The organism is Butyrivibrio sp. INlla21 (assembly GCF_900116875.1).
Lineage (GTDB): Bacteria > Bacillota > Clostridia > Lachnospirales > Lachnospiraceae > Butyrivibrio.
In genome coordinates, this window is record NZ_FPCC01000010.1 from 57,672 (window position 1) to 115,342 (window position 57,671).

Below are 57,671 nucleotides of genomic sequence, written 5' to 3' on the forward strand. Positions count from 1 at the left end.
AATCTGTCGTTTCCGATAAAGTGTCCCTTAAGGATATCCGCAGCTGCGCAGATATTCTCAAATCCACCGCCGGCACAACCTGCGATGATACCCTGATCTACCATGAACTTGCCGTTCTTGATCTTGTCCTGAAGAGAGAACTCAACGCTGTCACCAAAGCTGACCTTGGCTCTCTTCTCAACATCGGCAAGGATGTCTGCTGTATTTCTGTTGACCTCATCGATCTCATATACGTTGCTGGGATGGAAAGGCATAGCGATCATAGGATTAAGAGTATCAAGATCAACCTTAACAAGTCCGTCGTAATATGCTACATCGCCGGGCTTAAGCTCTTTGTACTCTCCGATTCTTCCGTGGATATCGTAGAACTCCTTGATAGCCTCGTCTGTCTGCCAGATAGATGAAAGACATGTTGTCTCTGTTGTCATTACATCTACGCCGATCCTGAAGTCTGCGCTCAGATTCTTGACACCGGGGCCTACAAACTCCATAACTTTATTCTTTACATAGCCGCTTGCAAATACTTTACCGATAATGGCAAGTGCAACGTCCTGAGGACCTACACCCTTCTTAGGTGTTCCCTCAAGATAAATGGCAACTACACCGGGCATATCAACATCGTATGTCTGTCCAAGAAGCTGCTTAACAAGCTCGGGACCACCTTCTCCGATAGCCATTGTTCCGAGTGCACCGTATCTTGTATGTGAATCGGATCCGAGGATCATGCTGCCGCTTGATGCGAGCATTTCTCTTGCGTACTGGTGAATAACCGCCTGGTGAGGAGGAACATAGATTCCGCCGTATTTCTGAGCAGCCGTAAGACCAAATACGTGATCGTCTTCATTGATCGTACCGCCTACCGCACAAAGTGAATTGTGACAGTTGGTAAGTACATAAGGAATAGGGAACTTCTCAAGTCCTGAAGCTCTTGCTGTCTGAATGATTCCTACATAAGTAATATCATGAGAAGTAAGCTTATCAAACTTAACGCACAGCTTATCCATGTTTCCGGATGTGTTATGTGCTTTTAAGATTCCGTAAGCGATAGTATTCTCTTTAGCCTGTTCTTTAGTTGCATTAACTCCCTTGGATGCGAGAAGTGCCTGTGCCTCCGCGTCATCGGGAACGATCGTGTTACCGTTTAAAAGATAACAGCCTGTGTCGAATGTTGTTACCATTGCCATTCCTCCTGCCTAGTAATTCGAAGCGCTATACATGTATACAATTTCACAGGCGCTATTTTATCATAGATTCCTCTTTGTTGGTAGGATATTTTTTAATCAGAATCCAAAATCTTCTGAAGTTCTGCCGTAATTTCCTCTATCCCTGCGGCTTTAAGCTCTTCTCTGAAAATTCTTACTTCTTCTTCGGGCGTTGCTTCATACTGACCGTAAGCGATAAGCGGAACATATTTGTCACAGACCTTCATGACTCCCTGAATCTTTTCGTTTATCTCCGGTTTGGAAAAAGACACCCTGTCCCACGGATAATCTTTGGCTATAACATCATAATTAGCGACAAGCTCATCGTAATCTTCCCAAGCATAAGATGAATTTTTGATCTCATAATCATCTCTTCTGCCCCACCAGAAGTTGGTCACGATTCCGTCTCTCTCATCATTGTATCCGCTCGGCTTCTCCAACATTCCGTCTTTATTTATGATGTACTGAACGCCTTCTATACCATAGTTCATAAGTCTGTAGCACTTTTCATCATTTCGAAGAATATCGTATACCATAAGTGCTCTCTCAGGATTCTTGGACCTTGAGCTTATTCCCACGGCGCCGTGCAGAATACTTGTCTTAACAAGATTTCCGTTCTCTTCTCCAAAGTAAAAGAACTTGGTCCTAGCCTCAGGTTTAACGATTTCCATGTTGGGCTTTATTATAGTGTAGAAATTCTGAGTATGATGCTGAATTACCGCTGTTTCGCCCGCATAAAACTCATCTTCATTCTTTCCTGCGTAGTTAAGATCCTCTCTCCAAACACCTATCGTATCCCACGATTTCATAAGTCTGGCAAAAGAAATAAATGACTCACCTTCATAATAAGGAGAAACTATTCTTCCCGGATCGATCGAATACGCTCCCCATACTCCGTATGTTCCAAGCTCATATATAGGAACATACTGCCTTACGGACATAAGATAACCAAGTGCGTGTATGGTACTCTTTCCGTCAGCATCCCAGGGAACCATCCTGGGTCTTGTCGTTCTTATATATTTAAAATAAGAATCGAGATCGTTCCAGCTATTGATAGCGCCGATACCGGCTTCTCTTGAAATATCTTCTCTGTAAATGAATCCATGGTTAGTCCACTGCGTATATTCATTTTCGGGAATGAGATATATTTTGTCATTATAAGAACAATAGTCCCAATCTTTGTCAGATACTTCCGCATAAGTTCTGGGGCAATATGTCTGCAATAGTTCCTTGGAAAGTGGCATGAAATTGCCATTTAAAACATTAGGCCAGGCATCGAGCCAGTCGCTGCCGGTTCCTACAAGATCTATGTCTTCTCCATCCATAGAAAGAGCGCTGTTATAATTATTAAGATAATCATCCCAAGCGACATAATATATATCAAGCTTGGCATTGGCCTTTTTTAATAAAATCTTATTAAGCTCATCGACAACTTTCTCAGTCATTCCGTTGGTAGGCTTATCACCGATGGTAAGATATGTTATCGTAACCGGCTTACCTGAAATGTCTATCCCCTCATAGCACTCATCAAGATCATACTTCTTATGAGATGCACAGGATAAGCACATCAGAAGCATTGACATCATTATGATTATCGCCGTAATTTTCTTCTTCACTAAAGCGTCCCCTCATCATTCTATGCTTAAGTAGTCTTTTTTTCTTTTTCAGCCTTGTTTCTGATTCGCAGTTCGGCAAAAAATTTCTTTAATAATTCACTGCATTCTTCCTGCAATATTCCTTTTTTAACAAGGACCTGATGATTAAAATCCGGATTGTTCAAAATATCCATGACAGAACCCGCACACCCTGCCTTGGGATTGACTGCAGCCATTATAACTTCCGGAATTCTTGACTGAACTATTGCCCCGGAGCACATCTGACACGGCTCAAGCGTGACATACAGCTTGCATCCCTCAAGTCGCCAGTCTCCCATAAATTTAACCGCCTTTTTTATTGCGGATATCTCCGCATGTGCAAGCGGCGTTTTGTCCGTATTTCTTCTGTTGTAGCCCCGGCCTATTATTTTTCCTTCATATACTATAACGCATCCGATCGGAACCTCACCGAGGTTATATGCTTTCTTGGCTTGCGCGAGCGCCGCCTTCATATACTTGATATCAAGTAACTCTTCAGGTGAAAGCTTACTCTCTTTTTCCGCCTTGGAGCGTGGTTTTATCTTGTTTTCCTTACTTTTTTCCTGCTTCATATCTTTTCATACCAAAATGGTAGTATTTCTTTTTTATTTTTGTTATTATATTTAATCATCTTATTATAGCAAATATTTATTTCGAGGTTTATAAATGAAAATATCCACCAAAGGAAGATACGCTCTGAGAGTCATGATCGATCTCGCCACCAATAGCAACGGCGAATTCATTGCCCTCAAAGATATCGCTCAGAGGCAGAATATAACAATTAAATATCTTGAACAGATTGTTTCCGGTCTTAAAAAAGCCGGATACCTTGAAAGCATGCGCGGAGGCAGCGGCGGTCATCGTCTTGCCAAGGCCCCTTCCGAATATAACGTCGGTGAAATATTAAGGGTCATGGAAGGTACTCTGAACCCGGTTTCCTGCTCTGCAGGCGAAGACGGTTTAAACTGTCCTCTTTCAGCTTCATGTCATACCATTGAATTCTGGAAGGGTCTTGACGATGCAATCAACAAATACGTCGACAGCTTTACCCTTGCAGATCTCTTGGGACAAAAGTGACTGTATCGCATCATCACTTATAATTGACAATCTTTTCAAAAAAAAGTATAGTAAAAAAGCGGTTTTGTGAAGGGTGCATGTAGCAGTCCTTTGTGCAAGATCGGGTCTTATGCAATGAAAATCTGCGAACCGTGTCAGGTCGGGAACGAAGCAGCACTAAGCAGAACCTTTCATGTGTTGTAAGGGTGCCTGGTCCTGCCGGAGTCAACGTGCATGTATCCCTCACAGAACCGCCTTTTTTATTCTCAGCGTCTGTTTTCCAGATATTTCATATATCCGAGTACCATAAGCGCAATCTTAAAGGTAAGCGCATCCTCGAACTTTCTTACATCAAGCCCCGAACTCTTTTCAAGTTTTTCAATCCTATACACAAGAGTATTTCTGTGAACAAAGAGCTGTCTTGAAGTCTCTGACACATTCAGATTATTATCAAAGAATTTGTTTATTGTACCAAGCGTCTCATCGTCAAGATCGTCATAGATATTCTTATCTCCGAAAATCTCATCGATGAATATCTTGCAAAGGCTCTCGGGAAGCTGGTAAATAAGTCTTCCTATTCCAAGCGTATTATACGCATTTACTCTGTTCTCGGCGTAGAAAATTTTTCCGACTTCGAGTGCCATCTTAGCTTCTTTATAAGATTTACTAAGGTCTTTTATTTCTTTTACGATGGTTCCGTAAGCAACCCTTACGTTCAGCATCGCCTCGGTATTCATCATGTCAACGATCGTCGTTGCCACTTCATTTATGTCATCATAGTCCTGCCCTTCTGAAAGTGCCTTGACCAGGATAACGCTGTTCTCATCCACTGCGGTAACATAGTCTCCCGAATGCGGAGCATACATGCTGGAGAGAAGCTCCTGCATATTGCTGTCCTGAACCCTTTTAGTTTCAACAAGTATTATTACCCTCGGGACAGATACTTCTATCTTGAGTTTCTTGGCTCTGTTATACACATCTATAAGAAGCATATTATCAAGCAAGAGATTCTGGAAAAAATTGTTCCTGTCATATCTCTCTTTATATGCAAGAACAAGCGCCTGAAGCTGGCTTACCGCAATCTTTCCAACCATGTATGCGTGCTCACTGTCACCAATGGCAAGCAAAATATAGAGCGGATCTCCGTCATCCAGAATCTTGAATAGATGAATATCTCCGATTACCTGTGAATCCACGGGAGAGTTGGCAAAGCTTGTTATTATGGACGCATCCAAAAACTCTTTATCACCTGTTGATGCAACCGTTGTTCCTCCAAGATCAAGAACGCAAAGGTCGACTTTGGTGATAGCGCTTAATTCTTCTATGCTCCCTTTAATTGTCTGAGATGTGATCATCTGCCTGCTCCTTCCTAACAGAAAAAACTATATGCATTTTAAGTATAGCACATATTACCGCACAGGCATTACTCCACCTGCATTGTGATGAAAAAAAGAGCCGCGCAGCTGCGCCAATGTCATTTAGTTAAGTCCAATTTAAGACCCTTATTGGTTTTAGACGCCAGTAGGGGTCTTTTTTGTTGCAAACGAGTGTGCTAAAATTGTAATATTAAATTGTTTAGGAGAAAACTTGTGAGCAAACAGACTTATCGTAATGAGCGATGCATCATTTTTGATGAATCCGGCAACCTTGGCTCTGCGGGCAGATACTTTGTAATAGCTTGCATTGATACACATTCTTATAAATCTCTCCATAATGTAATGATGAGAAAGCTTGGTATCGCACGAACACTGTTTCCTGAGATTATCAATGGTCACGCACATGAAATAAAGGCATCTGATGCATACCCATGTGTTAAGCACCATATTATTGAGTGCATTGCTGCTAAAGACATTTCGGTGTCATATATCGTTCTTGATAAAAAATATGCAAAACCAGAATTACTTGCAGATAAGAATATTATGTACAATTATCTATCAAAAATACTTCTTGCCAAAATGATTGGAAAAGAAGATAGTGGAAAAGTTATCCATATTCTGTGTGATAATCATACCACAAAGATAACTTCATTAAATTCATTTGCAGATTATATTAAAATCCATTTTAATTATGAGCAGGATCTAGGAATAGATATTGATGTACAATACCTTGATTCAGATTCTGCGGAGGCATACGTTATACAAGCTGCTGATTATGTGGCAAATGCTGTGTGGACTCGATATGAGTATAGTTATGATACATATGCCGATATATTAAATAAGAAATATCAAATACAAGAAAGATTTCCGTATAAGATGTTTGGAATATAAGTTTTTAATAATATTTTTATCAAAAATGAGGAAGAATTAGTCGATTTGTTTATTGACTCTTTACCTTGTTAATGTTAGTCTAATTATAGAAATTGATGGGCATGTAAGCCCATGCTGATGTGTTAAAGTTTAATGACATAAGCTATCCGCTACGGTAGCCGTCAGTATGGCAGTGCCCTTAATTTATGCATATATCCAACAGCCCGGTGACGACACTATTGTTCAAGGTCATCAGGAGTAATACGGATGGATAATGTGCAGACTGTCTATAACAGACTTTTCTATTGTATCAGGGAATTGAACAAGACTTGTTCCCTGTTTTTTGTATGTCCTGGCAAAGATTTTTCGCGCAATAGATCCCTTGATTTCATCAAAACAATAACGACGATCCTTGGCTTTCAAGGTAAGACTCTTGATAAAGAGCTTATTGATATTGGGAAGCCTGCAACTGCTTCTGCTTTTGTACAGCAACGCGCCAAGATATTGCCCGAAGCTTTCTACTGTTTATTCAGAAGCCATGTAAAAACCATCCCTGTCCGATATAAGTATGAAGGTTACAGACTCCTGGCAGCCGACGGCTCAGATGTGAACACACCTCATAATAAAGCTTCCGTATTCTACCATGAAGGGGAAGTGGTGCGTGGCGTGCAGCTCAAAGGATTTAACCAGCTCCATCTGAACATGCTATATGATGTGCTTAATAAAACCTATGTTGATGCCTCTATTAACGAAAACGAGCGGGCAGCTGCTATTTCTATGACCAATAGATATGACGGGCCTAAAGGGATATTCATGGCCGATAGGGGCTATCCGTCATATAATCTCGTCGAATATCTAAACCGGAATCCGTTACTTGACTATCTGATCCGCGTCCCTAATACCAATACATTTAAGGAAGTTTCTGAACTTCCAATGGAAGAACTTGATAAGGATATAACGGTCAGGCTTTCCACAAAGAGTCAGCAGTTCTGCAATGCTTATGGCTATCGCAAAGTGGTTGGAAGGCCTAAATTTGTTGATGATCTCAAAAAAACTGTCACATGGGATTTTGAAGAAACAGCAGAGATAACGTATCGCGTTGTAAGATTCAAGATAAGCGGCAACACCTGGGAAACAATCATCACAAGCCTTGACAGATTCAGGTTTCCTGTTGCAAAAATAAAAGAGTTATATCACCTGAGATGGAACATCGAGACATCTTACAGGGAGTATAAATACGACCTCGGTGCAATAAACTTTCATGCAAAGAAAGATGAATTTATCCTTCAGGAAATATATGCAAGGCTGATCATGTACAACTATTGCGCTGCCATAGTGATGTCAGTCAGTATTCCGCATGTAAAGAGCCGAAAAGGATATTCTTATAAGATCAATTTTACTAATGCAGTATATCTGATAATGATGTCTTTCAGAAACACTGACAACAGACCGCCTCCAGTCACTCTTGAAACTGATATTCAGTCCTATATTATCCCCGTGCGTCCCGGACGAAAGGACGAGCGAAATCTTAAACCCAAATCGGCGATATATTTCATGTACCGTGTGGCATAGACATTCTGTCTATGTCTGCTTTCTCATACCCAAATAGAATCATTTAGATCACAATGCTTTGCCGTTACTGTTTATAGGGGTAAAAAGAAAAGACTGCTCACATACGATTTGTATATGAACAGCCTTAACTTAATGACATTGGCAGCTGCGCGGCTCCTTGAATAAACATTTATTAGTTTGTGATTGTCTGCTCTGTCTCTTTGTCGAAGATGTGGATCTTCTCAACATCGAAAGCAAACTTAACCTTATCACCGGGTCTTGCTGTTGTACGAGAATCAACTCTTGCAGTGATAGGGAACTGAGCAAGATCAAAGTACAGATAAACTTCTGCACCAAGAAGCTCGTATACGTTGATTGTTGACTCAAATACAGCCTTAGATGTGCTTACAACCATCTCTGAATCATCAACGTCCTCAGGACGGATACCGAATGTAACAGTCTTTCCTGCATAACCGCCATCGATAACCTTCTTAGCCTTTGCAGGAGGAAGCTCGATCTGCTGACCTGCAATGCTGAGGCTAGCCTTGTCACCGTCAACTACAACTTCAGCATCAAGGAAGTTCATCTGAGGTGATCCCATGAATCCTGCAACGAAGAGGTTGCAAGGCTTATCATAAAGGTTCTGAGGTGTATCAACCTGCTGAACAACACCGTCCTTCATAACTACGATTCTTGTACCAAGAGTCATAGCCTCTGTCTGGTCATGTGTAACGTAGATGATTGTTGTGCCAAGTCTCTGGTGAAGCTTAGCGATCTCTGTTCTCATCTGTACACGAAGCTTAGCATCAAGGTTTGAAAGAGGCTCGTCCATAAGGAATACCTTAGGGTTACGAACGATAGCACGTCCCATAGCAACACGCTGTCTCTGTCCACCTGAAAGAGCCTTAGGTCTACGATCAAGGAGCTTCTCAAGGTCAAGGATCTTAGCAGCTTCTCTAACCATCTTGTCGATGTCCTGCTTAGGAACCTTTCTAAGCTTAAGGCCGAATGCCATGTTATCATATACAGTCATGTGGGGATACAGAGCGTAGTTCTGGAATACCATCGCGATATCTCTGTCCTTAGGCTCTACATCGTTAACAACTCTGTCGCCGATCTTAAGAGTACCTGAAGAAATATCCTCAAGTCCTGCGATCATACGAAGTGTTGTTGACTTTCCACATCCTGAAGGTCCAACGAAAATAATAAACTCTTTATCCTGAATCTCAAGATTGAAATCTTTAACAGCATGGAAGCCGTTAGGATAAATTTTATCAATGTGCTCAAGTGATAAACTAGCCATATCTTTTAATTCCTCCTGTGTATATCTTTAATACTAGAATAAAGTATAGCTATCACTCTCTTTGTTGACTATTCACTAATTCAACAAATATTTCCCGATTCGTTGGCCAATGTGCTCACTTGAAAATAAATTCTTTTATTTTTTTGTGAAGATGCCGAAGAATTAAAAAATTCTTCGGCATCTTGTATATCGGTATTTCGTTTACTCTTCATCGAGCTTCTTTATTGCATTATTAAGCTCTTCTTCCTCTGAAAGATTTTCTTCCTCGGGTTCGAATCTTTTGAATGTTTTGCTGTAAAGCATTGCGTTCACATAACTGGGTCCCGCGAATCCAATGATAATAAGAAGCGGAAGCGCCTTAAGATCAAAGAAGTAAAGCACAAGCACCGGCATAAGTGATATAACCGTCATCGCGAAAGATCTGGGAAGAGCAAGAATAGCCATAAGGAAAGAATTCTTTATTGTCGTTCTCGTCTTGTTCTCAAATCTGGACAAAATAGGGAATATATAAAGCGATGCAATATAGAGTATGATTCCCATTCCGATAACAACGTATGCGTATATCGTGTTCCATTTTCTTGCAATAAAGTAATCAAGAACAAGCATACCGCCTACTGCAAACTTGATGATCTGAAGAATGATACCCTGTTTGAAATTCTCTTTAAACGACTTGAAGTAAGACTTAGTAATATAGCTGTCTTCGTCTCTTACCATCTTAAGAAGCACATAATGCATTGCCGTACATGCGGGTCCCAAAATTGCCGAGCAGATTATTCCAAAAATCCATGCCCATAAAAGACTGCTCAAAAAGAGGTCAAAATCAAACTTTGCTCCCTCCGTCAGAAGTGGCATGATGACTCCGGCACCGAGAAAAACATACTGCTCGATTATAAGCGGTAACGCAAATATAAGTGTAAGAATATTGAGCCACATTACATCAGCAAGTCTTGTAAGTCCTCTCATTATAGGACTGTCAATGTCAAAAAATCTTCCCATAATCATTAATCCTCAATTCCATTGGTGTAAATCTAATGCCGTCTGCTTCTGTCTCCCCTCTGATATCCGTAAAGCCCATCGAGTGATAAAACTCTACGGCGAAAGGTGAAGAATTAACAGTCAGCGTATTGATTCCTTCTTCGGTCGCGGCGTATCTTGCCACAAATTTAATAAGGGCAGTGCCAATTCCGTTGCCATGGCATTCCCCATCAACAAACAAAAGCGATATGTGTTTTTTCTCCCTCAGCGATAGCATTCCGAGGTACTTTCCGTCCATAACTGCCACAAAAAGCTGATAGTGTCCTGCGAGAAACATCTGATGAAGTGTCTCGTCCGTGACAAAATTGCGGAAATTATCTATTCCTTCGCGTGAATAATCAGGGGCGTCGAATCTTGCAAATGTATTCCACGCAAGTTTCATCGCCCCATCCCAATCTGAATTATATGCGCATCTTACGATTACTTTAGAAGTATCAACCTGCACCGTTAAGCACCTTTTGGATCCATGCATACTGATCTTCGAATACTTTTTCTCTTCCGATCTCCTGCTGAAGCTCATGACGCATTCCGTCGTAAAGCTTAAGCTCAACATCCTTGATCTGAAGCTGAGTCTTGTAAATACCGCAAAGCTTCTCGGGTGCTTCTCCGTATCCTCCCACCGGATCTTCTTTTCCGGCTGTTATGAGAATCGGAAGATTCTTGGGAATATCCTCCATCTTGTCGGTATCCTGAATCCTCTTAAGAAGCTCAGCCATGGTTTTGAAACCATTCATGGTAAACACAAAATTACATGCGGGATCCTTCTCATATTTTTGAATGCTTTCTTCGTTATGTGAAAGCCAATCAAATTTACTCTTAGCGCCGGGAATATTCTTAAGGTATCCCTTAAAAGCCATCCCGTTTATAAGTGATGAGCGATACTTATCACCCATGAAAAGAGATATCACATTAACAAGGAACTTCGTAAAATTGAGCGTGCCCTGTGGAGTAAATGCGGTTCCCTGAATAATGGCACCCTTTATTCCTGTTCCGTATCTGGTAATATACTCTCTTGCAATGAAAGAACCGAAGCTATGTCCGAGAATAAAAATCGGTACTCCGGGATAATCTTCCTGTGTCATCTTCTTAAGTCTGTGCGCATCTCGCACGAGAACAGTAGCGGGATCCTTCTTACAAAAATAGCCGTAAGTACCCTTTTTCTCTGTTACAGAACCGCCATGTCCGAGGTGGTCGTTACCCATTACAAGAATGCCCTTTTCTGCCATAAAACGAGCAAACTCATCATAGCGATCGATATACTCTTGCATTCCATGGATAATCTGTAAAATAGCAACAGGTTCTCCTTCAGGAATCCATCTGATAGCGTGTAGCATGGTCTGTCTGTCTCTTGATTTGTAAGTCAGTTCCTCTTTGCGCACCATAAGAAATCCCTCCACATATATTATGTTTTCTGCCTATTTATATTTTACTACAAATATTGCACGGAATTAACAGATTTCTGCTCCGGACGGCATCTCTTTTTCAGGAGTCATAAGAGCAAGATTACCCTCTGCATCTTCTGCGCAAAGAAGCATTCCTTCCGACATTACCCCTGCAAGCTTGGCGGGTTTAAGATTGACCAAAACCATTACCTTCTTGCCTACCATCTCTTCGGGAGTATAGTACTTCCTGATTCCCGAAACAATCTGTCTGATCTGACTTCCGATCTTAACCTGTGAGCAGAGAAGTTTCTTGGAATTCTCAACAGCTTCACACTTAATGATCTCTCCGACCTGGAACTGCATTGCTCCGAACTGATCAAAAGTGATCTCGTCCTTAGCCGGAATATCTATTCCTTCTTCATCCGAATCTTTTTCTGCTTTTACGGGAGCGGGTGCAAGTCCTGCTTTTGCAAGGTTCTCCGCTGCCTTTCTCTGAGATTCCTCAAAATCCTCTTTCTGCTTCTTGGTAATCTCAGCTGCCTTCTCAAGAACCTCCTTGAGATCCTTACGAGCAAAGAGCATCTCGGGAGTTTCCGCTACCTTGTTGCCGCTCTGATACAATCCGAAAGTTCCGAGAGTATCGAAATCTCTCTTGGGTGCCGAAAGCTGCTCAATTATCTTCTGAGCTGTCTCAGGCATAAACGGATCAAGAAGAGCCGCTCCGATAGAAATGGACTCAACAAGATTATAAAGAACTGTTGAAAGTCTGTCCTTCTTGGCCTCGTCTTTTCCAAGGATCCATGGCTCAGTCTCATCGATATATTTATTGCATCTCTTGAAGAGAGTGAATATCTCGGTAAGTGCATCCGCTACTCTGAGCTCATCCATCTTCTTCTCAACCTTGTCATAGCAACCTGTAACAACAGCCTTGAGGTCATCGTCAACCGCCTCGGTTACACCCTTGTCGGCAACTACTCCGCCAAGATATTTGTTGGTCATGGCGATTGTTCTGTTTACAAGGTTTCCGAGAGTGTTGGCAAGATCTGAATTAAATCTTTCAACCATGAGCTCCCAAGTGATGACACCGTCGTTATCAAAAGGCATCTCATGAAGAACGAAATATCTAACAGGATCTACTCCGAAAAGACTTACAAGGTCATCAGCGTAGATAACGTTTCCTTTTGACTTACTCATCTTCTCGCCGCCCTGAAGAAGCCAAGGATGTCCGAAGACCTGCTTGGGAAGGGGCTCACCGAGTGCCATAAGGAAAATAGGCCAATAAATCGTATGGAAACGGATAATATCTTTTCCGATAAGGTGAAGATCTGCGGGCCACCACTTCTTGTAATCTTCTGAACTGTTGCCGTCCGCATCGTATCCGATACCTGTTATATAGTTTGTAAGAGCATCAAGCCATACGTAAACGACATGCTTGTCATCAAAATCTACAGGGATGCCCCACTTAAATGATGTTCTGGAAACGCACAGATCCTGAAGTCCGGGAAGAAGGAAGTTGTTCATCATCTCATTCTTTCTTGCCACAGGCTGAATGAACTCGGGATGGGTGTTGATATGCTCGATAAGTCTGTCGGCATACTTACTCATCTTGAAGAAATAAGCCTCTTCCTCTGCGGGATGAACAGGGCCTCCACACTCGGGACACTTACCGTCAACAAGCTGAGACTCGGTATAGAAAGCCTCACACTCAGTACAGTACATTCCCTTATATGATCCCTTATAAATATCTCCCTGATCATAGAACTTCTTGAAGATCTTCTGAACCTGCTTAACATGATCATCATCAGTTGTGCGGATAAATCTGTCATATGAAGTGTCCATGAGATTCCAAAGACCCTTGATGGTATCGGAAACCTGGTCTACGAACTCCTTGGGAGTAGCGCATCCCGCCTCGATCGCTCTTGTCTCGATCTTCTGTCCGTGCTCATCGGATCCCGTCTGGAAATGAACATCAAATCCGTCGCATCTCTTATATCTTGCGATGGCATCGGCAAGCACTATCTCATAGCTGTTTCCGATATGAGGCTTACCCGATGTGTACGCGATAGCTGTTGTAATATAATATTTTCCCTTATTCTGCATCTATAATTCCTTCCCGTTTATCACCAGCATAAAAGCTCATAACCTGTCTCGGTAACAAGAAGTTCAACTTCCCACTGAGCTGAAGGCTTGAGGTCTGCTGTGTACACTGTCCAATCATTTTCTTCGTCTATAAATATTTCCTGTTTTCCCATGTTGACCATCGGCTCTATGGTAAATACCATACCGGGTACCATGAGCATTCCGGTTCCGGGCCTACTTACATAACTTACAAAAGGCTCTTCATGGAAGTCTTTGCCGCATCCGTGTCCGCCTATCTCTCTGACTACGGTATAGCCGTTCTTAAGGGCATGTTGGTGAACCGCATGTCCCATATCTCCGATAGGTGTCCATGGCTTAACTGCCTTAAGTCCTTCCTCAAGACACTCTTTGGTAACATCTACCAGCCTCTGTTTCTCGGGTGAAACTTCTCCTATGCAAAACATTCGTGAAGAATCTGAATAATAACCGTTTAAAATTGTGGAGCAATCTACGTTGATGATATCTCCGTCTTTAAGAATGATATCCTCTGACGGGATTCCATGACACACTTCTTCATTGATAGAAGTGCACACACTCTTGGGAAATCCTTCGTAGTTAAGATCTGCGGGAATTCCTCCCATCTTGGTAGTTGTGTTATAGACTATGTCATCTATTTCCTGAGTGCTCATTCCGGCATGTATCTTCTCTGCTATCTCATCGAGAACCGCCATATTTATAACCGCACTCTTCTTGATTCCTTCAATATCCTCTGCTGTCTTCAAAAGACTTCTGTCGGGCACTATAAACCCTTGACGTTCAAAATTAATGATCTTGTCGTCAAATGCGGCATGACAAGCTTTGTACTTTTTGCCGCTTCCGCACCAACAAGGCTCATTTCTCTCCATTTTCTTATACATTGGTGACCTTCTTATTTTTTTCGATAATTTAACAAATATAGTATGCCTTTTCGAATTCCAAATGTCAACTGACACGCAGTATTTACGGGGGATTACAAAAAAAGAAAGCCCATGTGCCATGCACATGAGCTTTCTGTCGCCGCGTTTGTTATTATACGCCGAGGATACGTCTGAATTCGGCAACGTTCTCGGAAGGATTTCCTTTGAACACTCCGGATCCCGATACAATAACGTTGGCGCCCGCGTCAAGAATCTCTTTGACGTTATTTGTATAGACACCTCCGTCAACCTCGACATCAACATTAAGATTTCTGTCAGTTATGATCTTTCTGACTTCTCTTATCTTATCGAAACTGCTTGGAATCAGTTTCTGTCCTCCAAACCCGGGTTCAACGGTCATGATAAGAACCATCTCGACATCATCCAGGTACGGTACTATCTCGGAAACCGGTGTCGCCGGCTTGATAGCTATACCTGCTTTTTTGCCACAGCTGTGAATCTCGTCGATCGCAGCCTTAGGATCTTCTGCCGCCTCATAATGAAATGTGATTGTATCAGCTCCACAATCCGCAATTTCTTTTATGTAACGAATCGGATCGACTATCATAAGATGTACGTCAAACACCAGATCCGTCACACGCCTGATTGACTTAATAACAGGCATACCCATAGATATAGATGGTACAAACACACCATCCATAATATCAATGTGTAAATATTTTGCACCGGCATTGTCGACTTCAGCAATCTGATCTCCAAGCCTTGCAAAATCAGCTGATAAAATTGAAGGACAAATTATATTCATATTATTTACTTAAGAAATTCCTTTACTGAGGCATATACGCCGTCTCCGTCGAGTCCATACTTGTGAACAAGCTCACCTGCTGTTCCTGACTCGCCGTACTTATCCTGCATTCCGAGCTTCTTCACAGGTGTAGGTGCAAGCTCTGCAAGAGCATCACATACTGCACTTCCGAGTCCGCCGATAACGGAATGCTCCTCAACAGTTACTACCTTGCCTGTCTTCTTTGCAGATGCAACAACAAGATCCTTATCCAAAGGCTTAATTGTGCAGATGTTGATAACCTCAGCTGAGATTCCGTCAGCTGCAAGCTTCTCAGCTGCACTGATAGCAGAATCAACACAGATTCCGGTAGCGATGATTGTTACATCTTTACCCTCTCTGATAACCGATCCCTTGCCAATCTCAAACTTGTAATCAGGTCTGTCGTTGATAACGCTGCATGCCGCACGTCCGAATCTGATATATACAGGTCCCTCATGCTCAAGTGCTGCGCGAACGCAAGCCTTAGCTTCTACATCATCTGCAGGGCACATTACAACCATTCCGGGGATAACACTCATAAGAGCGAAATCCTCGTTACACTGATGGCTGGCACCATCCTCACCAACTGTGATTCCGGCATGAGTTCCGCCGATCTTAACGTTGAGGTGAGGATATCCTACTGAGTTACGAACCTGCTCGAAAGCACGTCCTGCTGCGAACATTGCAAAAGAACTAACGAAAGGAATCTTACCTGTTGTAGCAAGACCTGCCGCAATTCCCATCATGTTACACTCAGCGATACCGCAATCTATATGTCTCTCAGGAAACTTTTTCATAAATACTGCAGTCTTGGTAGATGCCGCAAGGTCAGCATCAAGAACCACAAGGTTAGGGAACTCATCTCCAAGCTCTGCAAGCGCATTACCATAACTTTCTCTTGTTGCTATCTTCTTTACATCGCTCATATTGACGCACCTATCCTTTCCAGTTCTTCCATTGCCTGCTTAAACTCCTCATCGTTGGGAGCCTTGCCGTGCCATCCTGCCTGGTTCTCCATGAAGGAAACGCCCTTACCCTTAATACTGTGGGAAATGATTGCAGTAGGCATACCCTTGGTCTCTCTTGCCTCCTTGAAGGCAGCTCTGATCTCATCAAAGTTGTGACCGTCTATGTTGATAACATGGAAGTTGAAAGATTCAAACTTCTTATCGATAGGATAAGGTGAACATACCTTGTCGATAGGTCCGTCGATCTGAAGGTTGTTGTTATCTACGATAACTACAAGATTATCGAGCTTACGGAAGCCTGCGAACATAGCTGCCTCCCAAACCTGACCTTCTTGAAGCTCACCGTCTCCGAGAAGTGTGTAAACTCTGAAATCCTTGTTGTCCATCTTTCCTGACAGTGCCATTCCACATGCTGCAGAGATTCCCTGTCCGAGTGATCCACTGGACATATCAAGTCCGGGAAGATACTGCATACTGGGATGTCCCTGAAGTCTTGAACCAAGCTTACGAAGAGTAGTAAGTTCCTCCTTGGGGAAATAGCCTTTCTCTGCCATTACAGAATAAAGACCGGGAGCGCAATGTCCTTTTGAAAGAACAAAACGATCTCTGTTAGGATCTGATACGTTCTTAGGGTCAACATTCATTTCCTCAAAGTACAAATATGTAAAGATATCTGTTGAGGACAAGGATCCGCCCGGATGTCCCGCTCCGGCTGCATGAAGTGCTGTGATTATATCTTTTCTGACTTCATTTGCCGTCTTTTGTAGTTCCTGATTGGTCATAGCCATAATGAATAATTCCTTTCCGTATAATTCAAAGACAAAATGCACTTACAATTTAACACAAGCTATATTCATAGTCCATAAGACACTTTGCCTAAGTTTTAAATTTAAAAACTATTACTTCTGACCGTAATATGCATTAGCACCATGTTTTCTGTAATAATGCTTATCCTGAAGCTCTGTTGGAGCCGCCTCAACATTGGGATTGATAACCTCGCATCTGTAAGCCATCTTGGCAACTTCTTCCGTTACAACTGCGTTGTGAACAGCTTCCATTGCATCCTTGCCCCATGTGAATACGCCGTGGTTCTTGCAAAGAACTCCCGGAACATCTACAGGATTCTTGCCCATGCGCTCAAACTCGGTGGCAATAAGCACGCCGGTATTGGCCTCATAAGCCTCATCGATCTCAGCCTTGGTAAGACATCTTACGCAAGGAATCTCTCCATGGAAGTAATCTGCATGAGTTGTTCCGTAGCAAGGAATTGATCTTCCTGCCTGTGCCCAGCTTGTGGCATAGGATGAATGAGTGTGTACCACTCCGCCGATGTCTGCAAATGCTTTGTACAGTTCAACGTGTGTAGGTGTGTCGGATGAAGGATTAAGCTTACCCTCAACCTTCTCTCCGTCAAGGTTCATAACAACCATGTCGTCGGGAGTCATGGTATCGTACTCAACTCCACTGGGTTTGATTACAAACAAACCGCTCTCCCTGTCAATCTCACTTACGTTACCCCATGTGAAAGTAACAAGATTATATTTGGGCAAAAGAATATTTGCCTCGTAAACTTTTCTTTTTAATTCCTCAAGCATATCAACTCTCCGATAATATTATATTGCTTTACTGACTACGTTTCTTCGTAAATATTGCTACTTACTTCTCAATTATTTCAATGAATCAACAGCCGCTCTCTCGATAGCAAGACCCGCGTTGTAGTTCTTCATAAACTCGTCAAAGCCTTTAACGTCTGCGCTGTCGGGATTGCATGTCTCAACCTTACCACCGACAAACACCTTATCACTGAGGTACTTCTCAAGTGACTCACCTGCAGCCTTCTGCTTCATGTAGCCGGCAAGGATTGCCTGACCCCAAGGACCGCCTTCTCCCGCAGTCTCCATGAGTTTGATAGGTGTATCCAATGCTGCTGCCATTACTCTGTCGCCAACTCCTCTGATCTTGAAGAATCCGCCCTGTCCAAAGAAGAAGTCTGCCTTTACATTCTCCTGCTTGGTAAGAATATCGTTTCCAATCTTAAGTGCTCCGAGTGCTGTGTAAAGATGTGCTCTCATGAAGTTTGAAAGATTGAACTTGTCATCGGGTCTTCTTGCAAAAAGAGGTCTTCCTTCATCAAATCCGGTGATTGACTCGCCTGAGAAATAGTTATAAGAAAGAAGTCCGCCGCAGTCGGCATCACCCTCCATCGCTTTGCGATAAAGTGTTCCGTATAAAGTATCATCGTCAACTTCTTTTCCGATATCTTTTGCAAATTCTCTGAAGAGAGAAACCCATGCGTTAAGATCGGAAGTACAGTTGTTGCAGTGAACCATGGCAACCTGCTCACCTGAAGGAGTTGTAACAAGATCAAGCTCAGGATATGCCTTAGAAAGGTCATGCTCAAGAACAACCATAGAAAATACGGAAGTTCCGGCTGAAATGTTACCCGTTCTTACTCCTACTGAATTGGTTGCTACCATTCCTGTTCCTGCATCGCCCTCGGGAGGACATACAGAAATTCCCGCTTTAAGAGTTCCGGTGGGATCGAGAAGCTTAGCGCCTTCTTCCGTAAGTGTACCCGCATCTTCTCCCGCTACGAGAACCTTGGGAAGAATATCCCTGATCTTGAAACCGAAATTCTTATCAGCGATAAGAGCATCAAACTTATCAAGCATTCCCGCATTGAAATCACATGTGGAAGAATCAATGGGGAACATTCCGGAAGCATCGCCTACACCGATAACCTTTTCTCCGGTAAGCTTCCAGTGAACGTAGCCTGCAAGTGTCGTAAAGAAATCAACCTTAGACACATGCTCTTCCTTGTTAAGGATTGCCTGATAAAGATGAGCAATGCTCCATCTCTGAGGGATGTGATATCCGAATTCCTCTGTAAGGATATCGGATGCCTCACCTGTTATTGTGTTTCTCCAAGTTCTGAAAGGAACAAGAAGTTCACCGCTCTTATCAAATGCCATGTATCCGTGCATCATGGCTGAAAAGCCCATCGCACCTACTGTGGTAAGCTTTTCATCGTACTGCTTGGCCACATCTGCTGCGAGCTTGGAATAGCAGTCTTTGAGACCTTCCCAAACGTCATCAAGAGTGTATGTCCACACACCGTTCTCGAGACGATTCTCCCAGTTGTGACCACCCGAAGCGATCGGGTTGTAATTTTCATCCGTCAGCACCGCTTTGATCCTGGTTGATCCAAACTCGATGCCTAGGTAAGTTTTTCCTTGTTGAATAGCTTCTTTAATATTGCTCATACTATGGTCCCCTTTTTTCTATAAAATACCTTCTTACGCAAGCCCGTTACTTCTTGAATAAAAGAACAGGTATTGCTGCATTACTCCATTATAAGGCTTGTGTCTGTCAAAGTTAAAGCCTTCTGGATATTTTAATTCCAAAACTCTGTTGATCCATACATCTTTTGGGAAAGCATCCAATCTGTGATACCCAAAGAGTATCTCACAATTGGCCACTTTAACTCCAACCCCAAAGAGTTTCAGAAGCCTTTCCATCAGATCGTCATCCGTTAGATCCTGCCACTTATAAAGCTCTGCTTCTCCTGACAGAACATCACTTGCAGCCTTCTTAACGTACTTGTCTCTATACCCGAGCCCGCAGGAAGAAAGCTCTTTATCAGATAACTTTGCTATCTCACCCGGCGTCGGAAAAGCATATATATTATCGCCATTGGCGTTTTTTTCAGTTCCAATCTTTTTTCCTGCAAGTGCACACAGCTTCTCGATTGAAGCCTTGATCGCAGGAATGTTTTTTCTCTGAGAGATGATAAAAGAAATCAGCATCTCCCAAGGATCCTGTCTGAGAATGCGAATACCCTTGCCGTACTCGGCGGCGCTTTTCAGATATTCGTCTTTTTTGTCTATCAGTCCCCTTATATCTTTATAAGAAGTTTCAAGATCGAAATAGTTCTTCCAGAACTCTTCGAAATCTTTTTTTGAACAGTCAAATTCATACTCGCAAGGAGCAATTTCTTTTATAAAAAGATATTTGTCCGAAGCGTTAACGCTGTAGCCGTCTCCGCATTTATTAAAACGAAAACACTGCCCGCTTTCGGCTATCTTTTCAAGATCAAAATCATCGTCTATCTTTATCTTCATTTATCCTTATCCATACTGTCCAGGTAACCCCTGTCCCACAACATTATGTTAAGCTTCTGCGCAAGATCGACCGCCGGCTGTGTAAAATACTGATTGGTCATAACCACCCCGACCATCTTGCCATAATAATCTCGGCCCGCATACACCTCTTGAACCGCTTTGACTCCGATAGGTTTATCATAACACTTACACTGAACGGCGTATGTAATGCCGTCCTTCTCTGCAAGGATATCCGCCCCGAAATCTCCGCTTCCTTTGGTAACTACAGCCTCTGCAAAACCGTTGGCTTTTAAAAGATCAGCGCAATAATATTCGAAATCATGCCCTTCCATTTCATCCATCGGAAGAGGCCTCATTCTAACCTTTTTTAAAAAACGGACAATGGCAGCCGCGATCAAAACGATTGCAGCCACCACTATCACATATATTATCCACTCTTTGGACATACATTTCTCCGTTTGGATCAGAGTTTAAGATCGCCCTCTTTTACCCATCCGAGCTTAACAACGCCGGTGTGAATGATAAGAGATAAAACTGCGGGAAGTACAAAAGAAATAAGTACAAGTCCAAGCCAGTCAAATCCTGTGATAGCTGTCTTGGTACCCGCTGCGATATCATTAACCCATCCTGTATATACACCGATCTGACCAACAAGTCCGCAAGTTCCCATACCTGATGAAACAGGTGCGCCGTTCATCTTGAGCTTAAAGATGCAAGTTGCGATAGGTCCTGTGATCGCAGATGCAAGTGTAGGTGCGATCCATACTCTGGGATTCTTAACGATGTTACCCATCTGAAGCATTGATGTTCCGATACCCTGTGAAACAAGGCCGCCCCACTTATTCTCCTTGAAAGAGATAACGGCGAATCCGACCATCTGAGCACAACATCCCGCAACCGCTGCTCCGCCTGCAAGACCTGTAAGACCAAGCGCTGCACAGATAGCTGCCGATGAAATAGGAAGTGTAAGCGCCATGCCCACAACTACGGAAACGAGGATTCCCATAAGGAAAGGCTGAAGCTCTGTGGCCCACATGATAACGTTACCCACAGCCATAGCCGCTTTTCCGAGCGGTGGTGCGATGAGCCATGACAAAAGCACGCCCACACCTATAGTAACAAGGGGAGTTACAAGGATATCAACCTTGGTCTCCTTTGAAATAGCTTTACCAAACTCTGCAGCGATAATAGCTACAAAAAGTACTGCGAGAGGACCGCCCGCTCCGCCGAGTGCGTTAGCAGCAAATCCTACAGTGATCATAGAAAAAAGAGCAAGTGGCGGACACTTAAGTGCATATCCTATTGCCACCGCCATAGCAGGTCCGCTCATTGCGGAAGCAAGTCCGCCTACCGTGTAGTCAACTCCTGCCACTGTTGCAACATTCTGCATCAAAAACGGAATCTGAAACTGTGTTCCGATGGTATTGATAATTGTTCCGATAAGAAGTGAACAAAAAAGTCCCTGTGCCATCGCACCGAGCGCATCAATACCGTAACGTTTTAAGGAAATCTCAATGTCTTTCCTCTTCAAAAAGTCCTTCAATTTTTTCATCTCCTCTTTTTGTTCTATTATTTAGAACTATCGAGATTTATTCTACCATAGACGCCCCGATTTTTTAATCTTAAATTCTAACAGTTACCTGTATATACAAATTCAAGATTTTCTCTTGCCACCTCGGCAAGACGATAGACCTTTTGAACATCCGTCGCGTCACGGTCCGTCATTTTAAATCTTGGGAAAAATCTGGAGATATGAAGAGGAATTTTTTTACCTGTAATTACTTCCAAGTCTTTTACCCACTTGGATAATTCTCTGATCTCTTCTTCGCTGTCGTTCTCACCGGGAATAATAAGGGTAGTAAGCTCCACGTGACAATTCTTCGCCGCCCCTTCTATGAAAGCCATCGTCTGCTCTCTGTTTCCACCGATAACTCTTTGATAATAATCATCCGTAAAGCCTTTCAGATCGATGTTCATGGCATCGATATACGGAGCAAGCTCATCAAGAACAGAAAGCTCTGCCGTTCCCGCCGTTACCATGACGGTTTTTAGATCATGCTCTTTGGCAAGCCTTGCCGTATCAAGAACAAATTCATATCCGACAAGCGGCTCGTTGTAGGTAAAAGCGATACCGATATTCCCTTTGGCTTTTGTTTCAATCGCAATCTCAACCAGCTCTTTGGGTGTTATAACTTCCGCATCCTTCGCATACATTTTTGCTTCTTCCGACCATGAGATCTCATTATTCTGGCAAAAAGGGCAACGAAGATTGCAACCAAAACTTCCTACCGACAAAATATAGCTTCCGGGGAAAAAATTATTCAAAGGCTTTTTCTCTATAGGGTCAAGCGCAAGGCTTGATACTTTCCCATAGTTATACGCCACAACTTTGCCGTCTCTTACAGTCCTTGCACCGCAAAAGCCAAGCTCGCCTTCATTTATCTCGCAGTGTCTGAAACACACGTGACAATTTGCCATATTTCCTCCTACCGTCTATCCGTGACAAAGCGCTTTGATTCAAGCGATCAGTAGTGCCTCACAACTTCAAATCGCTGCAATGTATAAGGTTCATCCTCACGGATTCCGCCCTTTTGCCTTGCTATATCTATCTGCTGCTCTATCGTGTCAACGCCGTCGAGATTCGGAAGAAGGAGTCCCCTCTTGTATCCGTGGCTCACTATAACGCCGTAGCGCTTAACATCAAGTTCATCCGGCGAATCTATGTCTTCAGTATCACCAAGAACATCAACACTTATATCAAGGAATTTAAGTTCGTCTTCCGTTATCGGGTCAAACCTCGGATCTCTGCTGCATGCACTTATTCCGTTTTGAATTATCTCTTTTGCGATATTATCTTGAGTTGCTGCAATTGTGCCTATGCAGCCGCGGAGCTGCCCAAGCTTATGAATGGAAACAAAAGTGCCTGCGCTTCTTGAAAGCATGTCAGAAGGAAGATCATCCGGCACTTCAAGCTCAACATGATACTTGACCCAAGACTCAACGCTCGCCCTTGCAAGCCTTACATACTCATCACTTGAATCAGCTTTCTCCTTGCATTCTTTTAAAATTCTTTTTTCAAAGTCTCTAAGAAAATGTCTGTTGTCATCTTCTTTCTCAGGATAAAAAGTACAGATTCCGTAGCCAACGCCCGTGACATCCTGATGTGACAGCTTGGTAGCTTTAACCCCAAGTCCGTCAAAAGCTCCCGCCATTATCACAAAAGATCTGTGACCGCATTCCGCTGCTTTTTGACAGAAGTTTTCATCAAATTCAAGGAGCTTACCGAAATCAGCATTTCCGCACACTTCCATGATCCGTTCGTCATACTCGGGACCTTCTTTAGCAAAACCGTATGGTCCGTAGCTCTGAAGCTTATGCGAAAGATCGCCGCTTGCTATAAAGACAACATTTTTTCCGGATTCATTAACCGCCTCCGCTATGAGCTTCCCGAATCTGTAGTGATCGGTAAGCGGAAGTCCCGAAAGAGCTATCCTCACTATCTTTCCGCCGGTATATTTCTTTCTTACAAACCAAAGGGGAACCATGGTTCCGTGATCCAAAGACGGATCTCTTTCACCCATTGTTCCCGCAGGAAAATCTATGCTGTCAGCTTTCATTCGGATCAGGTCTGCAAGCTCGTAGTCATAATCCTCGTTAAATTTAACGTCGGGTGCCCCAAACGCACCAAAATCTCCCGTCGCTGCGCGGCCGGGAGATATATGGAAATAGTCCGCATACATCACAGAATGCGGACTTGTGATTATTATTGTGTCAGGCTTAAGCGCCGCCACCTCTTCGGCGACTTTTTCATAAGCCCTCGTTGTCTCGATGATCTGATCCTCTCCGCCTCTTCCGACTTGCGGAACGATAAGCGGCGGATGCGGTACCATAAATGCAGCTTGAATCGGCATGTTCTTTCCTCCTTTAGCATCACTCGTATTCTGTATACCCACTGCCTTTCCCCTTACATTAAGGCAGAACTATCATGATACGCGTTCCCAGCTCCGTTCTGGAAAGTACTTCGAAATGACCTCCGTGCCTGTCTACTATCCACTTGGCTATGGAAAGACCAAGGCCCGTTCCGTCGTATGTTCTTGCTTTATCGGCGCGGTAGAATCGCTCAAACATGTGCTCCACATCAGCCTGCGACATACCGATACCCATGTCCTGAACCATGAGATACGGGCGATCGTCTTCGGTCATTCCGACTCCAAGTATGATCTCATCTCCGGGATTGGTATACTTGGCAGCGTTGTCCACAAGTATTCTGACTGCCTGTTTTAAAAGCATTCGGTCGGCGTCTACCACAACATCCTCTTCGCTCTTACGGAACCTATAGGGATGCGTTTCATCTATCATAAAGGACTCTTCGTATATTTCCTGCATAAGATTACCGAGCGACACAGGCTCTTTTGACAATACAGTCTTTCCGCTGTCGCCTCTTGCAAGAAAAAGAAGCTGCTCTACAAGACGGTTCATGTGATCCGCTTCATGAGAAATAGCGGAAATGGATTCATCAAGTACTTTTTCATCGGAGGTTCCCCAGCGCTCCAACATCTGTGCATAGCCCTGAATCACGGCGATAGGTGTCCTAAGCTCATGTGATGCGTCGTTTACAAAACGCGCCTGCTGCCTGTATGAATCTTTTAACCTTTCTATCAAATGATTGACAGACTGCTCTACTCCCAAAAGCTCTTGATCATGAAGGTAAACATACTGATTCTCATCGGGCGCTACGTGCTCTATGGCATCCTCGATCAGTCTGTATTTATCTTCGGAAAAAGCAAGTCTGTTGAGCTCATCGGCTTTCTCTGCCACATCCCTAAGGGGAGACAATGTTCTGTGTGCTCTTGAAGACACAGACGGAAGGGAGATCAGAACTCCCAACAGCTGCAATAAATAAAGTGCACCTACCAGAATTGCTATTCTGGCAAACACGTCAAAAAAGCCGACGGTCATAAGCACTTTACCGTCCATTGATCTGACTCGGTACGCGAGATCCGTTATCAAGCCGTTTTCAACGATAAAATCTCTGTGTCTTTTAAATGCGAAGCTTCCTATAACTTCGAGTTCTTTCATATACGCCCAGAAAACATTAAGAAGTACAAAGATAAGAAAGTCCATCTTAAAGTACAACTCAAGCTTGGTTCTTGAGATCATCCACACAATACGGTGTGCGATGGACTTCATATTTTTGGACGGGCGGTTATTATTGTTGTTCGGATTTGATGACATAACCCACTCCCCTTACGGTTGTGATCATATTTACATCATAGACGTCGTCAATCTTGGAGCGCAGATATCTTATGTACACGTCGATCATGTTGGTCTCTCCCACATAATCATAGCCGCATACTTTCTCAAGAAGTGTGTCTCTGGAAAGAACGATGTCTTTGTTTTTGAGTAGCATTTCAAGCATCAAAAACTCACGATTGGTCAAGGTAATGCCATGTCCATCGTAAGTAACTTCTCGTTTCTTTTCATCAAGTCTAAGTTTCTGCCAGGTGTAGATACCGTCGGAATTTTGCTCGGTATCATTGGTATTTAAAGCTCCCGCGGCATTCTTACCGTGGAGTTTAAGCGCAACTCTGATCCTGGCAAGGAGCTCTTCGATGGCGAAGGGCTTGGTGATATAATCCACTGCCCCGCCATCGAGTCCCGATACTTTATCCATCACCGCATCTCTTGCGGTCAACAATATTGTAGGTGTCGGCTTATCCTGCATAAGGCGCCGTAAAACTTCAAGACCGTTGAGCCCCGGCAACATGATGTCCAAAAGAATGAGATCGTAGTCTCCTTCTATTGCCATCTTAAGTCCTTCTCTTCCGTCAAAGGCTTTGCTGACTTCATATCCTTCGTGCTGCAATTCCAGCTCAACGAATCTTGCCAGTTTTTCTTCATCTTCTACAATCAGTAAATGCGCTGCCATGCATTACTCCTCACGGAAACTGTCTTTTACCTGCTCGGCTGTTTCCTTTGCTTTATCTACTACATCATTGACCTTCTTGAGGTCATCTTTTCCGTAAAATTTATAATTCCAGTCAAAGAACAATGAAACAACTATTAGAACGAGTACTGCCCACCATCCAAAGATGAGTGTAAGGATCGCAAGCCAAAGTGGAATATTGATAACGTGCTCGCCTTTACGTGTAATCTCAACATAATTGTTTGAAAGAAAATCAATGGCTCTTTTAAGGAATTCTTTTACCTTCTTTCCGAAATCACCACTGCAAGCTTTCGCTTTGCCAACAGGAACCATCTCATAAGATGCATCCGTGGTATATTCCGTGGAGTGTACTTGCTGCTCGGGTCCTTTGACCTTGCCTTGCTTCTCAAGTATTATCATTGCATCAAGTAAATCTCCGTTTGCTTCGCCGAGTGCTGCTTTTGCTTCTTCATAGCTTACATCTGCTCTTGTTCTTAATTTTTCAATCTTTTCAAATTCATCCATTTTGTGTTCCCTTTCTCCTCATTAGGAAAGATTGTTTTTGTTTACAATGACAAATATATAGTCCGTAAATTAAACAATCCTTGGAGTAAGATTAAAAATAGATTAATAACAGTATACTTGATATTAATCCGAGTTACACCTATAATACAGAAGAAATTAAGAATGCAGAGTAGACTGTAAAGCGTCAAGTGCTAAGTGAACAGGGAGTTGTCATTTAGACGAAGGTTTTGTCCGCGGTTTTATGGTCGCATCCCGCTGCTACATAGCGAAGTGTTAAGCACCTCCGTTGTAGTAAAAAGGAAACTGCAAGGAGGTGTATTTATATGAATAAATTAAAAGAAACAAGAATACTCACCCTTGCTGCCATGCTCACGGCAGTAGGAATAATACTGGGATTATTTAAGATTCCCATCAGCCAGATCATTGAGATCCGCTTCGGGTCACTCCCGATCGCTGTAGCCGGCATGTCCCTCGGCCCCGGAATCGCAGCTGTTGTCGGCGCACTTATTGATATCGGAGGCTACCTCGTAAAACCCACAGGCCCCTTTTTCCCCGGTTTTACCATAAGCGGAATTGTAAGCGGCCTTATCTTCGGAGCAATCCTTTATAAAAAAGAGCTCCATCCCGTAAGAATACTCGTTGCTTTACTTATCCATACTCTTGTTGTCGGAATTATCATGAATACATTCTGGCTTGACTTCATGTACATCAAAAAAGGCTTTTTTATCACACTTATGGCGAGACTTCCTAAAGAACTGGCCATGATACCGATCAACTACATCTTATTATCAATTTTCTTATTTGCAATATCCAGGATCAAAGATTATGCAGAAGTATAACTATAAAGAGGCAATTTCTTTTTTTGAGGAATTGCCTCATTTTGAACCACCAAAAGATAATAAAGATCCAAAGAAAGATTTCTTTTCATTGGACGCCGAGCTTTCTCTTCTTGAGAAGCTCGGCAACCCCCAATACGGGCTAAGATATATTCATGTTGCGGGCACCAACGGAAAAGGGTCTACCGTCGCTTACATAACATCAATCCTTTTGGAAGCCGGAAAGACCGTCGGAACTTTTGCTTCTCCTTTTTTATTTAGGTACAACGAACTCTTTAAGGTAAATAACGTTGATATCACGGATGAGGATTTTGCGGAAATCTTTTCCATGGTAAAGCCCGCTTATGACGAGCTTGCCTCTGAAGGAATATATCCAAGCGAATATGAGATTCTGACCTCAATGTCTTTTCTTTATTTTAGGGAAAAGAACTGCAATATCGTTGTTATGGAAGTAAGTCTCGGCGGACGTGTTGATACGACCAACGTAATCCCGGCTCCGTTTGCTACGGTTATAACTCCGATCAGCTACGATCACATGTCGATCCTCGGAAACACACTTACCGAGATTGCTACCGAGAAAGCGGGGATAATAAAGACAGGCACAATTGTCGTTTCTCCTATGCAGGATCGCGAAGTTAAAGATGTTCTTGAAAAGACATGCTCTGAAAAAGCCGTTCGTCTTGTATATTTTGATTCTCCCAAAGTGATCGAGAGAAGTTTGCAGGAGCAGGTGTTTGAATTTAACGGAGTTACTTGCAGAACAAAGCTCCTCGGAACCTACCAGATCGATAACGCTGCGCAGGCAATATGCACTTGCATTAAACTAAGGGAAAAAGGCTATAAGATTTCCGATGATGCTATAGAACAGGGAATAGCTAAAACCGAGTGGTTCGGACGCTTTACGATCGTAAGAGAAAATCCGTATGTCATCATCGACGGCGGACACAACAGACAGGGCGCAGCGGTCCTTAGGCAATCTTTGGAAGAATATTTTCCGGGTAAAAAGATAACGTTTATACTCGGACTTCTTGCGGATAAAGAAGTGGATATTATCCTGGATGAACTTATGCCTATAGCCGATAAATGCTACGTTACCGCGGTTCCGAACAAAAGAACCATGAATCCTTTAGATCTTGCAAAAATGATTAACACTCGCGGCGTCGAAGCGATTATAATAGAAAAAGAGATATCGTACGACCGAATTCTTCAGGAGAATGAAGTTATCTGCATTGCAGGATCTTTGTATCTGATAAAAGAAATTGGAAATTTTTAAGTATAAGATAATCTCCGAGAGGATTCCTTATGAAGATTAAATGTGATTATTGCGGAAATACTTACGAGGATACTTAACATGCATGTCCCGACTGCAGCGCCCCAAATCCATCACACAAGAATGAAAAGGGCCCCAAGACCATTGAAGAATTAAAGAAGTGGTACAAAGACAGGAAGCTTCCTGCTCCTGAAGTAACTCGCTTTTTTATTGGCGTGGATTATAAGAAGCCCAAAGCATTTGGAATCTATAAGGATGATAACGGAGATTTTGTTGTCTACAAAAACAAAGCAGACGGTTCAAGAGCCGTCCGCTATAAAGGTGCCGATGAAGAATACGCTGTAAATGAGCTTCTTCAAAGACTTAAAGATGAGATCGTTCATCAGAAAAACTGTTCCGGAAGAAAAAAATCAACTTCCGTAACACGTTCTGTGCCTTCAAGCACTTCAAGCACGACTAAAAATCAACGCTCTCTCCCCCTAATGGAAATAATTTCCATATCAATAGCCGCGTTCTGCATCCTGTTTGGTATCGCCTTGATCATGAGCTTCCCCGATCACAACGGATACTACAGATATGGTCATGGCGTATATTACAATTACGATGATCATTGGTTTTACTACGACACCGACAATTGGGTAGAGATCAGCCAAAACGATCCCATCCCAAGAGAAATATCGTCAAACTATGACGACTACTACATTTCCAGGAACTGGGATCAATCAATGGATACCACCAACTGGAATGATACATCTTTTTATGACAGATACCACGTCTCGTCGGATAATGACTCTGATTCTGACTATGACTGGGGCGACAACGACACATGGGATTCAGATAATACCGACTGGGGTTCGGATTGGTGATGCTATGCCCTCTTACTATATAGATACGCGCCGACAGCGGCAACGCAAGGTACGGTTCCGATGATTCCGACTGAACCCGCTATAGCTCGTATGATCTCGATGGCTACAAAATCCGTGTTGACGAGTTGGATAAAAGATACTCCGTATGAATAAATTAAGAGCATCATATTGAGTGCACCACCTGCATATGCAAGTATCAAAGTATTTGCCATTGTGCCCATGGCGTCTTTTCCGATATTCATTCCGGATCTAAAGAGTTCTTTAAATCCTGCCTTGTTATTGGCAAGATGAATCTCTTCAATAGCCGATGAAATAGTCATGGCTATATCCATCACAGCGCCCATTGCTGCTATCAATATTCCGCTGATAAAAAGACCTGACATCTTAAGCGCACTTGTAGACTTTACAAGAAGAAGTGCCTCTGCTTCATCCATCTGAAAGGTTGTTACTCCGCCAAGTTTTGCGGAAATCGTTCCAAGAATTGCTGCTATCAGCACACCTGCAAGTGACCCCAGTGCAGCCGAGACTGTCTTTTTACAAATTCCACCTATAAGCAAGAAGCAGACTACAGATGTGACAAAGATAATTGCTATAGTTACAGGTATAGCCGGAAAACCTTTGTATATAAGCGGAAGGAGTACAAAGAAAATCGCAAGCACTGTATATAAAAGTCCGACAAATGCCTTTAGTCCCTGCTTACCTCCCATAAGTAACAGCACAGCAAAAAATACTATCACAAGCCCTATCGTTAACGGAATGCGATTGTAATTGTATATGCTTACGGAATAGGTATGTTCTGCTGATGTATCAATTCTGACGCTTACAGTATCGCCTTTTTTAACATCCACATTGTAGAGCGAACTATAATAATTGGTGACTGTACAGACGTCACCTTTATAGCGGCCTGTAAGGATCTTTATCTTAAGCTCGGTGCTACCCTTCTTTTGATTTTCTACAGTTTTATCTACGACAGTATTATCCTCAATTACAGAAAGAACTCTGGCAGTCTCATATTCGGTGCCGGAGTTCTCTGTAATAGTGTATCTTGGCCTATCGGTATTGGCATAGATTACTACGCCAATACTCAAGGCTATAAATACAAGGACTGATACTATCTTTATCATCAGTTCTTTTTTCATTTTTTATTTTCCAAATATGTGTAGTAGCTTAACCAGCAATCCCGCAAGCTTACTTCCCGATGCTGCGGAAGCTGCTATGGTGGTTCCTAAGGTTACTTTAACTACAACTACAGTTACTGCGGCAACACTTATTATACCAAGTCCTACTGCCACAGGCACTACAGGAATACCGGGCTTATTGTCTGTAGGAGGTGTTACCTGATCACCTAGCTGATCATCTCCGCCTGCCTGAACATCAACCTGCTGAGAGTTATTATCACCACCGTTTCCGCCGTTATCTCCTTCCGATACTTGCGAATTTCCACCTTCACCGGCGTTGTCCTGCTGTGAATTACCGCCGCCGTTTGAATGAGATGAATCTGTACCGGTTGAACCGGTCTGACCTGTTGTTATCTGTTCACCGGTTCCCGTACTGCTTGCAGTTGCGGCATCTGCTATACTAGCGCCACTTGATGCTGCGGTTGCCGCTCCTGTATTAGGAGTCGTATTTCCTGTATCCGATCCGTTAGAATCCGAACCTGATCCGCCGTTACCATGTGACGATCCGGAATTTGTAGATCCGTTATCTGATGAATCGTCGCCACCTTGGTTTCCGGAAGAAGATTCTTTTGCAAGGAAAATATCATCACAGTTACGTACTCTGAATACAGGTACGGAGACATCCGATTTTCCTTCGGGATGCTTGTAAAGAACACCTGCTGCCGTTACATTGGCACCTTTCTTTACAAAATCACCGAGAGTGTTCTTACCTGTAGTTCCGGATTTAATATATCCGTCGATGAAGATTGCAGCCTCTTTTCCCGTTGAGTCCTTGAGCCAGAATTCTGCAACTGTTCCATCAGCGTTATTGGTAACTCTCGTTACTTCTCCTGTTGTCTGAAGAAGCTGACCGCCAAGCTTGTCGTAGTCCATGGCAGTCTTGGTATCAACCACCTTGGGCTCCCATACTTTAGGCGCATCATTAAGCGCCTTGGCGGAAATAACCTTGAGCTCAAGATCTCCCTGATACTGAGCAAGGAATCCTACGATACGCATCTTGGTACCGATCTTAAGTCCTGGAGTTGCGTAGGGGAATATATCCATTCCACCTGTCTCATCCTGGATGTAGATAGTATCAAAGAACGTGGTATTCTCGTTGTCTGTTCCCGATGTTACATAGCCTTCCACTGCGAAGACTTCATTCATCTTACCTTTTCTTGCATCCGCGATGGTGGTTGTTTCGAGATTAACCGTAGCTCCTTGGATGATGTTGTTTACAATAGTGTAGTTCGCATAAGGAAGTGAATCGTTGTTGTCAATCTCTGCCTTTACCTCAAAGTCTGAGAGGAATACTCCACCTCCGACGATGATCTGTCCGCCTGCCTTAGTTTTCTGGCGGGCAAGGAAAGTAATGTCTCCTTCATTATCGTTTTTGATACCGACAACGGCATTCGGTAATGCGCTTCCCTGACTTGCTCCGCTTTCGCTTTTGCAATCCACAGAATATGTGGTATCAAAGCCTTTTACAAGCCACTCTGCTTCATCAACAAAATCTGTTGCCGTAGCGGAGGATATATCAACGGAACATCCTGAGTACTGGCTATATACCTGACCGTTCTTGATTCCTGCAAGAAGATCCGATTCAAGGTTGAAGTTTGTGGGATACATTCTGTACACCTGTCCGCCGTTATTGGTATCATCACAGACCTCATCGGAACCCATACGGATTGTTGATCCCATAGCTGAGAGAAGCTTGTTCTGCTCTGTTGCCGTCTGGACACTTGTTGAATCCTTGTAGTCTGCCAAACCGCAGATAATCACTGAGCCACCGGCTTGCACATAATCTTTTACAAGCTCGATAAATTCATCGCTATAGTGTGAAGCCTTGTACAATCCGGATCTTTCGTCACTCTTGGCGGGAGCTGAAATAACAAGCAATTTACAGTCACTAAGCATTTCGCTTGTGATCTCGTCTTTGATGACTCTCGCACGGATGTTGTTTCCGGCACACAGATTTACAAATGCAGATACATTGTCGGTATAGTAGCCGGATACATAGTCGTTGGCATGAGTGCCGTCTATGATAACTTCCGAAACCATCTTGGGAAGAACATAGTTAACAGTCAGTTTATCCTTGTAAACCTTCTCAACACCGTCAAGGGTTGCGTTCACAGTGATCTGATATGTTACCTGCCCCGCCTGGTCATAAGTATATTTTGTCTGATACGTTGCAGTGCCGTTTGAAGCAATCTCTTTTACCTTGGCTTCTTCACCTGTAACCTCTGAAACAGGTGTAACTTTGCCGTCAACGTCACTGAGCTCAACTTTGATGTTGTTGATCTCAAGAGATGTCTTCTCGTTGTTGTAGAATTCAACGTTTACATCAAGCTCCTCGCCTGCTACGGGAAGAACCGTATCGGTGTAGGTCTTATTGATTCCGCAAGCCTCAACTTCGCCAACCCATACAGGTGCTGTTACGGCGATATCTTTATCACCTTCGGTAACCTTGATAAGGTAATATGAATATGCCGAAGGTGCTGTAAACTTAACTGTTGCTTCTGTCTTATCGACATTAATAGAGCTGATTACCTGTCCGCCGTTAACGATAAGCTCAACCTTACCGATTGCCTTGTCTGTAGGCTCCTTGATGTCAGCCTTGATCTCTACCGTGTCTCCAACTGCTTCTTTATCAAGGATCGATCCCATTACATTTCCATCCAATGTGTAGTAGATGGAAAGATCGTTGTCCTCTGTTGCATAGATACGATAATTTCTCATCGCATCGTATATAGCTTCTTCAGTGTTGGTGTCAGCAAGCATAACCGTACGGGCTGTGTTGGCATCGCCCCAAAGTCCCTTGTGGTTATCCTGGTTGTTGGTAGGTGCAACGTGCCATCCCTTATCAAGTGCACGAATGTAGTACTCGTATGAAGGGAAGTAACCCGAAGAACCGATAGCTCCTTCACCGTTACCAACCTCTATCATAGTAATAAGGTTGTCGTTTTCTTCTGAGTAATACGCAAAATCTTGGAAATCACCGAAGGTTGTACCCGGGTGATTGAACTGGCTGATAGAATCAGGTGCGGTTCTGAGTGCACTGTAGTAATTGTTAAGGGCAGTTGCATATGCGCTGTACTCACTCTGTGTACGACTCTGGAAACCTTCTGTATTGAAGGTATTCATGTGACCAAGGCCGTTGGACCAGGTCATCTCGTATCCGTATGCACAAGTAAAGTCCTCGGTTGATTTCTGCTTTGCCAGGTTGTGAGCGTATGTCCACTCATCGCTTGGACTCTTGTCTACGTTCTCTGTAATCTTAGATTCGCTCTCATTATCGATCGAATTGGAGTGATCGGTAATGATGATGAAATCAAGATTATCGACGTTTTTGGCATGATCGTAAGCATCTTCCAAAGATCCCGCACCGTCGGAAATATTGGTATGTGCGTGGATCTGTCCAAAGTATATGTTGTCCCTTTCGTTTACACGCTTAGTAAACTTGAGGGTAGAAACAGCACTGTCAAGATAACCTTCTTTTACTGCTTTTACCTGAATCTGAGCCGGAAGCTCTTTGGCTGTAAAGGGCTCTGTATATTCCTTCCAGTCATGATGATTATCTTCTGTTTCTTCCTCAATCAGATCGCCTGCTTCGGTATTTCCTGAAGTACCATCTTTATCTTCCTTGGCAATCTCTGACTTGGTCTTGTATCTGTAAAGAATGGTGGCGCCTTCTGTCTTGGTCTTCAATGTGATCTTCTGACTCTGGGCAATGGCACCGCCGTTGGGATTAGCCGTTACTGTAGCAACCTGAGCCTGTTTGTACTGATAAACTGATGTAATGCTGTTTCCCATACCATCTTTGGTAGCATATGCACGGATGATGGCAGGAAGCTCATCAAGTGTTACCTTGGCATCGGCATCATACTTTACTTCATCTCCGCCGTTTACAGAGTAATAAATATCCGCACCTTCGGTTCTGGTAGAAAGAGCTATCTTAGTGCCTTCAGCAACCTCTCCGCTGGAAGGATCCGCAACAATATGTCCGCAGATGTCATCCGAAACAATAGGATGTCCCAAAACCATAACGCTGTCTATTCTGTTGACACCGCCCGGTCCCGCATCTTTATCTCCCTTTGCAGAAAGAGTTGTAGCAGGAACAAGTCTTATGTATACCTTCTCTTTGTTGTTGGCACCCTCCGGAATCTTGAACTCAAAGGACACTTCCTTGGCAGGTGCTAAAGAGGTTCTGGCTATACCATCATTAATCTCACCGTCACCTTTTTTCTCGGATGGCTTGTCGTCTTTATAGACAGTTATGCTGTATTTATAAGATCCGTCTTTGATATTCTTGAAGCTTCCGTCTTCACCTGTAGTGGAATACTGAAGCTGATATGCACCTACCGCAGTATTGGATGAACGCATGCGGAAGCCAAGCTTCATATCCGCAAATCCCTGCGTGGGGAATTCCATCTGAATATAATCGTCTTTACTTACCACACCCTTAGAGCCCATGTAATAATTGGTGGAGCCCGTGTTTGCAGCCGCGGCTGAAGTATATGGCACAGACACATTTCCGCCCACAACAACACTGTACTTGGAATCCGTATCCTTCATGTCGTTGGTCTCGTAAAGATCGGCGTAGATGTACTTATCTGTATCTTCAACCTTAGGATACTCGGCGCCTCCTCCCCACTGAGCCACTATGAGCTCGGTATCGGGATCGCTCTCATAAGAATTAACTTCCTCACCCTCACCGGGAGTTGTATAAGCCGAAAAAACATATACGTTATCTTTTGTACTATTGTAGCTGTATGTTGTAAAAGCCTTGGAATAGTACTCCAAATACTGTGGCTTACTTGAGTTAAAAAGAGCCTTTACGTTCTTAAGTCTGAAGTTGCCGTCCTCAAGATCCTCAAAAGTCCAAAGACCAAGATCGTCTCTTTCTTCCTTATTCTCAGGAGCCTTTGTAAAGTACAGCTCACTTCCTGTTGCTCCGGAAGTAAGATAATACTCCGCTGTTTCCCCGGATTCAGAATCCGTAAACTCGGTTGTAATGTAGTACGCCTCTGAATCATCACTCTTTTTCTCAAGCTTGAGTGTGGCAAGTTTCTCAATGTCTTCCTTGCATGTGAGCACATTGTCACTGTCAAGTTCTACTGCCACAGGAGAAAGCTTTTTGTCGGTAGCGCTGTTGGACATAGCTGCCTTATCACCATTTACAAGGACAAACTCCTGTCCGTCGATAAGAGAAGTTAAGTCCTTGATCTTCACACCTTTTTTGAGCGTATATTCAAAAGAAACTGTCTCACTCTTCTCCCCGGTTTCTTCTTCACCTATTTGAGCATAAGCATGGATGGTGAGATCTTTGTTTACCTTGATGGGCTCTACATATGGAGAATAATTCTCCGTATCGTTTGTATTGTAATAAATCTTCGCATCTTCTGTAGCACAAGTAAGAGTGATCTCTGCACCGTAATCTACAGATTCACCGCTCTTTATTGATGCCTTGGGAACAGATACTTCTCCGCCGATTGTCTGATCTGTAAGCTTGTAAAATCCAAGGGTCTGATCCTTGATATTGCCGGGAAAAGCACCCTCTTTACCCAATTTATATGCTCTGAAATCAGTCTTGTTGTATACTCCAAGATACCTTGTTACGTCTTTTGGATCCACTGCACAAAGGTATCCCTTGTCTATTTTCCACTTTGCGCCCACTTCATCATCGGACTTGGCTTTTACTCTGACGCCGTTGTTATCGGCATTGGTAATCAGCTGATTTGAGCCTGAAGAGATGGTATAGTACTCTTCCACCTTTTCAACCTCAGCACTTTCTTCTGTTTCTTTAGGTTCGGTTGCATTTTGGGGGTCTGTTTCGTCCGCAGTTTCTGTTTTATCCGCAGCGGGAGTCGTGGCAAGAACATTCTTCGCAGCCGTTACAGTGTTCCCTTTCTCTTCCTCGGTATTATTCTTTTCATCCTCGGTATTATTCTTTTCACCTTCGGATTTATCAGTATCATCTTTAGAATTATCTTCTTCAGTACTAATACCGGTTCCTGCACTGTCGGATTTCTCCGTAGAAGCCTCCAGTGATCCCTGAAGCACTTCATCTTCCTTGGGCTCGGAATCATTCTGGTCATTCTTCTTGGACTTAGTGGTAACAGTGTGCTTGGTGATCTTCCATGCATAGTCACCGTCCTTGCCATCAGAAATTGTCAAGGAGCCATTCTCAACAGTAGAAAGCTTAGCTACAGGGCCTGAATTTGTTGCTTCTAAACTCGGAAGCACATAGGTCTCGCCATCCTCCGTAGTCATAGTAATAGCTATGGAATCATCCGCGGAAATATCTTCAAGATTGATTGATGTCCATACATGATTGGTCTTTGTCGATTCCTCTTTTGCAAAAGATACAAGAGAAAAATCACACACACCAACAGATAGTGTCATCAAAAAAGACAACACTAAAGAAAGCGTTCTTCGACTTGCTTTTCTCATCCCTTATTCCTCCACTTTATAAATTCCCCTGTTTATAAATCCCCTCGAACGAGTTGCGTCTTCAACTAAAAAATGACCTATAATCATTCATCGATGAAAAAATGAATGCGCTTATAGGTCATTTCTCAATCAAGTCAAATCGCATATAAAAAGGTTATCATTTATGTAACCTACCGTCAATGAAATTATATTTCATAAACTTACATTAAAGCATTCTTAAAAGCTCCTCGCCAAACGTTAATATAAACAGTCCTATTAGGATCATTGGAATACCAAATGCGAGAAACCATACAGGGAACTGTCCGCCGATTTTTCTTTCAAAATCCGACTCTGCTTCTTTGGGCCATTCGGGATCGTAGTACACATTAATATTTGTTCCCACTTCCGGAACCTGCTTACGACTGGTAGACACTCCTGAACCGCATGTGTATTCTTGGCCATTTACAACATATTTAATCACCGGAGAATAGCTTGTATGCCCTTCAGAATCCTCGGATGATGTCACTCCTACCACAACGCCCTCACAAGTCCCGGTGTATCTGGCTTTTTTATCGGTATTGCTATTACTAAACAAAATTCCTATATAAGTGAACAGTAATCCTCCCACCGTTATTCCAACTCCGACAGGATTAATTCTGAACACATGATAATAGTGATCAATCGCAAAAATTACCAACAACAAAATCGCACCAATTTCTATAGGCGCCAGTAAACGCAATACTTTCAATGTCTGATTTGCACTTCGCACTCTCTCCGGGTCGGTACATAAAACATCGTCCTTAAGCACCTTCCTCTCAATCTTCGCAATCATGAGCATAAAATAACCAAACACTGCAATAATTAAAAACACTATTGCAAAAGGCATTAGCTCAACTATCATCCTTGCATTCACACTCTTTCCTCCACTTGCAAAATCTTTTTCCCGGATAAGTTTTACTTAATCCAGATTGGTGCAGTTACTGCAATCTGTCCATCTTCTCGTACAAGCTTTAAAAAATAATATTTTTGTCTGTTCCAGACTTTTATATTTTTTTCGATAAGATAACCATCACAGCAAACTTTATCTATAACCTTACCATATTCTCCGTAAACCTGTACTTCGGTTATCTTGCACGCGTCATCGCAAGAAGCCTTAACATTAATAACAAGGTCGTCCTGCCATTCGATGATCGAACCCTGTATGTTTCCGTTCATCGAATACATAACTCTAAAGCCGGGCGTTCCCGTAAAATACGTACGAAGATTCTTCATCGCGTCATAGATGTCGGCAGCGGTGAGCCTTCTTATAATTGCACCGGTCCTGATACCGTTCTGCGTTCCCCAGTTTTCTTCGTGATTGTCCTGATTGCCGACAGGCGCAAGATGCCAGCCTTTATCAAGTGCCATCACATAATACTTTATAACATCTTCGCCCGATAACTCCACATTGTTCAATTCGATCGTGTAAGTTATCTTATCCAGTTCTTCATCATAAGGTTCAAAGAAATCAAAATGTCTGTTTCCACAGGACCACGGATGATTCCACTGACTTATAAGTCCGCCATACTCCTTAAGCTTACTGTAATAAGCCCCCGCTTCATCGAATTTAAACTCATATGAATTCAAGAAGAAATCTGCGCAATAAATATTCATATGACCAAACTGGTTGTACCATGTAGTCTCCGAACCATACAAGCCGACAAACTTTCCGTCTTCTGTTGCTTTTTGAGAGGCACGCTTTAAGTCTCTCCACTTAAAGCTCTTGTTACAGTCGAACATCTCATCCAAACAATTGCTGTGTTCGGTGATCCCCAAGAAGTCTAACTTCGCAACGTTTCTGGCATAGTCATAGGCATGCTCTGCGGTTCCGAAACCATCCGTAAGCCCTGTGTGACAGTGCATGTTTCCAAAAAATATCTTATACGGTTCGTCATCTTCAATAAGTTCTTCTCTGTAATCTGTAGCAACCGGTGATAATTCCGGATGCCTGTCAAATTTAAGCCAGTAAAGAACAACGCTCTGGGGAGCATCAATCTGTGTCACAACGATATACACATCATGCTTACCCGAAACAAGCTCTCCGTTTTCTCTTCTTATATCAATCGCAAGTTCCGTAAAATACGTATACTGCCTGCACAGATGGATATTTCCGACTTTCTCCCCCGTTACTCCGTCCAGTCTCACTTCAATATTCACATATGAAATCTTGTCCTTAACGGGAAGACCTAAGCAGAACCTCAATTGATCAATCTCTTTTTCGTCAAAAGACACATCGGAAAATTTAAGTACTGCTCCTGCCTGCGACGCCTTGACCACAGCATCTTCCCACGAATCATCTATCTCATAGTCATCAATCCTAGCAAATCCCGCTTGTATTTCTCCTTCGATTGCTTTTACTCTGTTCTCTGTAATATCAAGATTCTCTTTTACCTCAGAAACGCAGCAGCCATGTACAGAAATATTCTCCACGGTCACAACGCTTGACGCGGAGCAATAAGAAACAGTGATCCTTATAAATCTGGCAACCTTCTCAATTGCTATATCATCTCCTGTTTCCGTAGCGGGCATATCATTATCTTTTTCCATGACAAAATACCAGTTGATCCTATCGGTACTGTATTCCACATGATAATGATAAAACTCTCCGCCATGGCCGGTTATAAAATTAATATGATCAATGTAATGAATCTTGCCCGTATCAAGCATGATCCACTTAAAATACGGATCTGCTTTCCACGCCGTACCCGGATCACCGTCCAGAGCCTTCTGAGGTTCGAAGCCCTCAATAAAGCTTTCACTTGATGCTATGGCCTTGATTTCTACGATGTTTTTACTCACTTTTGCTCTTCCTTTTTATTCTATGATCAACTGTCCCATTGAAATCTTCTGTCCGTCTTTGTCAAAAATGCATACGTTGTTTCCCGCAATACTGCATCCAAGCTCTTCGTCAGTGACATAATCGGAAGCTCCGAATACTACTGATGAAATGATCTCTTCACCAACCTTAAGCTTAATAGTTGTTTCAAGACCTGATGGCAAAGTCGAATAAACACTTGCCTTTATCTTTCCGTTTTCTTCGATCTTCATATACTCGGGTCTGAATCCAACAGTTATGTCTCCGCCGATATCCTCAAGCTTTTCGTTTGGAATAAACTTGGCCTTGTAACCAAGTAATTCCACTTCGAAGTTTTCTCCCGTCTTCGCAATCTTTCCCTCAACAAAATTCATACTCGGGTTGCCCACGAAATCCGCAACATACAAATTATTAGGCTCGTTATAAACCTGAAGAGGCGGAGCATACTGCTGGATCGTTCCTTCTTTCATGAGGCAGATCTTGGTTGAAAGAGTCATTGCCTCAAGCTGATCGTGTGTAACGTATACAAAAGTTGAATCTGTATCTGCATGAAGTCTCTTTAGCTCTGTTCTCATTTCCAAACGAAGCTTGGCGTCAAGGTTTGACAAAGGCTCATCCATCAAAAGAACCTGTGGCTTAACCGCAAGCGTTCTCGCGATCGCAACTCTTTGCTGCTGTCCTCCGGAAATCTCGGAAGGATATCTTTTTTCAAACTCTTCAATCTTCATAAGAGCGAGCATCTCTTTTACTCTCGCATCAATATCTTTTTTGTTCCACTTCATGCTCTCGAGACCGAATGCAATGTTTTCATAAACGGTCATGTGCGGCCACAATGCATAGTTCTGGAAAATAAATCCTATCTCACGCTTATCGGAAGAAAGATTTACTCCGGTTTCCGAATCGAAAACGACCTTATCACCTATCTTAATTATTCCTTCCGTAGGAGTCTCCAACCCGGCGATCATTCGAAGCGTTGTTGTTTTGCCGCATCCAGAAGGTCCAAGCAAAGAAACAAAGTCTCGGTCCTCTATTACCATGTTCAGATTTTTAACTCCGTAAAAATCGCCCCATCTTTTTGTGATATTTATAAGCTCTATTCTTGGCATAATATCTTCTCCTTCTACTGTTTATTGTATGAGCCGACACTCTGCGAAATCGACGCACCGGTAAGCTTGCTTGAAACCTGGTTTATTATAAGTACGATGACTATAATCAAAAGAGTTATCGCACTGGCGTATTGATCGTAACCTGTCTGGTTAAACGCCAAAAGCATGGTCGTCAGCATATAACTGCTGTTAGATACAATAAGCGCAAAAAGGTCAACTTCTCTCATCGCGGATACTATCGGAAGCAAATAACCGGAGAAAATACTGGTCTTCTGAATCGGAACAAGTATCCTGAATATTCTCTTATACCACGGCACTTTCATAAGTATTGCCGCTTCTTCTATCTCCGCAGAAACCTGCAACATCGAATTGATACAGCCTCTCGATGCAAAAGGCAAATACTTAACACCGCCTACAATTACAAGCAGTAAGAATGAGTTATATAAGAATGAGAATGTCTTGGTCGATGCCAGCGCCAAATATATAGCGGAAAAAGCAATCGTAGGAATAAGGTAAGGGAAGAACGACATTGCTTCCACCATCTTGGAAAGTCTTGTTCTTCTGTTTCTTACAACCGAATATCCTATAAAAAGACCTGCGGTTCCTGCAAATACCGAGCAAGCAATTGAAAGAAGTACAAGTCTGAAAAGCGCCATCAGGAAATCTTTTCCTACGAGGATTCCTCCTACCATTCCCATCTTGTATGCATCCAGATCTTTTCCTATCCAGAAATCCAAGGTCCAGTTTGAAATACTGTAGTCACCGGGAACTCTCTGAATAGTCTGAAGCGCAAAAACAATAAGGGGTACCACCGAGAAGCAAACTGTCAAAATTATCATTGCGATCGAGATAGGCCTGTTAGCCTTTTTGAGATCAACAAGCGATACCTGACCTGATTTTCCCGTTACCGTTGTAAAAGACCTTCTCTTGTTGGTGTACTTTTGATTGATCATCAGAATAATGATTCCGCATATGATCATCACTGCTGCAATGATATATGCCTGTCCCATGTATCCTGCGTTTATCATGGCCTTCATTTTACTTGCAAGAGTGTAAAACCTTACCGCGCCTCCCAAAAATACAGGCACTGCATATGATGCAAATCCGCTTGAAAAAACAAGAAGGAATGTCGATAAAAGTGCCGGCATAACGATAGGAAGCGTTACTTTTCTTACAATTCTTAATCTGTTTGCCCTTAGTATCTGTGCGGATTCTTCAAGTGTTGCATCCATGTTCTGCAAAATACCGCCGATCAGAATATAGGCAAAAGGCGCAAAGTGCAAACTGTTTACAATAACGCAGGGAAAGAGTCCGTATACAAACCACTGCGGCATACATAATCCGAACAACGACTGCACAATTCCTTTGTTACCGCTCATTACATTCGTATTTTGGAAAAGATAGATCCAAAACTGCGCGAGTGTCCAAGCCGGCATCAGATACGGAAACATGAATAACGTTCCGATCAGTTTTTTATACTTCAAGTTACTTCTTGTCATCAGCCATGCGGTGACTCCGCCGAATATTATTGCAAGACTTGCCCCAAAAAAGCCAAGCAAAAATGAATTCTTAAAAGGAATATAGAATGATGTCACACTCCACTCACCCGGAGCGAACAATTTTTGAATATGATAAAGAGTAAATGTTCCTTTCTTTGCGCTGATCAGTGTCTTCTCAATTCCCGCATGTACTATGAACATCTCTTTGATCATTGCCGTGATGGGATAGATGGATAACCCCAAGAATGCAATGAAGAAAAAAACCAGCATACAGTTAGCCGGATTGGAGAAATAGGTTTTGACTCTATTCTTGATCTTCTCCAAATTTATAACTTTCATACACCCTCCAAAGACCATATATGGTGGAGAGAAAAACCCTCCACCATACGTAAATACCTTTTCTCTCGGATTAGTTTATTCTTGATGCAATATACTCATAAACGTCTGCGTAGTTTGCCGCCAGATAATCACCGTCTTCTATAACGCATCTGTCTAACCAGAAATCAACTTCTTTATCCAAACCTGTAGAATCGGGAACTAAAGCAATTGTTCTGTTTGAGAGGTAAGTTCCCATGTTGTCTTCATTGTTCCAAGCTGCGCCGCCTTCCTCTGAAAGAAGGTAATTGATAAATAATGCGCATGTGTAAGGTGTGTCTGTATCAGCACAAACCTGAGCATATGTAGGATACATAAAGCCTGCAAAACCTTCGATACCTGCTCCGTTATTACCTGTTGCAGCAATCTGAAGATTTGCTCTTGCAACTTCGTTGGTTCTGAGCTTTGAGAATACAAACAATCCTACGCTTCCGGGTTCACCTTCTGCGATGCCGCCGCAAATACCTCCGTCAGCTGTGTATGTGTAGTTGCAGTTTGCAAGGAACTTATCCAGAAACTCATACGCGCATGACTTGTACTCTGCTGTGTTGTTCCACTCTGTTCCGAAATAAGACTTGTATGCATCACTTAATTTTTTATTCCATTCATCGGATGTAAGCATGATGAGGAAGTTCATTCCAACAGGCTCGTCCGCGGGATTCTTAAAGAATACCTTGTCCTTATATGCTGCCTCCGTAAGCTGCCATACGTTCTTAAGATCCTCTGTAGAGCCGTCGCTCTTATTCATGAAGATCAGTTTTGATACAAAAAGAATTGCTGTGGGATCCTGATAGTTTTCATCAACCACTCCCTTTAATGCCTCAGGGAAATAGTTGTATAAAAGATCCTCTGAAATAAGTTCATTGTTTACTCTGTACGCATTCTGCAAAAGTGCCATGTCAGCACCGTCTGCGGCACTTCCGATCTCAGTTGAAAGTTTGGTGAACATATCCGCCTCACCAATATCAGACATCTCAATCGTAAGATCCGGATACTTAGCAAGGAAAGTCTCTATCGCAGTTGCAGCCAAACTCGTTGTTGAGTAAACAATTGTCTTCTCTTTTTCTTCTTTAGCTTTTGCATAAAGTTCCTCATCTGACATCTTACTTGCTTCATAAAGAATCTTTTCAATCTCTGTGTCAAATTCTGGCACCTCCTCTGCAGGTCCGCTACTCTCTGCTGCCTTTTCCCCGTTTGCTTCGGTTGCTTCTGCAGCCGCAGGTTCACTCGCGGGACTTGCAGGCGCGTCCGTTTCGCCGCAACCCGTAAAGCAAGATAAAGTTAATGCGCATGCCAATACAATAGCCAATCTCTTCATAGCCTTCTCCCTTCACTGTAAAAAATAATCTCCTAACACCTAACCCCTTAGATGCCGTTTTTAATAATGTGCTTTATGTTATATGTCTGCCCCACAAGATAACTTTCGCACTTTTCAATGTAACCGTTCATAGACTTCGTATTTCTTTTGATCTTGAAAACGGCTGTATTGGTGGGCAAATTCATCTGTTTGGCAACATATGCGGGACAGATAACCGCTTCCATTTTCTCCTCAGCTTCAATCGGGTAGAGTCCTGTTCTCTCTTTGATCGAAGGATAAAGACCTTTGCTCTGAATCTCTTCTTCAGTCAGATCTTTGAGATACTTCTCAGGGACATATGCCTTCTCCCAAGCATATATCTCATCCTTGATGGTTCTGGTTCTAATGATCTCAAAGAGTTTCTCTCCATCTGCCAATTCAAAGAATTCCTTCTTTGACGGTGACGGATCCACAACTTCCAGAGAGATCAGTTTAAACTCAGAAGAGATGCCCTTCTGCTTAAGGTCAGCCGATAAAGAGTAGTTACTTACCAAAGTCGCCTCTACTGATGGTTTGGAAACGAAAGTTCCCTTTCCTTGTTTCCTCTTAAGATAACCACTTTGAACCAATTCCTTTAGAACTTCACGTACTGTTATCCTGCTGACTCCGTACTCCTCACAAAGCTCGTGTTCACTTGGGATCATCTCCCCTGCCTTCCACTCGCCCGAGTTGAGTTTCTCAAACAATACTTCTCTTAGCTGATATTGCAATGAAACCGGTAAGTTACTGTCTAACATTTTGCCCTCCGTTCAACTTGTTATAACATTATAATAACATGACCTTTTTGTTTGTCAATAATTATTTTCAATAACGTAAAAAAGAGCCGGTCTTTTGTGACCGACTCTTGATATTCTGTATATATTACTTCTTGTCTAAGGTTGTCCATTCCTCCCTATGTATCACAGACACATGAGTTTTTTCATTCGCTTCATCGGGATATTCTCTGTCAAACTTCATTCCTAATGATTCTGCTGTTTTATAAGACGGTTCGTTTGTATATTTGCAGTATGAATACAGTGCGGGATAATCAGTATTCGTAAACGCCCAGTCCATAACTGCTTTTGCTGCTTCCTTTGCATACCCATTGCGCTGGCAATCTCGGCGAATGTGATATCCTATCTCAGGAAGCATTTTACCTTCGATATTCTGAAGAGTCAATCCGCAATCACCTATCATTTCTTTGGTTTCTTTAAGGCATACAGCCCAAAGTCCGAAACCATTTTCACGATATCGATTCATGTTGCGCTCTATCCACTCTCTGACCTTATTCTCATCAAAAGAGTATGGATAATGCTTCATGATCTCTGCATCTGCAAGGACTTTATATAAGGCATCAAAATCTTTCTCACTCATCTCTCGCAAAAACAATCTCTCAGTTTCCAGAATCTTTTTCATACCTTTCTCCTTTAGTCCTTTCGCTTGATATAGATCAAAATGAAATTCAGAATGTCATAAATTCCTTTATCGAGGAACTCTTTATCTCGTATACCATATTCATGCCCGGATTCAAACCATTCACTCCATGCAATATCGAAACATTCAGCTTCCTTTATAACCACTTCGCAATGCTCGTTGCACTCTTCTTTTAACAGTGCTTCCCACCACGAAATTGTTTTGAACAGTTCAGAATCACCATCTTCAGCCCATGCTTCAAAAATCTCCTTCAAATCCCCCTGCGGTTCTTTCTTCAGACCCGGTATTGCGATCATCGCATATCCGCCCTCTTTTATAAATGGCAATATCTTATCGGCAAAAACACCTTTTTTACAGCCAAAATAATGATACGAATCCACGCTGACAACTAAGTCAAAGTACTCATGCGAAAAAGGCATATCCATCGCATCACCGTGAACAGGAATAATCTTATCTTCCAGATTGTTGGCTTTGATTCTATCATAATTTTCAGTTGCGGATATCCAGAGATCAATCGCAAATACTGTTTTTGCATCTGTTTCATTTGCCACAAACATCGATGTCAAAGCATGTCCACAGCCAAGATCCAATGTCCTGTCAAAGCATACATCTTTGGGACTTCGCCTGATCAATTCCTCCAGTAAGCGAAAAGAATTTGGTCCCATCAAATATTCTTTGGTGAAATATTTTCTGTATTTTTCTATATTCATTATTCTTATCCCCCTTTAATCCCACATATTTCTCTTATTGTTCTTCTTATAAGCTTTCGCCCATTTTGATATTTCTTTTTTCATAGCATAGTTTTTGGTATTCTCTCTGCCAAGATTTTTATAAAGTTCATATCTTTCTGCAGATAACTCTCCGCTTGCGATAGCTGCTTTGACCGCGCAGCCGGGTTCAGTATCGTGTCTGCAATTACTGAATTTACATCTGCACTCCAGTTCAATGATATCCGAGAACGTCTCGTCAATACCTTCCTGCACATTCGCCATGCCAACTTCACGCATGCCGGGAGTGTCTATGATCGTGACGCCATTCGGAAGCTCGATCAGTTTTCTGTAAGTGGTTGTGTGTCTTCCCTTGTCGTCATCCTCTCTTATCTCGGATGTCTTCATGGCCTCTTCACCGATCAATGAATTGGTCAGCGTTGATTTTCCTGCACCTGAAGATCCCATCATGCATATGGTGGTTCCCGGAGTCATATATTCATTTAGTTCATCAAGGCCAATTCCATAAAGCGCGGAGATAGCATGGACGCGCACTTTGTCGGATATCTGCTCCACCTCTCTTATATACCTACCTGCATTTGTGCAAAGGTCCGATTTCGTTAGAATTACAACCGGAATGGTTCCTCCCTGAATGGCAATGCTCACGTATCTTGCAATACGATTGTAGTTATAGTCTTCATTAAGCGACGTGACGATAAAGAGGTAATCCACATTGGCTGCCATATATTGCATAACTCCCGTTTTAGCCTGATCCGGTCTCTGTAAAAAACTTTTCCTCTCACAGACTGAAAGAATCATAGAATCTCCCCGGCTGTTGTACATAAATGTCACATAGTCGCCTACTACAGGAAGCGCCTCTGTATCCTCTTCATAAAAATGTCCTTTTAATTTCGCAGGAATTTCCTCCCCTTGGAACATAATCCTATAGCTGTTTTTGCTGACCTCCGAAATTCTTCCGAGTTTTTCATCTTTCTGTGTTTCTTTTCTGATGCTTGTATTTTTCAATTTTTTGTCTCCTTTTTGATTCGTCTTTTTCATTCATCTGGTAGTATGGAGACCTTTATACAACGGAAATTTGCCTGAAAAAAGGCAAAAGAAAACCGTGACAAATATGCCACGGTTAAATATGATCAAATATTTATCTATCACAAACCGAGGTCTTCATACTATATTCTGTTACAATCTCTGTTCTCTTTACACTCATTATGAATACCTCGCTTTCTTTTAGATTCTATAACATTTTTATCACAGTTCTGCCGATAAATCAATAATTATTGTTCTAACCAAACAGCATTTTTGCCGCTTGTTCCAACTCTCTTCGCTCTTTTGAATCATCATATCCGCTTTCTTTGTCGTCTACGCCCTTTACCGGATCGATAAAAAACAAGCCGTCTCGATTACAATAAAAGAAGATCCTTCTGACTCCGCGAATCTTAAAACGTGCTTCGGCACTCTCCTCCGGATAAAGCTTCACCATCTGCATATCATCGGAGGAAGCTGCGACCACAAAAGAAATGTAATGCTCCTTCGTCATGCTGTGATCAATACGCACATAATACTCATCCTCAACACGCTCAATAAAAATCATGTGATGTTCATCTGTTGATTCCGCATCCAACGGTGAAAGCCGGACTCCATGGCAATGAATAGACGCCTCGCCCATACTGTGGATCACATTTCCGCAGATCGGACATACATAGAACTTCGACTTCAGCATATTTGCGGATACGTTCGCATTGTGGATCGTATTGCCGGATATCAGTTCCGTAACCGAAATTCTGAATGCCTCCGCTATAGGTTCCAGAAGCGTGATATCCGGATAACCTTTAGCCGTTTCCCATTTTGAGATTGTCTTGTCACTCACTCCAAGCTTTTCGGCCAGTTGGAGCTGTGTCATCTTATTCTTTTCTCGCAGTTCCTTAATAACTGCACCTGTAACATATTGGTTCATAAGCATCCTTACCTCCATGCACAGATTGTAATCCTAAGCCAATTAATGTGGTACCTACGGAAAGTAGAGCGGTTTAGTGTCTTATTATTCAGTGTGTCCTTTCTTCCCCGGACACCTCATATGCCGTGTATTCGTGATCAAATTCATATCCAAGCTTTTCAGCAAGATGAACCGAATTCATATTCTGAGCATCCCAGCTTGGATATAATCCTTCATCAAGGCATCGTAAAATAAGCGCGGCACATACGATCGTAGCAAGTCCTTTTTGGCGCGCTTGTTCTGCCGTATCTACCTCTATCTCAATTCCTTCATTGTATCTTGTATATGAAGACGCTCCGGCTACGATCGTTCCTGATTTAAGGATAACCATGCCTCTCCCGATCTCAAGATATTTTTCTTTGCTCCCAAATGCCGAAACAAAATCCCTCGTCACCGGATCAGGCAGACACATGTCATAGATTGCGTCATCAATCTCTTTAAGCTCATATTCATCCGGAAGTTTGGCTACCATGTTTTTCAAATATTCTTTATCAAACTGAGTATCTTTTTTGATAGCGTATCTGGTAACTTTCTTAGCTGTCGGAAAGCACTCTTCGATACAGGCTTCCCACGCCTTATTCTGCGGAGTCATAATAACAAAACCATCCGGCTTATTAATAACAAGCTCTTTGTTCGGCTCTCCCGCATAAAATGCAAAGCAACCCACATAAGCCATCGCAGACTTGGGGGCCTCCAAATCTGTAACAAAGATCTTGCCCATTACTTTCTGCAAGCACGAATAGATCAGCGTTTCTTTCCAGCCCTCAAAAAGGTTCGATGCTTTTGATGTATCTTTTAACTCATAGATCATTTATACAATTACCTCTTACTGTAAGGAAGTTCTGCTCTCGCCTTAATTGGCGGAGTCTTTCCTAGCATTACAGATTATGAATTTCATCCTCTAATTCATTAAGATAGTTCAATATACTGTCAAAATCAGGGTAAGTTCCATATATCATGTTCTTCATGGCAGCATAGTCATCTCTTACTTCATCCAAAATATAGTCTGCAGGCATCAGTTTTATTTCTTTTAGTGTTGCCGTCTCATAATGAGCACTCCTGGCATAATAGAACTTTTGCTTAAATACAACATCCTTCTGCAGTAATTCCTTTCGGTCAAAAGCAGATCCCTTTACCCAGCTATTGGCCATGCAATATACATCATAAAGGTGCCTTGCATATCTTCTAGGCAGAACCTTTCCTTGTGGGAAGTAAGCCATCTTATGTAGTAGGGTAAGTTTCTCCCAGAAAGTCCTCTCAATATCTATAGTAAGAATATCTGTCGTTCTCTGCTCAAAGGCATTTGGATACTCTGTGGCCACAAAAGGCTCAACTTCAGTCACATGAGATGGCATCCATTCAGCCAAAGGACCTATTTCTAACCTAACCACAGGAACTAAATATTCCATAGAAAAGTCTCTCGGGTACTTAAAATTCACAACCATAGGATCATTGGCATCAACTTCAACCCAATCACCATCACCTAGCTTTAAAGCCAATTCCTTATTCAAGGCCGGAACCAGTTCTTCTCTGTAAAATACTGCAGCTTGTGAATTTATTTCCTTGTTATACTGGTCCTGTTTGGTCTTGGATCTTTCATCCCAAGGATTAGTGTCATTAGTAAGCTTTCGCCAATCCAATATCAGATCTATGTCTTCAGAAAAACGTTCTATCACGTGGTAACACTTTGAAAGGCTCGTTCCTCCTTTAAATACAAATACATCTTTGTACATGCAATCGTGGAATAAATGATCCAGCAGAAAACAGACCCAAAAGTCTTTCTCCACAATTGATGGATGCATTTTCATTTTCTCTGCTGTACGAGAAAAAAGGACTTCCCTGTCTTCTCTACCAAGTAATGCGATTTTCTTCACTTAACTACATATCTCCTTTATTACTTTATATATCCACGCCGTCGTTGTTATTGCCTCTCGCAGAATAATCTCCTTATCTGAACTAGACATCGCCTTTGATAATCTTTCTTTATCTTCCTGTTGTATTTTATCTTTTCCAATATACTTAATCGCCTGAATAACAGAAATCGTAATGAAACTTTTCCCGGAAATTTCCTTATTAGCACAGTGTTTAAATTCAACCTGATAAGAACCAATATCATATTTACGATATGGTCCATCACTTATATAGCTCCATGTATTTGGAACTTGTGTTGATAAATGCAGAAAGTTAAGAGCAGTATCTCCTGAAGGAGCAATTGTCCAATTATACTTTCTGGCAAGCGCCTGGGCTATCTTTTCAATATTGGGCGAACTATACTCTCCTAACAGCTTGCTGTACACTGGCTTGTCATATATTCCTTTTATGACTCTTCGTATCGCCCCAGCTTCACAAAGTCTGGATAATGCCTTATTAGTAGGATCAGTCCCTGCAATATCAGCAAAATCTATCGCTGAAAAAGCATCCCCTGAATCTGCATCTTCTATTCTTTTTTCGATTTCAATCTGGTATTTTTCTCTCATTATAGACGCCTTTCGTCAGATAAATTATATAGTTTATCTGACGAAATTGCAAGGTGATCATCATTTTCTTTCCCCTTCTTCACCCACTGTAACCGTACAAACTTTATATCCAAGTTTCCCCATAACTGGTACCTTTTCGTATTTCCTAGTTTCAGTATCAATGATGATCATGGATGATTCGCCAATCTGTCTCCCATCACTATATGTTGAAAACACATCAGTAGATATGAAACCATTTTTCTCGTATATATTTTTAACAGGGGTATGACCTACTACTTGTATATATGTTTCTTTCCTAAAAGCATCCACATCTTTAAACTGTGGTCTAAACCAAAGTGGTGAGTCATCGTTCCCAAGGTATTTATCTGAAGCGCTGTTCATTGCTTCCAGAACCTCATCTATATCCATATTCAGCAATTCAGGATTAAGTCTGCTGACATACTCCGCAGTCAGCCCACCATGCATAAATAGTACATTATCAATCCTATGTATAAACGCAATCTGAGATTTGTCCTGTATGGAATCCTTTAGCTCATCAAGCTTTGAAATCACAGTTCTTTCAGCGTATGGTGAATAGCCTGTTTCAAGCTTACCCCAGGGATAGCTCACATCATGATTTCCATAGCACCACAAGGTCTCAGGATATGCCTTGGCAAAAGAAATAGCCCTATCGAAAGTGTCTCGGTATTCTTCCACGTTGAGCTCCATTCCCCAATCGTCAGGTATATCCATAAGACATACAGCCTTTTCAGCCTTGCCCATATTAAGTATTTCTTCTGCTCGGTCAAATATCCAAGGTTTTAAATGTATATCTGGGATTACAAGTACTTGCATTATTCAACACTCCCCTTATTCATTGTCATTCTCACCGGCTTCATTTTTATTTCTCCTGCATCTTCTTAAGTCTCTCGTAATATGCCTTATATCTGTACGCAGTCCTACGGCTGATTTCACCCTTATCCACAATCTCCATTATTGTCATTCCACCTTCATATTGAATTACGAAGTTGTTATATGATTGCATCCAATGCTCATCGTGCTTCTGTCTACCTGCAAACTTTTTGCTCTTATAATATTTAAGTTCTTCTTTGAGCTTTGAATTTTCTTCCTCAAGCTCTGAGATTCTTTTTAAAGCATCATCAAGTGTTTTGATCATATCTCATCCCTCCTGTGCCAATAATCTCATGGCACAAGTATATTATCGCGCCGCGTTTGTGTCAATTTAATTTTGGCACCAGTGCAACTTAATTCAGAGCTATTCATATAACAAGATGTACAATGTATTCAAATACTCAATTCAAAATCGGTAGAAAAAAGCAGAGGATAAAATTTCCTCTGCCTTTCAGAACACCCTATTTCAACTGCACTATAATCACCATTGATTTACATAAAACTCCATAGTTTCAAATTTCTCTTTTGAATAAGTAGTTATATCAAATGGTGTTGTTCCTGCTTTTACATCATCTACAAACGTACATTCTATATTAACTACATTGCCATCTTTATTCCGGCAAATTACCACAACAATTACATTATAAAAATCCCGCTCGTCTTCGTTAACAGGATGACCGTCTCGTGCGTTGGCAACTTTTCCAAGGGCAAGTTGACATTGCTGAGAGTGCTATTTTCCAGAGATATTCCACCTATCCTCGCCAGTTCCTCATCCTCCCGAACTACGGGAATCGAGAAGTTGAAAAGGATATTCTTTATCCAATTACCGTCTTTCCTGCGCTCCGAATAAAGTTCGATACGGTCCACAAAGGATTGCATGAACTTCTTCTTTTCCGCATCGGTACACTCCCTGTATATCTCATCAAAATGAAGCAAAAACTCATATATACTATCGGCAGAAATACTGCTCTTTTTAAGATCAAGTATCTGAACTCTGACCTCTGCTATAGCCTGTTCTGTTTCATCTATCGTATCATATTGGGAGTCCAGGCGCCTCTGTAAATCTGCGATCTTCTTCTCATAATGAGGTGTATTAACATCCAGACTGTCCATCTGCTGTTCGATACGTGTCTTGATACCCTCTGCCTGGTGGAGCTTGGCAGAAAGCACAGCCATTTCCTTCTCCATGTCTGAAGTATCGACAGTGGTACCGATCTTGCCCCGTATAGCTTCCTTAAACTTCCCTTCACGGGTCATTGCCGATATCAGCCGCTCAAGCATCCCGTCAATCTGAGATTGCTCGATATTGGTGCGGAAGGTACATTTATGCCCGGTAGCATTTACTGTGTTTTTGCAATAATAATAGTATCTGGTCTTATTATCCTTTGAATGAGCCTTGGCAACATTTCCATACATTCCTTTACCGCAGCAGGGACATCTGAGGATCCCGGAAAGAATATGCGCATGATCAGGATCATTCACCTTTTCCCGGCGATAATTATTCTTTGACCTCTTTTCCTGCGCCAGGTTCCATTCTTCCTCTGAAATGATTGCTTCATGGATTCCTTCGTAAATCGGGAACTCTGACTGTTCTACGACATGTGTTTCATTACGGGTACCGTTTTTCTTTTCGGTTCTTCTGCGCCCGTATGCGATCTTTCCCATGTAGATTGGATTATCAATGATCTTCTTAACAAAGCTGGTGGAGAATCCGGGAATCGTACCATTTTGCCTGAGTTTCTTGGTATAACCGTGATTGTTCAGATAATTGGCAACTCCATTGATCCCGTCATCGGTATTGATATAACGGTCAAATATCATACGAATAATATCCGCCTCATCCTCCGCGATCACAAGCTCCCCACTCTCAAGGGCGTATCCGTAAGGGGCAAATCCGCCATTCCATTTTCCTTCCCTGGCTTTCTGCATACGCCCGGCCATGGTCTGTACACGGATGTTCTCGCGTTCCATTTCTGCCACGGCAGCTATAATGGAGATCAAAAGTTTTCCGGCTTCCTTGGAACTATCGATATTATCCTCTACACAGATCAGATTCACACCGTAATCCTGCATCAGCTGCAGGGAGCTGAGCACATCCGCCGCATTCCTGCCAAATCGTGACAATTTAAAAACAAGGACGAAGCTGACCTCGTCCTTGCCATCTTCTATGTCATTTAACATCCGGACAAACTCTTGGCGTCCCCGGATATTCTTACCGGAATGCCCTTCATCACTGTATTCCCGCACAATCTCCATATTCTGAAAATCCGCATATTTCCGCATGGTTTCCCGCTGTGCATCAAGGCTGTATCCATCCACCTGGATGGCTGTGGATACGCGGGTATAGATGTAACATTTGACCTTATCCCTGTTCATGATTCTCCTTTCCTACGGTAATACAAGAACCGCATTTTTAAGCAATTTCTTAATGATCGGATCATATTTCTGAACCCCGAAATCTTCCACTATAGTTGTTATCCTGGCACCAGCATCCTTTGACGAAGCTCCGCAGAGAAATACTCGTTCATCCTTCGTCCCATAATCCAGCACGATAAAGCGATCGTGAAATACACCCCCCGTGTGCAGCATAGTTATTCTTAGCCCCGGATACTCTCGTAGAAAATCGTTATATTCCACATTGTGGAGTTTTCCACTGCCAACATTATCACTGAACAGCTTAATATCTACTCCTGACGGAACATTTTTAAGCATCACAAGCGTTCGCAACCCTATGTAGTTATCAATCACATATACAGATTTTTTCGCCTGACCGTATATAGATGAATAAGCTACATCGGCACTGCAGTATTTTGTATTATACAAAAGCCAACCATTATCCTCGTCACTGACAAAACTGTTCATCATATCTGCAAGCTCTGACTTTGTAACGACATCATTAAGCTGATCCATAACATCAGACATCTGTTTTTCAACGGATCCTATATCCATTCGGATTTTGCTAATCTCTGCCGTATTCTCAATCGTCTGCATGGAGAGCTGCATAACCTCGCGCTGCCCGATAAGGGATTGGTTGTCAAGGATATAATCCTTCATTTTCTTAAATGTCCGAATAAGGGCCTTGCTTTGTTTAGTGGCAAGTTCTCCTTTTAGGACTGTCATCAGCATGTATAGTCCTTGCTCTGTAAAAACATGCGGATTATACCTACTCTTTGAACTGATATTTGCGGACGAAAATTTCGTCCGCAAATCTTCCAATTCATCGTCTGAAAGCTCAAACATAAAATCCGAATCAAATTTGATAATGTTATTACGGACCTGCTCATTGAATCTTTTATTTGTATACCCATATATCTCCGCTATGTCTGCATCAAGTAATACTTTGTGACCACGAATATAATAAATTCGGTCACGCAAGTATTCCTCTGTAACCTCTATCACTGCTATCTCCGAATTGGTCAATTCGGATTTCTTCTTTTGATTCATGTAATTCCTTTCTTTTTGCGGTCGGTTTTTCGTCCGCAAAAATACGTCTGATAAGTAGTCGAATTCGACGGGGTTTATTTGAGGTGCAAAAATTCCACCTCAAGATTTCCCCTTCTTCTTTTTCTGCATCTCGTCATAATAAGCCTTGTACCGATAGATACTCCGCTCGCTGATTCCGTTGCGTTTTGCAATCTCCACCATGGTCATGCCCTGCTCGTGACAAACAATAAAATCATTGTAGATGGCCATCCATTTAGCATTGTGTCTTTGTCTGCCACAGGCTTTTCTTTTTTTGAAGTATTCAAGCTCCTCTTTCAGATTAGCATTTGCTTCCTTAAGTTCTGCATTTTCTTTTTCCAGTTTCTCGATTCGTTTCAAGGCCTCTTCAAGTGTCGTTATCTTCTTCATGAGCAGCTACCCCCTGTCATTTCTATTATGACAATAGTATATGCAGGAACCACTATCCTGTCAATCCTATTTCGTCATGCCGCGTCATTATTTTTATGTTGTCTTCGATAATCCTTCGATAATCTGTGATACCCAGACAAACGCTTCATGGTAACTCTGCTAAACACAACATCCAGCCAGACATTCGCCATCAGCTTCTCCAGCGCCCACCTCCTTTTCAACGACGGCCCGTATTTCAGAATCAGTTCCGTCATAACATCCACGCACCTTTCAAAAGCGGCATTTTCCTTCGGATCCTCATAATACTTTTTTCTCATCTTTCAATGTCCTTTCTTTTTCATACGTTCATTTCGGGGTCTTCACAAATTGGCAAGCAGTGCATCGGTGTACACCTGATGCGATTTTGCTTGTTGGGGAACATGCCCCAATCCCCCGGGATTGCCGATTTTCATCGACAAGCTACGCCTGCAGGCAGGCTCGAAAACCATTTTTCCGTAGTCACATGATTTCAAGCAATTTATCAAAATACTCTTTTACCGTTTCCAGAACTTTCTCATGCTCAGTTTTCATATCAACGATGACTTTCTCATCAACCCAGCCATAGGTATTAGCTGCTTTTGCAATCTGATTGATGTTTCTGCTATCGACGCACATCATCTTGGCAAGCTCATGAATTGCAGTAAAATCTACATTGATGCAATATCCATCGATTGCCATTTTTCTGATATATGCACTCATGTTCTTGAACCCCATTTGTTCCATCCTGTCCCGAATCATTTTTAATTCTTCGTCCGAAAGCTTAATATGGATCTGTCTGTTACACGGAAGATATTCTTGATTAAACATTTCTTCTCTCTCCTTCATAAAATGAAAAAGACATCCCTGAGGATGCCTGTGTTAATAGTTACCAATGTTTTTTACGATCCTCTCAAGCTGATCACCTCCCATCCTTATCCAATCCAGTCCTACGTAGTATAGTATCTGAATCACATTATCCACATACACTACGCCGCTATGTATTCTTCAAGCATCATCACCGCCTTTCATTTTTGTTGGATATGCACAATCATTTTTGTGAAGTATTTCCCATAAAATCGAGTACCTTTTGTCCATCTCTTCCCGGCAATTTACTACTTTTATAGAAACAGACATCCGCCTTTTGGAGTTTCCAGGCATCAAAAAAAGCCCAAACCACAAGGGGTTTGAGCTTTCATCAATAACCTGATAAATTTATGTTTCCCGATTTTTGGGTATAATAAACACACCCATAATATAGAACATGCGTTTTGTTTTGTCAAGTATCTTTCTTTCTGATCGGATGCCGGATCACAGTCTTCAGTTTCTCAGAGGCAACTTTTCTGGCATCACTCAGATATATCTCATGATGCAGTCTTTTATCGGAGATATCAAGAACATAACCCTGTTTTTCGATATAATCATGCATTATTTCAACTGTCGCGGGCTCATCATCATAAGGACCGATATGCATACACTGAACGCATACGCCCTCCTCAACTGTCAGAAACTCCACCTTAGAGAAATCCTGCTTTTTCTTCTTTGCTGCTTCATCCACTGCCCATCTAAAATCATACTCGCTCACAAAATCCGGAAGGCGTATCACAGAAATCCAATGGAATCTCTCCTTGTGTGCATAGTCAACACCGACCTTGCCTTCCATCCACCAGAAACCTTCCAATGGCGGAACCACATAATCGAAGTATCCATCTATCTGATGGTCGCCTTTCTTGCTCATCTTGATAGTAAAAGCAATCCCATATAACAGTCCTATTGCAGCTT

At 42.4% G+C, this 57,671-nt stretch carries 52 protein-coding genes, 1 other RNA gene and 1 riboswitch (2 of these 54 cut by a window edge); of the genes, 7 read left to right on the forward strand and 46 right to left on the reverse strand.

The features are described 5' to 3' along the window. The 3 genes from BM377_RS07590 to tadA form a co-directional block, all read right to left on the reverse strand. Positions 1 to 1,178, reverse strand: partial view of a hydratase gene (locus BM377_RS07590; protein WP_092246198.1) — the 5' portion only. It extends 1,111 nt beyond the left edge of the window; only the first 1,178 of its 2,289 coding nucleotides appear in the window; it begins with the start codon at positions 1,176 to 1,178; its stop codon lies beyond the left edge, outside the window. A 98-nt stretch (positions 1,179 to 1,276) separates the two neighbouring features. After that, entirely contained in the window at positions 1,277 to 2,818 is a 1,542-nt protein-coding gene (locus tag BM377_RS07595) for a DUF3502 domain-containing protein (protein WP_092246200.1), read from the reverse strand. A 26-nt stretch (positions 2,819 to 2,844) separates the two neighbouring features. After that, complete coding sequence (gene tadA, locus BM377_RS07600; protein WP_092246203.1) at positions 2,845 to 3,408, reverse strand: tRNA adenosine(34) deaminase TadA; 564 nt, start codon at positions 3,406 to 3,408, stop codon at positions 2,845 to 2,847. A 94-nt stretch (positions 3,409 to 3,502) separates the two neighbouring features. Here tadA and BM377_RS07605 point away from each other — a divergent pair, with 94 nt between their 5' ends. Continuing rightward, entirely contained in the window at positions 3,503 to 3,913 is a 411-nt protein-coding gene (locus tag BM377_RS07605) for an RrF2 family transcriptional regulator (RefSeq protein WP_092246205.1), read from the forward strand. A gap of 98 nt (positions 3,914 to 4,011) precedes the next feature. Further along, an RNA gene (ffs, locus tag BM377_RS07610) (signal recognition particle sRNA small type) lies at positions 4,012 to 4,111 on the forward strand. A gap of 47 nt (positions 4,112 to 4,158) precedes the next feature. On the opposite strand, the gene BM377_RS07615 is transcribed toward ffs, so the two are convergent. Continuing rightward, a complete protein-coding gene (locus BM377_RS07615; RefSeq protein ID WP_092246208.1) occupies positions 4,159 to 5,247 on the reverse strand; it encodes a PucR family transcriptional regulator in 1,089 nt (362 codons plus the stop codon). Positions 5,248 to 5,481: 234 nt separating this feature from the next. Here BM377_RS07615 and BM377_RS07620 point away from each other — a divergent pair, with 234 nt between their 5' ends. Both BM377_RS07620 and BM377_RS07625 read left to right on the forward strand, forming a co-directional pair. Further along, positions 5,482 to 6,159, forward strand: coding sequence for a DUF3800 domain-containing protein (locus BM377_RS07620; RefSeq protein ID WP_177223829.1), 678 nt, complete (start codon positions 5,482 to 5,484; stop codon positions 6,157 to 6,159). A 246-nt stretch (positions 6,160 to 6,405) separates the two neighbouring features. After that, positions 6,406 to 7,710: an IS4 family transposase gene (locus BM377_RS07625; protein ID WP_092246216.1), complete on the forward strand. Its 1,305-nt coding sequence runs from the start codon at positions 6,406 to 6,408 to the stop codon at positions 7,708 to 7,710. Between the two features lie 172 nt (positions 7,711 to 7,882). On the opposite strand, the gene BM377_RS07630 is transcribed toward BM377_RS07625, so the two are convergent. The 19 genes from BM377_RS07630 to BM377_RS07720 form a co-directional block, all read right to left on the reverse strand. Further along, complete coding sequence (locus tag BM377_RS07630; RefSeq protein WP_092246219.1) at positions 7,883 to 8,992, reverse strand: ABC transporter ATP-binding protein; 1,110 nt, start codon at positions 8,990 to 8,992, stop codon at positions 7,883 to 7,885. Between the two features lie 201 nt (positions 8,993 to 9,193). Beyond that, positions 9,194 to 9,988 (reverse strand): YesL family protein, encoded by a 795-nt coding sequence (locus BM377_RS07635; RefSeq protein WP_158588844.1) that lies wholly within the window; start codon positions 9,986 to 9,988, stop codon positions 9,194 to 9,196. After that, positions 9,972 to 10,409: a GNAT family N-acetyltransferase gene (locus BM377_RS07640; RefSeq protein ID WP_092246402.1), complete on the reverse strand. Its 438-nt coding sequence runs from the start codon at positions 10,407 to 10,409 to the stop codon at positions 9,972 to 9,974. The genes BM377_RS07635 and BM377_RS07640 overlap by 17 nt, the downstream gene beginning before the upstream one ends. A 52-nt stretch (positions 10,410 to 10,461) precedes the next feature. Continuing rightward, complete coding sequence (locus BM377_RS07645; RefSeq protein ID WP_092246225.1) at positions 10,462 to 11,409, reverse strand: alpha/beta fold hydrolase; 948 nt, start codon at positions 11,407 to 11,409, stop codon at positions 10,462 to 10,464. 66 nt (positions 11,410 to 11,475) lie between these two features. Then, entirely contained in the window at positions 11,476 to 13,509 is a 2,034-nt protein-coding gene (gene metG / locus BM377_RS07650) for a methionine--tRNA ligase (protein WP_092246228.1), read from the reverse strand. 20 nt (positions 13,510 to 13,529) lie between these two features. Further along, positions 13,530 to 14,405: a methionyl aminopeptidase gene (locus BM377_RS07655; RefSeq protein WP_092246231.1), complete on the reverse strand. Its 876-nt coding sequence runs from the start codon at positions 14,403 to 14,405 to the stop codon at positions 13,530 to 13,532. A 151-nt stretch (positions 14,406 to 14,556) separates the two neighbouring features. Then, positions 14,557 to 15,210, reverse strand: a complete 654-nt coding sequence (rpe, locus tag BM377_RS07660) for a ribulose-phosphate 3-epimerase (protein WP_092246234.1) — start codon at positions 15,208 to 15,210, stop codon at positions 14,557 to 14,559. Between the two features lie 5 nt (positions 15,211 to 15,215). Continuing rightward, on the reverse strand, positions 15,216 to 16,157 hold the full coding sequence (locus tag BM377_RS07665; protein ID WP_092246237.1) for a transketolase family protein: 942 nt from the start codon (positions 16,155 to 16,157) through the stop codon (positions 15,216 to 15,218). Beyond that, complete coding sequence (locus tag BM377_RS07670) at positions 16,154 to 16,981, reverse strand: transketolase (protein WP_092246404.1); 828 nt, start codon at positions 16,979 to 16,981, stop codon at positions 16,154 to 16,156. Before BM377_RS07670 ends, BM377_RS07665 begins: the two co-directional genes overlap by 4 nt. Positions 16,982 to 17,098: 117 nt before the next feature. Beyond that, positions 17,099 to 17,794: an L-ribulose-5-phosphate 4-epimerase gene (locus BM377_RS07675; RefSeq protein ID WP_092246240.1), complete on the reverse strand. Its 696-nt coding sequence runs from the start codon at positions 17,792 to 17,794 to the stop codon at positions 17,099 to 17,101. A gap of 72 nt (positions 17,795 to 17,866) precedes the next feature. Further along, the gene (locus BM377_RS07680) at positions 17,867 to 19,462 is read right to left on the reverse strand and encodes a xylulokinase (protein ID WP_092246243.1); all 1,596 of its coding nucleotides are present in this window, start codon (positions 19,460 to 19,462) and stop codon (positions 17,867 to 17,869) included. A gap of 33 nt (positions 19,463 to 19,495) precedes the next feature. Beyond that, a complete protein-coding gene (locus BM377_RS07685) occupies positions 19,496 to 20,320 on the reverse strand; it encodes a DNA-3-methyladenine glycosylase family protein (RefSeq protein ID WP_092246246.1) in 825 nt (274 codons plus the stop codon). Continuing rightward, positions 20,317 to 20,766, reverse strand: coding sequence for a restriction endonuclease (locus BM377_RS07690; protein ID WP_092246250.1), 450 nt, complete (start codon positions 20,764 to 20,766; stop codon positions 20,317 to 20,319). The genes BM377_RS07685 and BM377_RS07690 overlap by 4 nt, the downstream gene beginning before the upstream one ends. A 17-nt stretch (positions 20,767 to 20,783) precedes the next feature. Further along, complete coding sequence (locus BM377_RS07695; protein WP_092246253.1) at positions 20,784 to 21,872, reverse strand: PTS sugar transporter subunit IIC; 1,089 nt, start codon at positions 21,870 to 21,872, stop codon at positions 20,784 to 20,786. Between the two features lie 77 nt (positions 21,873 to 21,949). Then, positions 21,950 to 22,798, reverse strand: a complete 849-nt coding sequence (gene amrS, locus BM377_RS07700) for an AmmeMemoRadiSam system radical SAM enzyme (protein ID WP_092246256.1) — start codon at positions 22,796 to 22,798, stop codon at positions 21,950 to 21,952. 47 nt (positions 22,799 to 22,845) lie between these two features. Then, positions 22,846 to 24,273, reverse strand: coding sequence for an AmmeMemoRadiSam system protein A (gene amrA / locus BM377_RS07705; protein WP_330392962.1), 1,428 nt, complete (start codon positions 24,271 to 24,273; stop codon positions 22,846 to 22,848). 16 nt (positions 24,274 to 24,289) lie between these two features. Continuing rightward, complete coding sequence (locus BM377_RS07710) at positions 24,290 to 25,555, reverse strand: sensor histidine kinase (protein ID WP_092246262.1); 1,266 nt, start codon at positions 25,553 to 25,555, stop codon at positions 24,290 to 24,292. Further along, a complete protein-coding gene (locus tag BM377_RS07715; RefSeq protein WP_092246265.1) occupies positions 25,530 to 26,249 on the reverse strand; it encodes a response regulator transcription factor in 720 nt (239 codons plus the stop codon). The genes BM377_RS07710 and BM377_RS07715 overlap by 26 nt, the downstream gene beginning before the upstream one ends. 3 nt (positions 26,250 to 26,252) lie before the next feature. Continuing rightward, positions 26,253 to 26,771, reverse strand: coding sequence for a UBA domain-containing protein (locus BM377_RS07720; protein WP_092246268.1), 519 nt, complete (start codon positions 26,769 to 26,771; stop codon positions 26,253 to 26,255). 163 nt (positions 26,772 to 26,934) lie between these two features. Then, positions 26,935 to 27,031: riboswitch (THF riboswitch) on the forward strand. A gap of 63 nt (positions 27,032 to 27,094) precedes the next feature. On the opposite strand from BM377_RS07720, the gene BM377_RS07725 reads away from it, so the two are divergent. The 3 genes from BM377_RS07725 (at position 27,095) to BM377_RS07735 (ending at position 29,743) form a co-directional block, all read left to right on the forward strand. After that, positions 27,095 to 27,610: a folate family ECF transporter S component gene (locus tag BM377_RS07725; RefSeq protein ID WP_092246271.1), complete on the forward strand. Its 516-nt coding sequence runs from the start codon at positions 27,095 to 27,097 to the stop codon at positions 27,608 to 27,610. Further along, entirely contained in the window at positions 27,597 to 28,880 is a 1,284-nt protein-coding gene (locus BM377_RS07730) for a bifunctional folylpolyglutamate synthase/dihydrofolate synthase (RefSeq protein ID WP_092246275.1), read from the forward strand. The genes BM377_RS07725 and BM377_RS07730 overlap by 14 nt, the downstream gene beginning before the upstream one ends. A gap of 212 nt (positions 28,881 to 29,092) precedes the next feature. Beyond that, the gene (locus BM377_RS07735) at positions 29,093 to 29,743 is read left to right on the forward strand and encodes a hypothetical protein (RefSeq protein ID WP_092246278.1); all 651 of its coding nucleotides are present in this window, start codon (positions 29,093 to 29,095) and stop codon (positions 29,741 to 29,743) included. Between the two features lie 2 nt (positions 29,744 to 29,745). Here the strand turns inward: BM377_RS07735 and BM377_RS07740 are convergent, their stop codons facing one another. From BM377_RS07740 to BM377_RS07850, 23 genes are all read right to left on the reverse strand, one after another. After that, on the reverse strand, positions 29,746 to 30,882 hold the full coding sequence (locus BM377_RS07740) for a YibE/F family protein (protein ID WP_092246281.1): 1,137 nt from the start codon (positions 30,880 to 30,882) through the stop codon (positions 29,746 to 29,748). 3 nt (positions 30,883 to 30,885) lie between these two features. Beyond that, entirely contained in the window at positions 30,886 to 37,353 is a 6,468-nt protein-coding gene (locus tag BM377_RS07745) for a CehA/McbA family metallohydrolase (protein WP_092246284.1), read from the reverse strand. 205 nt (positions 37,354 to 37,558) lie between these two features. Continuing rightward, the gene (locus BM377_RS07750) at positions 37,559 to 38,245 is read right to left on the reverse strand and encodes a DUF3592 domain-containing protein (RefSeq protein WP_092246287.1); all 687 of its coding nucleotides are present in this window, start codon (positions 38,243 to 38,245) and stop codon (positions 37,559 to 37,561) included. A 41-nt stretch (positions 38,246 to 38,286) separates the two neighbouring features. Next, on the reverse strand, positions 38,287 to 40,170 hold the full coding sequence (locus tag BM377_RS07755; RefSeq protein ID WP_092246290.1) for a discoidin domain-containing protein: 1,884 nt from the start codon (positions 40,168 to 40,170) through the stop codon (positions 38,287 to 38,289). Positions 40,171 to 40,185: 15 nt separating this feature from the next. Next, complete coding sequence (locus tag BM377_RS07760) at positions 40,186 to 41,292, reverse strand: ABC transporter ATP-binding protein (RefSeq protein ID WP_092246294.1); 1,107 nt, start codon at positions 41,290 to 41,292, stop codon at positions 40,186 to 40,188. Positions 41,293 to 41,306: 14 nt separating this feature from the next. Continuing rightward, on the reverse strand, positions 41,307 to 43,130 hold the full coding sequence (locus BM377_RS07765) for an ABC transporter permease (RefSeq protein ID WP_092246297.1): 1,824 nt from the start codon (positions 43,128 to 43,130) through the stop codon (positions 41,307 to 41,309). Between the two features lie 70 nt (positions 43,131 to 43,200). Further along, positions 43,201 to 44,484: a hypothetical protein gene (locus BM377_RS07770; RefSeq protein WP_092246300.1), complete on the reverse strand. Its 1,284-nt coding sequence runs from the start codon at positions 44,482 to 44,484 to the stop codon at positions 43,201 to 43,203. A 47-nt stretch (positions 44,485 to 44,531) separates the two neighbouring features. After that, complete coding sequence (locus tag BM377_RS07775; protein ID WP_092246303.1) at positions 44,532 to 45,260, reverse strand: GntR family transcriptional regulator; 729 nt, start codon at positions 45,258 to 45,260, stop codon at positions 44,532 to 44,534. A 124-nt stretch (positions 45,261 to 45,384) separates the two neighbouring features. Next, a complete protein-coding gene (locus BM377_RS07780) occupies positions 45,385 to 45,918 on the reverse strand; it encodes a GNAT family N-acetyltransferase (RefSeq protein WP_092246306.1) in 534 nt (177 codons plus the stop codon). Between the two features lie 11 nt (positions 45,919 to 45,929). Then, positions 45,930 to 46,646, reverse strand: a complete 717-nt coding sequence (locus BM377_RS07785) for an SAM-dependent methyltransferase (protein WP_242948121.1) — start codon at positions 46,644 to 46,646, stop codon at positions 45,930 to 45,932. Between the two features lie 15 nt (positions 46,647 to 46,661). After that, entirely contained in the window at positions 46,662 to 47,669 is a 1,008-nt protein-coding gene (gene rsgA / locus BM377_RS07790) for a ribosome small subunit-dependent GTPase A (RefSeq protein WP_177223830.1), read from the reverse strand. Between the two features lie 274 nt (positions 47,670 to 47,943). Then, complete coding sequence (locus BM377_RS07795) at positions 47,944 to 48,615, reverse strand: helix-turn-helix domain-containing protein (RefSeq protein WP_092246407.1); 672 nt, start codon at positions 48,613 to 48,615, stop codon at positions 47,944 to 47,946. 88 nt (positions 48,616 to 48,703) lie between these two features. After that, entirely contained in the window at positions 48,704 to 49,465 is a 762-nt protein-coding gene (locus BM377_RS07800; protein ID WP_092246315.1) for a GNAT family N-acetyltransferase, read from the reverse strand. 67 nt (positions 49,466 to 49,532) lie between these two features. After that, positions 49,533 to 50,528 carry a nucleotidyl transferase AbiEii/AbiGii toxin family protein gene (locus BM377_RS07805; protein WP_092246318.1) on the reverse strand — a complete coding sequence of 332 codons (996 nt, stop codon included), beginning with the start codon at positions 50,526 to 50,528 and terminating at the stop codon, positions 49,533 to 49,535. Beyond that, complete coding sequence (locus BM377_RS07810; RefSeq protein ID WP_092246321.1) at positions 50,529 to 51,131, reverse strand: DUF6088 family protein; 603 nt, start codon at positions 51,129 to 51,131, stop codon at positions 50,529 to 50,531. A 60-nt stretch (positions 51,132 to 51,191) separates the two neighbouring features. Beyond that, positions 51,192 to 51,965: a metallophosphoesterase family protein gene (locus BM377_RS07815; protein ID WP_092246325.1), complete on the reverse strand. Its 774-nt coding sequence runs from the start codon at positions 51,963 to 51,965 to the stop codon at positions 51,192 to 51,194. Between the two features lie 46 nt (positions 51,966 to 52,011). Beyond that, complete coding sequence (locus BM377_RS07820; RefSeq protein WP_092246328.1) at positions 52,012 to 52,287, reverse strand: helix-turn-helix domain-containing protein; 276 nt, start codon at positions 52,285 to 52,287, stop codon at positions 52,012 to 52,014. A 371-nt stretch (positions 52,288 to 52,658) separates the two neighbouring features. Continuing rightward, positions 52,659 to 54,398 carry a recombinase family protein gene (locus tag BM377_RS07825; protein WP_092246331.1) on the reverse strand — a complete coding sequence of 580 codons (1,740 nt, stop codon included), beginning with the start codon at positions 54,396 to 54,398 and terminating at the stop codon, positions 52,659 to 52,661. A gap of 12 nt (positions 54,399 to 54,410) precedes the next feature. Further along, positions 54,411 to 55,466 carry an ORF6N domain-containing protein gene (locus BM377_RS07830; protein WP_092246335.1) on the reverse strand — a complete coding sequence of 352 codons (1,056 nt, stop codon included), beginning with the start codon at positions 55,464 to 55,466 and terminating at the stop codon, positions 54,411 to 54,413. A 99-nt stretch (positions 55,467 to 55,565) separates the two neighbouring features. Further along, positions 55,566 to 55,874 (reverse strand): helix-turn-helix domain-containing protein, encoded by a 309-nt coding sequence (locus tag BM377_RS07835; protein WP_092246338.1) that lies wholly within the window; start codon positions 55,872 to 55,874, stop codon positions 55,566 to 55,568. A gap of 74 nt (positions 55,875 to 55,948) precedes the next feature. Beyond that, positions 55,949 to 56,191, reverse strand: a complete 243-nt coding sequence (locus tag BM377_RS07840; protein ID WP_092246341.1) for a hypothetical protein — start codon at positions 56,189 to 56,191, stop codon at positions 55,949 to 55,951. 181 nt (positions 56,192 to 56,372) lie between these two features. Next, positions 56,373 to 56,720 (reverse strand): plasmid mobilization protein, encoded by a 348-nt coding sequence (locus BM377_RS07845; protein ID WP_177223831.1) that lies wholly within the window; start codon positions 56,718 to 56,720, stop codon positions 56,373 to 56,375. A gap of 448 nt (positions 56,721 to 57,168) precedes the next feature. Further along, positions 57,169 to 57,671, reverse strand: partial view of a GyrI-like domain-containing protein gene (locus BM377_RS07850; RefSeq protein ID WP_092246347.1) — the 3' portion only. The gene runs 136 nt beyond the window's last position; only the last 503 of its 639 coding nucleotides appear in the window; the start codon falls outside the window, past its right edge; it ends in the stop codon at positions 57,169 to 57,171.

Excerpts from the sequence above, each read along its gene's own strand:
- tadA (WP_092246203.1), bottom strand. The coding sequence starts at position 3,408 with ATGAAGCAGGAAAAAAGTAAGGAAAACAAGATAAAACCACGCTCCAAG.
- BM377_RS07605 (WP_092246205.1), top strand. The coding sequence starts at position 3,503 with ATGAAAATATCCACCAAAGGAAGATACGCTCTGAGAGTCATGATCGAT.
- BM377_RS07615 (WP_092246208.1), bottom strand. The coding sequence starts at position 5,247 with ATGATCACATCTCAGACAATTAAAGGGAGCATAGAAGAATTAAGCGCT.
- BM377_RS07625 (WP_092246216.1), top strand. The coding sequence starts at position 6,406 with ATGGATAATGTGCAGACTGTCTATAACAGACTTTTCTATTGTATCAGG.
- BM377_RS07630 (WP_092246219.1), bottom strand. The coding sequence starts at position 8,992 with ATGGCTAGTTTATCACTTGAGCACATTGATAAAATTTATCCTAACGGC.
- BM377_RS07635 (WP_158588844.1), bottom strand. The coding sequence starts at position 9,988 with ATGGGAAGATTTTTTGACATTGACAGTCCTATAATGAGAGGACTTACA.
- BM377_RS07640 (WP_092246402.1), bottom strand. The coding sequence starts at position 10,409 with ATGAAACTTGCGTGGAATACATTTGCAAGATTCGACGCCCCTGATTAT.
- BM377_RS07645 (WP_092246225.1), bottom strand. The coding sequence starts at position 11,409 with ATGGTGCGCAAAGAGGAACTGACTTACAAATCAAGAGACAGACAGACC.
- metG (WP_092246228.1), bottom strand. The coding sequence starts at position 13,509 with ATGCAGAATAAGGGAAAATATTATATTACAACAGCTATCGCGTACACA.
- BM377_RS07655 (WP_092246231.1), bottom strand. The coding sequence starts at position 14,405 with ATGTATAAGAAAATGGAGAGAAATGAGCCTTGTTGGTGCGGAAGCGGC.
- rpe (WP_092246234.1), bottom strand. The coding sequence starts at position 15,210 with ATGAATATAATTTGTCCTTCAATTTTATCAGCTGATTTTGCAAGGCTT.
- BM377_RS07665 (WP_092246237.1), bottom strand. The coding sequence starts at position 16,157 with ATGAGCGATGTAAAGAAGATAGCAACAAGAGAAAGTTATGGTAATGCG.
- BM377_RS07670 (WP_092246404.1), bottom strand. The coding sequence starts at position 16,981 with ATGACCAATCAGGAACTACAAAAGACGGCAAATGAAGTCAGAAAAGAT.
- BM377_RS07675 (WP_092246240.1), bottom strand. The coding sequence starts at position 17,794 with ATGCTTGAGGAATTAAAAAGAAAAGTTTACGAGGCAAATATTCTTTTG.
- BM377_RS07680 (WP_092246243.1), bottom strand. The coding sequence starts at position 19,462 with ATGAGCAATATTAAAGAAGCTATTCAACAAGGAAAAACTTACCTAGGC.
- BM377_RS07685 (WP_092246246.1), bottom strand. The coding sequence starts at position 20,320 with ATGAAGATAAAGATAGACGATGATTTTGATCTTGAAAAGATAGCCGAA.
- BM377_RS07690 (WP_092246250.1), bottom strand. The coding sequence starts at position 20,766 with ATGTCCAAAGAGTGGATAATATATGTGATAGTGGTGGCTGCAATCGTT.
- BM377_RS07695 (WP_092246253.1), bottom strand. The coding sequence starts at position 21,872 with ATGAAAAAATTGAAGGACTTTTTGAAGAGGAAAGACATTGAGATTTCC.
- amrS (WP_092246256.1), bottom strand. The coding sequence starts at position 22,798 with ATGGCAAATTGTCACGTGTGTTTCAGACACTGCGAGATAAATGAAGGC.
- BM377_RS07710 (WP_092246262.1), bottom strand. The coding sequence starts at position 25,555 with ATGTCATCAAATCCGAACAACAATAATAACCGCCCGTCCAAAAATATG.
- BM377_RS07715 (WP_092246265.1), bottom strand. The coding sequence starts at position 26,249 with ATGGCAGCGCATTTACTGATTGTAGAAGATGAAGAAAAACTGGCAAGA.
- BM377_RS07720 (WP_092246268.1), bottom strand. The coding sequence starts at position 26,771 with ATGGATGAATTTGAAAAGATTGAAAAATTAAGAACAAGAGCAGATGTA.
- BM377_RS07725 (WP_092246271.1), top strand. The coding sequence starts at position 27,095 with ATGAATAAATTAAAAGAAACAAGAATACTCACCCTTGCTGCCATGCTC.
- BM377_RS07730 (WP_092246275.1), top strand. The coding sequence starts at position 27,597 with ATGCAGAAGTATAACTATAAAGAGGCAATTTCTTTTTTTGAGGAATTG.
- BM377_RS07740 (WP_092246281.1), bottom strand. The coding sequence starts at position 30,882 with ATGAAAAAAGAACTGATGATAAAGATAGTATCAGTCCTTGTATTTATA.
- BM377_RS07745 (WP_092246284.1), bottom strand. The coding sequence starts at position 37,353 with ATGAGAAAAGCAAGTCGAAGAACGCTTTCTTTAGTGTTGTCTTTTTTG.
- BM377_RS07760 (WP_092246294.1), bottom strand. The coding sequence starts at position 41,292 with ATGCCAAGAATAGAGCTTATAAATATCACAAAAAGATGGGGCGATTTT.
- BM377_RS07765 (WP_092246297.1), bottom strand. The coding sequence starts at position 43,130 with ATGAAAGTTATAAATTTGGAGAAGATCAAGAATAGAGTCAAAACCTAT.
- BM377_RS07770 (WP_092246300.1), bottom strand. The coding sequence starts at position 44,484 with ATGAAGAGATTGGCTATTGTATTGGCATGCGCATTAACTTTATCTTGC.
- BM377_RS07775 (WP_092246303.1), bottom strand. The coding sequence starts at position 45,260 with ATGTTAGACAGTAACTTACCGGTTTCATTGCAATATCAGCTAAGAGAA.
- BM377_RS07780 (WP_092246306.1), bottom strand. The coding sequence starts at position 45,918 with ATGAAAAAGATTCTGGAAACTGAGAGATTGTTTTTGCGAGAGATGAGT.
- BM377_RS07785 (WP_242948121.1), bottom strand. The coding sequence starts at position 46,646 with ATGAATATAGAAAAATACAGAAAATATTTCACCAAAGAATATTTGATG.
- BM377_RS07795 (WP_092246407.1), bottom strand. The coding sequence starts at position 48,615 with ATGAACCAATATGTTACAGGTGCAGTTATTAAGGAACTGCGAGAAAAG.
- BM377_RS07800 (WP_092246315.1), bottom strand. The coding sequence starts at position 49,465 with ATGATCTATGAGTTAAAAGATACATCAAAAGCATCGAACCTTTTTGAG.
- BM377_RS07810 (WP_092246321.1), bottom strand. The coding sequence starts at position 51,131 with ATGAGAGAAAAATACCAGATTGAAATCGAAAAAAGAATAGAAGATGCA.
- BM377_RS07815 (WP_092246325.1), bottom strand. The coding sequence starts at position 51,965 with ATGCAAGTACTTGTAATCCCAGATATACATTTAAAACCTTGGATATTT.
- BM377_RS07820 (WP_092246328.1), bottom strand. The coding sequence starts at position 52,287 with ATGATCAAAACACTTGATGATGCTTTAAAAAGAATCTCAGAGCTTGAG.
- BM377_RS07825 (WP_092246331.1), bottom strand. The coding sequence starts at position 54,398 with ATGAACAGGGATAAGGTCAAATGTTACATCTATACCCGCGTATCCACA.
- BM377_RS07830 (WP_092246335.1), bottom strand. The coding sequence starts at position 55,466 with ATGAATCAAAAGAAGAAATCCGAATTGACCAATTCGGAGATAGCAGTG.
- BM377_RS07835 (WP_092246338.1), bottom strand. The coding sequence starts at position 55,874 with ATGAAGAAGATAACGACACTTGAAGAGGCCTTGAAACGAATCGAGAAA.
- BM377_RS07840 (WP_092246341.1), bottom strand. The coding sequence starts at position 56,191 with ATGAGAAAAAAGTATTATGAGGATCCGAAGGAAAATGCCGCTTTTGAA.
- BM377_RS07845 (WP_177223831.1), bottom strand. The coding sequence starts at position 56,720 with ATGTTTAATCAAGAATATCTTCCGTGTAACAGACAGATCCATATTAAG.